Here is a 57,671-nt window from a genome sequence, read left to right on the forward strand (position 1 = left end):
TAATTTTTATAGTTGAAAATTGTGATTTCGTTTAAAAAACGCCCCTAATCACAAGTTAACTATTTTTTTAGCAAATCTTCATTTTTTGTGTGATTCCATTTACCTTTCTTTTTATCCATGTACTGGAAATATTCATTGGTAAAGGTTCCTTGCGCACAGGTAAATTTATCGCGACGTGAATTTACATTTTTACCTTTTAACGCCATATTTAACGTAGTAGGGCCCGTTAAAGTGAATACGCCGCCGTCAATTTTTCGTTGCTCGATATTATTTACAATAATATCTAACGTATCTTTCAGAAATCGATTACCTTTGGTGCTTGCCAGGAAAAAGTTAGTGTATTTATCCCGACGCGTAATCACCACTTCCGTATCATTTTCATCAATGATATCAGCGAGGCACCAAACTAAGTGTCCGTCAATATCCATATAGACGCCGCCTTCGTTATATAATGTGAAAATCCGCCAAAAGTCGGCTTGCGCCGCACCATCGGTTAATTTGCTGTAAGCCTCATAAACCCGGGTGTCGGCATTTGCTTTAATATATTCTTCACGTGCTTCCGTGCTTACGTAACGATATTCATAGCTCCAGGATAAAGCCCTGTTTACCAAATAGTTGCAATACACCGGTAGGGTAACTTTGTTACTGTAGTTAGTTTGCCAAATAGTTTTGTTGATTTTACTCTGCTTATTTGACGGACGGAACGCGGGACTGAATTCAGGAATCGTAAAGCGTTTTTTGGGAAAAATCGCATGAAACGGATAACTGAGAATTTTAATGATGTTACCAAGTAACCGTAGTACGCCATTGGACAAAAAAATAAGCGGTTTGTATTTAATTGGTTTATTCATTAGCTCACCAAAGACAAAAAATTTTTATCTACTTTACCATTTCTTCCGTAAGAAGAAAATTAACCTGACAAAAAAGAATAGGTCGAATAGATAATATTTATACAGGCTAGTAAGTTTAAAGATATCAATAACGGAAAAGAAGTGGTGGGCGATACCGGTCTCGAACCAGTGACCCCCTCCTTGTAAGGGAGGTGCTCTCCCAACTGAGCTAATCGCCCTGCGATTTTGACTTTTGTCGCGTTACATTATCCGATATTGGCGATTTGATAATGAATTGTACATAAATGTCAAAATTAGTAGGTCATTTTAAATCAAAAGTGGTGGGCGATACCGGTCTCGAACCAGTGACCCCCTCCTTGTAAGGGAGGTGCTCTCCCAACTGAGCTAATCGCCCACTTGAGATTTAAAATCTTGGGTACTTAAACTAAAAGAGTGGTGGGCGATACCGGTCTCGAACCAGTGACCCCCTCCTTGTAAGGGAGGTGCTCTCCCAACTGAGCTAATCGCCCTCGTCAGTTTAAGCATACAACACGAAACACTTGGAAAGTGGTGGGCGATACCGGTCTCGAACCAGTGACCCCCTCCTTGTAAGGGAGGTGCTCTCCCAACTGAGCTAATCGCCCGTGTTGTGGGTTGGCATTATAAATATTATCTGTTTTCAGTCAACCCATTTTTACAAAAAAATGCGTAATTGTTGTAAAAATAGTCATAAAAAGCCCTTTTGTGTTAATAATTGCAAAAACTTTCCTTACAAGAATCAGGAAACTCGTAGTACAATACGGACAATTTTGTGATATCCAAATTTAAGGTTATAGAAATGGAATTAAAAGCATTATTTAATTTAGATCCCAATGTGAAAGTGCGTACTCGTTTTGCGCCGAGCCCGACGGGGTATTTGCACGTAGGCGGCGCCCGTACCGCACTTTATTCATGGTTATATGCGAAACACAATGACGGGGAATTTGTATTGCGTATCGAAGATACGGATTTAGAGCGTTCCACACCGGAAGCCACAGCCGCAATTTTAGAAGCGATGGAATGGCTTAATCTGACTTGGGAACATGGTCCGTATTTCCAGACCAAACGTTTCGACCGTTATAACGAGGTGATCGATCAAATGATAGAACAGGGCCTCGCTTATCGCTGTTATTGTTCGAAAGAACGTTTGGAAGAATTGCGTCATCAGCAAGAAGCGAACAAAGAAAAACCGCGTTATGACCGCCATTGTTTACATGATCACGAGCATAGCCCGGATGAGCCTCATGTGGTGCGTTTCAAAAATCCGCAGGAAGGTTCCGTGGTGTTTGAAGATGCGGTGCGCGGCCGTATTGAAATCAGCAATCATGAATTGGACGACCTGATCATTCGCCGTAGCGACGGTTCGCCGACCTACAATTTCTGTGTGGTGGTGGATGACTGGGATATGGGTATTACCCATGTGGTGCGCGGGGAAGATCACATTAACAACACGCCCCGCCAAATCAATATATTAAAAGCATTAGGCGCGCCTATTCCGGTTTACGCCCATGTTTCCATGATTAACGGTGATGACGGTCAGAAATTGTCTAAACGTCACGGTGCGGTAAGCGTTATGCAATATCGTGACGAAGGTTATTTGCCGGAAGCCTTATTAAACTATTTAGTGCGTTTAGGTTGGGGACACGGCGACCAGGAAATCTTCACGTTGGAAGAAATGATCAAATTATTCGAACTTGAACACGTGAGCAAATCCGCCAGTGCTTTCAATACGGAAAAATTGTTATGGTTGAACCAACATTATATCCGCGAATTACCGGCGGAATATGTGGCGCAACATTTAGCCTGGCAATATCAGGAGCAAGGCATTGATACCTCAAAGGGTCCCGCTTTAACCGAAATCGTATCAATGTTGGGCGAACGTTGTAAAACCTTAAAAGAAATGGCCGCATCGAGCCGTTATTTCTTTGAAGAATTTGACGGATTTGACGAAGCGGCGGCGAAAAAACATCTCAAAGCGGCAGCTGTCGAACCCTTAGAAAAAGTAAAAGAAAAATTGACCGCACTTTCCGGTTGGGATGCTCATTCGGCCCATGAAGCCATTGAACAAACGGCCGCCGAATTAGAAGTGGGGATGGGCAAAGTAGGTATGCCGTTGCGCGTTGCGGTGACCGGTGCCGGTCAATCGCCTTCAATGGACGTTACCCTTGCGGGCATCGGCCGTGAGCGCGTGCTTGCCCGAATCCAAAAGGCAATTGACTTTATTAAGGCAAAAAACGCTTAATATTTAACCTGTTGATTCAATCTTTTTGATTAGTTGTTGACAGCAAGTGCGGCAAGTTATTATGATACTTGCCGCATACGGGGATATAGCTCAGTTGGGAGAGCGCTTGAATGGCATTCAAGAGGTCGTCGGTTCGATCCCGATTATCTCCACCAAATTTAAAGCCTTGAATTTATTTCAAGGCTTTTTTGTTTTTGTGTGTTACGTTCAAAATTCCGTAAAAATTAACCGCACTTTTATCGTGCAAAAGTGCGGTTGAAAAATGCGAAATTTTGCAATTATTTCTTTATTCTCCGAATTAGTTTATCTTATAGGTCGGTTATTGAGTAAAATTATTACCAATAAACGAAAAACCCTTGTATAATACGTCAGTTTTGTTTTCCGTTTTAGCGTGCGGCTATCAAAAGTGATTTTTATCAATGATAAAGATTATTTTTGCTAGTCGCAATTTGGAAAATAAAGCAGAATAACTTATTAATATAAAAGGAAAAAATAGTGAATCCAATTGTAAAACAATTTAAATACGGTCAACACACCGTAACATTGGAAACCGGAGCTATTGCCCGTCAGGCAACGGCAGCCGTAATGGCAAGTATGGACGATACTACGGTATTTGTTTCCGTGGTGGCAAAAAAAGATGTAAAAGAAGGTCAGGATTTCTTCCCGTTAACCGTAGATTATCAAGAACGTACTTATGCGGCAGGTAAAATCCCGGGTGGTTTCTTTAAACGTGAAGGTCGTCCTTCCGAAGGCGAAACGTTAATCGCGCGTTTAATCGACCGTCCGATTCGTCCGTTGTTCCCTGAAGGTTTCTTAAACGAAATTCAAATCATTGCGACAGTAGTGTCTGTCAATCCGCAGATCAGTCCTGATTTAGTGGCGATGATCGGCGCTTCAGCGGCACTTTCATTATCCGGCGTGCCTTTCAACGGTCCTATCGGTGCGGCACGTGTCGGTTTCATTAACGATCAATTCGTGTTAAACCCAACCATGGCGGAACAAAAACAAAGCCGTTTGGATTTAGTGGTTGCGGGTACGGACAAAGCTGTGTTAATGGTGGAATCCGAAGCGGATATTTTAACTGAAGAGCAAATGTTGTCTGCGGTGGTGTTCGGTCATCAACAGCAACAGGTTGTGGTTGAAGCCATTAAAGAATTTGTGGCGGAAGCGGGTAAACCGCGCTGGGACTGGGTTGCTCCGGAACCGGATTCAGCATTAATCAGCAAAGTGAAAGCAATCGCCGAAAACCGTTTGGGTGACGCATACCGTATCACTGAAAAACAAGTGCGTTACGAACAAATCGACGCCATTAAAGCGGATGTGATTGCACAAATCACAGCGGAAGATGAAGAAGTTAGCGAAGGCAAAATCGTTGATATTTTCACCGCACTTGAAAGCCAAATCGTGCGCGGACGTATCATTGCCGGCGAACCGCGTATCGACGGTCGTACCGTTGACACGGTGCGCGCCTTAGACATTTGCACCGGCGTGTTGCCGCGCACCCACGGTTCGGCAATTTTTACCCGTGGTGAAACCCAATCATTAGCGGTGGTTACCTTAGGTACGGAACGCGATGCGCAAATTCTTGATGAATTAACGGGCGAACGCCAGGATACTTTCTTATTCCACTACAATTTCCCTCCGTATTCTGTAGGTGAAACGGGTCGTGTCGGTTCGCCGAAACGTCGTGAGATCGGTCACGGTCGTTTAGCTAAACGTGGTGTGGCTGCTGTAATGCCAAGCATCAGCGAATTCCCGTATGTGGTTCGCGTAGTGTCTGAAATCACCGAATCAAACGGTTCTTCATCAATGGCGTCTGTTTGCGGCGCATCATTGGCGTTGATGGATGCCGGTGTGCCGGTTAAATCCGCCGTAGCGGGTATCGCCATGGGCTTGGTGAAAGAAGACGATAAATTTGTGGTGCTTTCCGACATTTTAGGTGACGAAGACCATTTAGGCGATATGGACTTCAAAGTAGCGGGTACCCGTACCGGTGTGACTGCACTTCAAATGGATATTAAAATCGAAGGTATTACGCCGGAAATTATGCAAATTGCTTTGAACCAGGCGAAAAGTGCGCGTATGCACATTTTAGGTGTAATGGAACAAGCGATTTCGGCGCCACGTGCGGAAATTTCCGAATTCGCACCGCGTATTTACACCATGAAAATCGATCCGAAGAAAATCAAAGACGTGATTGGTAAAGGTGGTGCGACAATTCGTGCGTTAACCGAAGAAACCGGTACCTCTATCGATATTGATGATGACGGTACGGTGAAAATCGCCGCTGTTGACGGCAATGCGGTGAAAACCGTGATGGCGCGGATTGAAGACATTATCGCCGAAGTGGAAGCGGGCTCGGTTTACACCGGTAAAGTGACCCGTCTTGCGGATTTCGGCGCTTTCGTGGCTATCGTTGGCAACAAAGAAGGATTAGTTCATATTTCTCAAATTGCGGAAGAACGCGTTGAGAAAGTAAGTGATTATCTTCAAGTCGGTCAAGAAGTTCAGGTTAAAGTGGTGGAAATCGATCGTCAGGGTCGTATCCGTTTAACTATGAGAGACCTTGGTTCAAAAGAAGAATCTCAAGAACAATCTGTTGAACAATAGTAATTCTAAAGTTAATAAATAACCGGAGTTAACCGGTTATTTATCCTTTGTGAGATGTAGGTAAATTTTACCGACATAAAAATTTGTATTTTTCTACCGCACTTTTATTATTTATTATAAAGTGCGGTCATAAATTTAACATTTTTATCTCACTTTTGTCTGGCTAGGGCTTATCGGCAATGATACAACTGAAAAAGTTGTTTAACTTCGTAGTATTCTTACCCGGTTTATTTTTTGCATTTGCATTATCCGGCTGTGTTAATGGCGCGGATGATGTTTTTGTGTCTAAAAATAAAATTATCCTCGGTGAACAATACCCAAATGTGCATTTTGATCAGGAAGTGATGATTGTGCGCATTAGTCAAATGCTGATTATCGGACAATTAAGTAAAAATGAGCGAGCGGATCTTTATTTTGAACGGGGAGTACTATATGATAGCCTCGGTTTATGGGGGCTTGCCCGTTATGATTTTACTCAAGCCTTAGCATTGCAGCCGAGATCGCCTGCAATTTATAATTATTTAGGTCTATATTTGTTGTTGGATGAAGATTACGACAGTGCATTAGAAGCGTTTAATGCGGTGTTGGAATTAGATCCGAATTATGATTATACCTATTTAAACCGTGGTTTAGATTTCTATTATATGGAACGTTACAACCTTGCTCAGCAGGATTTATTAAAATTCTACGAAGCAAAAAAAGACGATCCTTATCGCGCGTTATGGTTATATATTAACGAATTGAAATTCAAACCAAATGAGGCAACACAAAATTTGGCTCGGAGAGCGAAAGATCTTTCCACCGAATACTGGGGAACCTATATTGTTCAGTATTACCTGAACGAGATTTCTGTTAAAGACCTTTTAGACAAAGCGAAAGTTTTTGTTGATCCGCAGTCTTCGCAATATGCGGAAATTTTAACAGAAACTTACTTTTATCTAGCAAAACAAAAACTCAATGCAGGCCATGCGGAAGAAGCGGAAACGTTGTTTAAATTAGCCATGGCGAATCAGGTGTATAACTTTGTTGAGTATCGTTTTGCTTTGTTTGAGCTCGCTAAATTAAAGACAAATAGCGAACAAACGGAACAAGCTGTTGTACAAAGAGTGAAAACAACTCAGGCGCCGAATTCGAAGGAATTAGATGCCGAGTAATTTACATACTCATTTTTTCTCAACAAATTTTATATACACAAAGAAAGCATTGAGCTTTCCTTACTTACTATTCGAGTATTTTTAATGACTGAAACTAAAATCACTTTTGGGGATTTAGGCCTGCCTGAATTCATTCTTTCTGCTGTTTCCGACATGGGGTTTGAAACGCCTTCACCAATTCAACAAGCATGTATTCCGCATTTATTAAACGGTCGTGACGTGTTAGGTATGGCGCAAACCGGTAGCGGTAAAACGGCGGCATTCTCACTTCCATTGTTAGCGCAAATTGATATAGAAGAAAAACATCCGCAAATGCTGGTGATGGCGCCAACCCGTGAGCTTGCAATTCAGGTAGCGGAAGCTTGTGAACTATTTACTAAAAATGCAAAAGGTGTTCACATTGCGACACTTTATGGCGGTCAACGCTATGACATCCAATTACGCGCATTACGCCAGGGCGCACAGGTTGTAGTCGGAACACCGGGCCGTATTTTAGATCATATCCGCCGCGGCACCTTAAATCTTTCCGAGTTAAAGTTCATCGTATTGGATGAAGCGGACGAAATGCTGCGTATGGGCTTTATTGATGATGTGGAAACCGTGATGGCGGAATTGCCGGCACAACATCAAACCGCGCTTTTCTCGGCAACCATGCCGGAACCGATTCGCCGTATAACCAAACGTTTTATGACGGATCCGCAAGAGGTAAAAATTCAATCTACTCAACGCACTAATCCGGATATTGCGCAAAGTTGTTGGTATGTGCGCGGTTATCGTAAAAATGAAGCCTTGTTGCGTTTTCTTGAAGTGGAAGATTTTGATGGAGCCATTATCTTTACCCGCACTAAGACCGGTACTTTAGACGTTACCGAACTATTGGAAAAACACGGTTTCCGTGCCGCCGCATTAAACGGCGATATGACTCAGCAACTGCGCGAACAGACTTTAGATCGCCTACGTAACGGTAGCCTGGATATTTTAGTGGCGACAGACGTTGCCGCTCGCGGTTTGGACGTTGAACGTATTAGTTTGGTGGTAAATTATGATATTCCGTTAGATGCGGAATCTTACGTTCACCGCATCGGTCGTACCGGTCGCGCGGGTCGTTCCGGTAGCGCAATTTTGTTTGTAGAGCCGCGCGAACGCCGTTTGTTAAGTAATATCGAACGTTTAATGAAAAAACCGATTGAAGAAGTGGACGTACCGAATCACGAAGCGTTACAGGCTCGCCGTCGTGAAAAATTCAAAGCGAAAATTACCAAACAATTGGAACATCATGATTTAGAACAATATCGTTTATTATTAGAAGGTCTGTTTACTCCGGATCAGGATCAGGAAGACATTGCGGCCGCAATGTTGATGTTATTACAAGGCAAACAGAAATTAATTCTTCCGCCTGAGCCGCCGATGGAAAAACGCGGTCGCCGCGAACGTGATGATCGTCGCGGAGAGCGAGGTGATCGTCGTGAACGTCGTCCGGAAGAGCGCCGCGGTTACGGCAATCCTCAACCGATGGATTTATACCGTATTGAAGTCGGTCGTGCGGACGGTGTTGATGTTCGTCATATTGTCGGTGCGATTGCCAACGAAGGCGATATTAACAGCCGTAATATCGGTCATATTAAACTTTATGATGAATATTCAACGGTAGAATTACCACAAGGTATGCCGAAAGAATTATTACAGGTTTTCGGTAAGGCTCGTGTGTTAAATAAACAAATGCGTATGACATTTGTAAGTGAAGCCGGTGAAACCGTAGGTCGTGAACGTCATGAAGGTCGCCGTAATGATCGTCGTGATAACGGTTTTAGACGTGAAGAACGTCGCTTTAATGACAGAGGAAACCGCGCTTTTAATGAGCGGGCGCCTCGCAGAGAGTTCAGAGAACGTAATGATCGCAGAGACCGTAGGGATCGTCGCAGTTAATAGCTGACAACAAATAAAGGAGCCAAGGCTCCTTTATTTGTGTTTGACGGCAAATTATTTGTCAGGACGAGTAAAAAACTTTCGGATTTTTGACCGCACTTTTAACAGATTAAAATTTTCAGCAAGCATAAAGGCGCTTAATTAAGCGCCTAAACTTGTTTACTCTTCAGATTTTTTATCTTCCGCTTCAACCAAACGAATTTTATTATAGGTTTCTTTTAAGTCGGTGCTGAAATTAATTTTCTGAATTTCTGTCAGCATATTTGATTTTACAATCATACGTAGCGGCTGGAATTGCATATTACACATATATAGCTCCTGGTGCGGAAGCATATGCTGAACAAATCTCGTTAAGGCATGAATTCCCCCGGCATCCAAAACCGTTACCGCACTGCATTGCAGTACAATATGTCTGATTTCATGATCCGTATGCACGGTTTTTTCATGTAAATCGGCGAATAAATTATCCGCGGCGGCGAAGAATAACGGACCGCTGATACGATAAACCAATACGTCGTCCAAATCTTCAGGATGTGCGATTTCAAAGGATTTAGTCATTTCCGCAATAGTACGGATAAATAACAAGCTGGCTAATAGCACGCCCACGCTAATGGCGATAACCATATCGAAAATAACGGTTAATACTAAACAGGTCGTTAAAACGGCAATTTCATTTCTACCGGAACGACGGGCTAAATGGATAATTTGCGGTACGTTTGCCATATTCCATGCCACCATCAACAACAATGCCGCCATTGAGGATAGGGGGAGATAGGACAGTGCGCCGGCAAAAAACAGTAAAGCGAACAGTACTAATAAGGCGTGCACGATACTTGCAATCGGCGATTGTCCGCCGGCTTTTACGTTAGCCGCAGAGCGGGCGATAGCCGCAGTTGCGGTGATACCGCCTAAAAACGGTGCGGCAATATTACCTAAGCCTTGTGCTAATAATTCGTTATTGGAATGGTGTTTGGTGTCCGTCATATTATCCAATACGACCGCGCATAATAAAGACTCAATCGCCCCTAAAACCGCCATGGAGAATGCCGCCGGCAATATATTTTGGATGATAGCGAAGTTCCATTCAATCACTTCGCCTTGGGCGTTAGGTATGTTCCAAGGTAAGGCAAATTGCGGTAATACGCTCGGGATACCATGACCGGTGGAGCCGTCCGGTAAGGTATATTCAAAAGCGGAACCGATACTGGCAACATGATAACCGAAGTGAATTAATACTAAGGATAATAAGGTACCGATAATTACCGCCGGTAAATGACCGGGAACCGGCAAACGTAATTTATGCCAGTTAATCAGCACTAATAAAGTTACGATACCGACCATAGCATCCGCCCAGTTAATTGTCGGTAAGGCGGTAATAATAGCCTGAACTTTGCCGATATAATGCTCCGGCATTTTATCTATGGTTAAGCCGAAAAAATCTTTAATTTGCAGTGTGCCGATAGTGATACCGATACCGCAGGTAAAGCCAAGAGTCACCGGCAACGGAATGTATTCAATTAACCGCCCCAAACGGAATAACGCCATAATGACCAAAATAATACCTGATAATAAGGTTGCCATTAATAAGCCGCTAAGACCGAACTGCTGGGTAACCGGATAGAGAATTACCACAAAAGCCGCAGTCGGACCCGAAATATTAAAACGGGAACCGCCCGCCAGCGCAATAATAATCCCAGCTACGATAGCGGTATAAAGGCCGTGCTGCGGCGGTACGCCACTTGCAATTGCCAATGCCATTGAAAGCGGAATGGCAATTACGCCGACGGTTAAACCCGCAATAATATCTTTAACTAATTTTTGTGTTGTATAGCCTTCACGGAAGCTATCTTTTAAAGCACTAAAAGGTCTGACCGCAAGAAAGACGTTTTTAGTGATAAACCATTTTTTTAACATAGAAATCCGAATATAAATTGAACAAAATGAAAGGCATCTGTAAAAAAACAGACGAACTTGCACATTTTACTCCTATTTTGGTTATATATTAATAAGCTAGCTCAATAAAAAACAAAAAAAACTTGACGAAGGGACAATAAATTCTTATAGTTCTGCCACCTGTTATTCAACAGCCCAAAACGGTGAGATGTCCGAGTGGTTGAAGGAGCACGCCTGGAAAGCGTGTATGTGCGAAAGTGCATCGGGGGTTCGAATCCCCCTCTCACCGCCATTCAAATTTTCTGCTTTAATTTCTTCTGAATTTTTCAAATATTTTAGGCGATAATGTGGCCGTTTATAAAAGATAAACAGCTTCTGTTGTTCCGTATTTAGAAATTTTTAAAAAACCGACCGCACTTTTCTATTCGTATATCGATAATTCGATTATTAGAATTTTTCATAAAAATTAAAAAATCCTTTCATTTGATTTATAGTTGCATAATTTTCTATATTAAGTATTATTTCGCGCTCGTATTGCATTAGCTTTAGATAATGTAATGTTTTTAGTTTGGGTTCCCTCCCCCCAATTTCCAAAAAGGTATTTCAATGAAAACATCTCTTAGTATCTTTAATGATCAACAAAAACGACGCGCGTTAATTTTAATCAGTTTATTTCATATTTTAATTATTGCCGCAAGTAACTATTTAGTGCAGGTTCCGTTTGAAATTCATTTGCCTTTCACCGCATTAGGTGCAAAAGAAAATTTTAGTTTTCACAGTACTTGGGGGACGATTACTTTTCCTTTTGTGTTTTTGGCGACGGATTTGACAGTTCGGATTTTCGGCGCGAAAGAGGCGCGTTGGATTGTATTTGCCGTTATGTTTCCGGCGTTAATCATCAGTTATGTGATTTCAACCTTATTTTCCGACGGACAATATCAAAATATGTCGGCGCTGATGACCTTTAATAGCTTTGTATTCCGTATTGCGTTGGCGAGCTTCTGTGCTTATGCCTTTGGGCAATTACTTGATGTTTTTGTATTCAATCGTTTACGACGGTTAAAAACCTGGTGGATTGCGCCTTCGAGTTCTATGACTTTCGGCTCGTTAGCGGATACTTTCTTATTTTTTGCAGTGGCTTTTTATCAGTCTTCCGATCCGTTTATGGCGGAACATTGGGTCGAACTCGGGTTTGTGGATTATCTATTTAAATTATTTGTCGGCATTGTGCTGTTTGTACCTGCTTACGGCGTCGCCCTGAATTTTATCTTACGTAATGTGTTGGGGATAACACCGCAACACAGTTAAACTGAAAACTATAGAAGGAACCATCATGAATTTGAGAGAACATATTGATAATAATCCAATGTCTGCATACCAATGGACTGTTGTAATCATTGCGGCGATTATGAATTTACTTGATGGTTTCGATGTTTTAGCGCTGGCTTTTACTGCAACGGCAATTCGCGGAGATTTAGGTTTAAGCGGTGCCGAATTGGGCTACTTATTCAGTGCCGGTTTATTGGGGATGGCTGCAGGTTCCTTATTTTTAGCGCCTTTAGCGGATAAAATAGGACGTCGCCCGTTATTATTGATTTCAGTCACTTTATCGGCGCTGGGAATGTTAGGTTCCGCTTATAGTGCGAGCTACGGCGCATTAGGTTTTTGGCGTCTGATTACCGGCTTAGGAGTCGGCGGGATTTTGGTGGGAACAAACGTTCTGACCAGCGAATATTCCTCGCGTAAATGGCGTAGTCTGGCAATTAGTATTTATGCTTCGGGATTCGGTATCGGCGCCGTACTTGGCGGTATGTTTGCGGTGGTTTTACAGGAAGAATACAGTTGGCATGCGGTGTTTTTGGCGGGCTTTATTCTAACCGCCGTCTGTTTAATTGTGTTACTTATCTGGCTGCCCGAATCCATTGATTTCTTAATGACCCAACAGCCGCGCAATGCGCAGATCCGTTTAAATAAGATTACCAAAAAGATGGGATTGAAAGGGCAATGGACATTACCGGAAAAAGTTCTTGCTTCAGCAAGTAAATTGCCGCTTACGCAGTTGTTTAACAAAAATTATCGAAAATCCACCGCACTTATCTGGATCGCGTTTTTCGCTATCATGTTCTGTTATTACTTCGTCAGTTCATGGACACCGGCTTTACTAAAAGAGGCGGGCATGACGACGGAACAAAGCGTGAGTGTCGGCATGATGGTCTCGCTGGGCGGCACTTGCGGTTCCCTGCTTTACGGTTTACTGGCGAGCCGTTGGAAAGCAAAACAAATGTTAGTGCAATTTACCGTATTATCGGCTTTTTCAGTGATTATCTTTATTCTGTCTTCATCAATCCTGTGGTTGGCAATGCTGTTCGGTATTCTTGTAGGCGGCTTTATGAACGGCTGTATTAGCGGGCTTTATACGTTAAATCCAAGTATTTATGCCGCTAATATCCGCAGCACAGGAGTGGGTTGGTCTATTGGTGTAGGGCGTATCGGGGCGATTCTTGCTCCCCTTGCCGCCGGTGTTTTATTGGATTACGGCTGGGACAAACAAAGCCTGTATATAGGTGTCGGTTTCGTGCTGTTAATCGCCGCAATTGCTTTATCCCTATTGCGGATCAAAACAACATTAGTTAAATGTTAAAATCTGTAAAATAATCCCTGTTGGCTATTGTTCAACAGGAATAAACGCGGTATATTCACCCTCGTTTTATTATTCTATTATCCAATCTAAGAGGGAAAATCCATGGGCGGCATTAGCATTTGGCAATTACTTATTATTGTTGCAATTATTGTTTTACTTTTCGGTACTAAAAAATTACGTACTTTAGGTACGGATTTGGGCGAATCGGTAAAAGGCTTCAAAAAAGCAATGAATGAAGATGATCCGAAAGATGCCGAATTCAAATCTTTAAATAAAGATGAATCCGCAACTGCCGGCTCTGAAAAAGTAAAAGACAAAGAGCAGGCTTAATCCGTGTTTGACATCGGTTTTTCTGAATTACTTCTTATTTTTATTGTGGGCTTAGTGGTACTAGGCCCTCAACGTCTTCCTGTTGCGATTAGAACTGTAATGGGCTGGGTTCGTACTATTCGCGGATTAGCCGCGAATGTACAAAACGAGCTGGCTCAGGAGCTAAAATTACAGGAATTACAGGAAAGTATTAAAAAGGCGGAAAACCTCAATTTAAAAAATCTTTCGCCGGATCTCGCAAAAACGGTGGAAGAGTTAAAGGCTTCCGCTGAAAAAATGAAAGCGGATTTAGATAAAGCGGCGGCTGAAACCAACACGACGATTGATGAGCAAATTCAAATTCTGCGTGAAGAAAATGCGCAGACTCAGTCTAATGACGTAGCAACATCGGATACCGTTGAAAAAAGCATTGCTGACGAATTCTCAATAAAAAATGATGAAAATCCTACCGCACTTTCTTCTGTCGTTTCTTCCGTGGACAGTATTCAAAACGGACAATCCGATTTGGAACTTGATGCGCAGGCGGAAGTGGATCGCCAGCTAGCGGCAATGATGGATAAATATGCGCCGCCGGATGATGTTGCCGAGAACCCAATTTCTACAGAAAAAACTAGTTAAAGCAAGTAAGAGAACAATATGAGCAGCGTTGAAGAGTCTCAACCCTTAATTACCCATTTAGTTGAATTACGTAATCGTTTATTACGTTCAATTATGTTCGTATTAATTGTATTTTGCGGTTTAGTTTATTTTTCAAACGATATTTATCATTTAATCGCTACGCCTTTATTAGAACAAATGCCGCAAGGCTCCACAATGATTGCAACCAATGTTGCCGCGCCCTTTTTTACCCCAATCAAATTAACCGGTATTGCCGCCGTATTTTTGTCGGTGCCTTATATTTTGTATCAGGTTTGGGCGTTTGTGGCGCCGGCTTTGTATCAACATGAAAAACGGTTGATTTATCCGTTATTGTTTTCCAGCACCGTGCTGTTTTATACGGGCGTTGCCTTTGCTTATTATGTTGTATTTCCAATCGTATTTGGTTTTTTAACAAAAACCGCACCGGACGGCGTTGCCATCGCAACGGATATCAGCAGCTATCTTGATTTTGTTCTGACGTTATTTTTAGCTTTCGGTATTTGTTTTGAAGTGCCGGTCGCCATTATTCTATTATGCTGGACAGGGGTGACAACGCCTGAAGATTTGAAAGAAAAACGCCCTTATATTATTGTGGCGGCTTTTATTATCGGTATGTTATTAACGCCGCCGGATATTTTTTCTCAAACATTGCTTGCCGTACCTATGTGTTTATTGTTTGAAATCGGGCTTTTATTTGCAAGATTCTATCGCCCGAAAGAGGATGAAACTGATAACGGCAGTTCGGAATTAACCAAACATAAAGAATAATCTCCATTCATTAGGCGCCGTTATGTTCGTGCCTGTTCATCTGTAAATTAAACGGAAAGACAAAAGGAAATATTATGACCCAGCAAATTTTCACCGGATTCCCGGCCCGTCGTTTACGTCGTTTACGCAAACATGATTTTAGCCGTCGATTAGTGGCGGAAAACGCGCTTACCGCCGATGATCTTATCTATCCCGTTTTCGTTATTGAAGGCGAAAACCGTAGAGAACCTGTTCCTTCAATGCCGGGCGTGGAACGTTTAACTATTGATCAATTATTAGTTGAAGCCGGTTTATTGGTGAAATATGGCGTGCCGGTTATCGCATTATTTCCGGTTGTCGGCGCCGAACGCAAATCTTTGATGGCGGAAGAAGCTTATAATACCGATGGTTTGGCACAACGAGCGGTACGCGCATTAAAAGCCGCTTATCCGCAATTAGGGGTGATGACAGATGTTGCATTGGATCCTTTTACCACCCACGGGCAAGACGGTATTATTGACGAAACCGGCTATGTGGTAAATGAAATCACTACGGAGGTGTTGGTAAAACAGGCTCTTTCGCACGCGCAAGCCGGTGCCGATATTGTGGCTCCGAGTGATATGATGGACGGTCGTATCGGTAAAATCCGTGAGGCGTTGGAAGCTGAAGGCTTTATCAATACGCAGATTATGGCGTATTCGGCAAAATATGCATCGAATTTCTATGGTCCCTTCCGTGATGCAGTGGCGTCTGCAGGTAATTTAAAAGGCGGAGATAAGAAAACCTATCAGGTTGATCCTGCCAATAGCGACGAAGGTTTACAGGAAGTTGCCCTAGATCTGCAGGAAGGTGCGGATATGGTTATGGTTAAACCCGGCATGCCTTATTTAGATATGGTTTATCGTGTAAAGGATTATTTCGGGGTGCCGACTTTCGCTTATCAGGTTTCCGGTGAATATGCCATGATGATGGCGGCTATTCAAAACGGCTGGTTAAAAGAAAAAGAATGTATTATGGAAAGTCTGCTTTGCTTTAAACGGGCAGGCGCAGACGGAATTTTGACTTATTTTGCCAAACAAGTGGCGGAATGGCTTTATTTGGAAGGCAAAAATAAATAATTCCATTACCATTAAATGGAATAGAGCGGACTATGCCGTTTATTAATTTATAAAAGTGCGGTCAAAAATTTTGAATTTTTCACCGCACTTTTTGTTTGTTATGCTCATAAAGTAAAACAGACGAATTTTAAAGAAAAAAGCATCTCAAACTCAAGATGCTTTTTAAATGACTAATTATTTATTAGTATCTTTTTCTAAGGCTTCTAACGGAGAAGCTTTTTGTATAATACATTGTTCCGCCAATACCTTGCCGACGCTGGTGGTCAGCATATTGGCATCGCCGCGTTCGAACCAATGCCAGTGAATATTGGTGTAGCTATTACCGCTTTCAGAGACCGTTGAAGTTAGCTTTTGTGTCACATTATTGAAAGTCAGGTTAATAACCGAACCTGATTTTTGGCGTTTTTTGCTCTTATTACCCGTATTAATATTACGAACTATTCTTACTTCCTTGTCATCCTTACAACGATATAATGTTGCCGTCCCTTTTTGTGTGGTTTTATCCATTACCGCCGTTTTTACCGCCGGTTTGGCTGTAGAAGGCAATGGAAGAACAGAAACCGAATTGCTACAAGCGGTCATCAGTAACATTGTGGAAAGTAAGAGTAGCGTTTTCAAAATGTGGCTCCGTTATTTACTGTATTGGTATGTCCCGTCAGCCTGGCGAGTAAAGGTTGCGCCGTTTGCCAACCGCATGGTTTTAACACGGCCTTGCGCATTTAAAGAAACCTGTACTTTATCACCCGGTTTGAAGTTGCTTAACGCACCGCCGGCACCGTTTGCTTTAGTCATTGCATTTACGTCGGAAATATTCAGATTGTTGTCACGGAATACTTGCATTAATGATGTTCCTTGCGGAATGACCAATGTTTTTGAAGCACTGCCGGCAGCGGAAACCGTAGCCGGTTTTGCGTCGGTGACGGATGGTTTTTTCGGCGCCGGTTTAACCGGTTTGTTTTCTGCCACGCTTACCTTTTCAGTGGCTTTGGTTTTTTCTGCCGGTTTAGCTTTAACCTGTTCAACGGCTCTTGGTTTTTCCGTTGCTTTAGGCGTGTCGACAGCCTTAACTTTTTCTATCGGTTTTGCTTGTTCTGCAACCTTTGTTGTATCCGTAGTTTCAGCTTTCGCCGCTTCCGTAGCGACGGATTCGGATTGTAGGTTTGGTGTTGTCGGCGCAGGCGCTGATAAGGCGTTTTCCGCCGTTGCATTTGCCTGTTCGACAGCTTCGGTTGTCGGCGCCGTATTGTTTACATCAACATTTTCAATTGCTTGACTTTGATCCAGCGGCTGGAATTCGATCGGTAAATTTTTGTTATTATCCGTTTGAAAATCTTCTACCGTATCGGAACTCGGTTTTAACCAAAGTAATGCGAGTAATAAAATGACGACACAAATTAATGCGATCGCTAAACGGCGATGTTTTCTTGGTAATTTTTGCATTACCGCCCAATCTTCAGGTTTTTTCATCTTGCTTTTAACCTCGGTATCTGTTGTATCTTTTGATGAAGTTTCCACTTGAGGTTCCGCTTGAACATCTTGAGCGTTAAAGGATTCCGCAGAAGTATTAATATCCGAATTCATATTTTCAATGGACGCGCTGGTTGCACTTGTGGCTGTTGCGCTAACGGTTTTCACCTTTTCTGCGATAGTGCTTTCCGTAGTATTTTCAATTTTTGCATTATCTGCGGATTCGCCGAAAGTCGGTTCTTTGCGCACAGCGAAATGATTGGGTTCCACCGCTTCTTTTTTGGCAAAAATGCTTTTTGCTTTGTTAAATAATGACGGTTCCGGCTTTACCACTTTTTTCGGCGTGATGGGTTCAACTTGATTAAAACCTAAATCCAACTCATTTTGTGACGGTTTTTCTGAAGATGGATTATTTTCGGGCGTTCTTTCCACGATATACCTCAATGCTAAACTTATTGTAACTGTTGCACAGGAAAGTGCGGTCACAAAAATCAATATTTTTGTGTGTCGGTTATCCGACAAAACTTTCAGGATTATATCCTTGCTTGTTTTATTACCAAAATCAATTGGAATTATAAATGGCAAAAAACCTCTCTATTTTATAGGAAGTTTGAGCCTTTGCCTAGGATAAAAACAATTCTTATCCCGTTTAAAATTAACCGCCGTAAAGGGTCTTATTCGGTTCGTGAGCGATTTCCCGCGCCAGTTTAGGCACTAAATAACCCGAAGTCAGGCTTTGTAGTTCCCGGTAAATTTCAACGGCTCTTTGATCCGGAACATAAAAATGGCTCGCGCCTTCAACTTTATCCAGCAAATGCAGGTAATAAGGTAAAATACCGGTCCGGAATAATTTATCCGATAAGTTTTTCAGGGTTTGTGCGTTGTCGTTAATATTTTTTAGCAGTACGGATTGATTTAACAGTACTACGCCGGCATTTTTTAATTTATTTAATGCCCGTGTTAATTGTTCGTCAATTTCATTGCCGTGATTGATATGGGTTACCAGCACCGTATTGAGGCGGCTTTCCGTAAGAATTTTGCAGAACGCACCGGTAATGCGTTGCGGAATAACCACGGGCAATCTGGTATGAATACGCAAGCGTTGTAAATGCGGTATCTTTTCCAGTTTTTTTATTAACCAATCCAATTCGTGATCTTTTGCCATAAGCGGATCTCCGCCGGAAAAAATCACTTCTTCAATTTGCGGGTTTGCCGAGATATAATCCAACGCTTTTTGCCAGTTGGTTTTATTGCCCTGATTGTCGGCATAGGGAAAATGACGGCGGAAACAATAACGGCAGTTAATGGCGCAACCGCCTTTTACCATGAGTAATAAACGGTTTTTATATTTGTGCAGAATATTCGGTGCGACGACTTGTTGTTCTTCAAGAGGATCTTTTGAAAAACCGTCTACAGTTAGAAATTCGTCGGCAGAGCTCATCGCTTGCAGAAATAAAGGATCCTGTGCATTACCGGCTTCCATTTTTCGTACAAAGGGCAATGGTACGCGCATGGCGAATAATTTGCGCGCATGAATATCTTTTTCAAATTTATCAATAGGTAAGGAGAGAGTTTTCAGTAAAACTTCCGGATCGGAAATGGAATTTGCAAGAATTTCTAACCAATTCTCTTCTCTAACTGGGTTATTTTGAGTTAAAATACGCACTTTAAAAAAACAGCTCTATTAAATTGAGGATAATAATGGCTACATATACTACCAGTGATTTCAAACCAGGTCTAAAATTTATGCAAGACGGCGAACCTTGCGTGATCGTTGAAAATGAATTTGTAAAACCGGGTAAAGGTCAAGCTTTTACGCGCACCCGTATTCGTAAATTAATTTCAGGTAAAGTATTAGATGTGAACTTTAAATCCGGTACTTCTGTTGAAGCGGCAGACGTGATGGATTTAAACTTAAACTATTCATACAAAGATGAAGATTTCTGGTATTTTATGCACCCGGAAACATTTGAGCAATATTCCGCCGATTCAAAAGCGGTAGGCGATGCGGAAAAATGGTTGTTAGATCAAGCCGAATGTATCATCACATTATGGAACGGTTCGCCGATTTCGGTTACTCCGCCTAACTTTGTCGAATTAGAAGTTGTGGATACGGATCCGGGCTTAAAAGGCGATACTGCGGGTACCGGCGGTAAACCTGCGACGTTAAGCACCGGCGCAGTAGTTAAAGTGCCTTTATTTATTCAAATCGGCGAAGTAATTAAAGTGGATACTCGCTCAGGCGAATATGTTTCTCGCGTAAAATAATTCAGCTTATTACGAACAAAAAGCCGGTTATTGCCGGCTTTTTGTATTTATCGCGCCGTTTGCGGCAGGAAATAGGTTTCTTGTTCGCTCACTTCCAGAATAGAGGCGTAGTCATCATGCCAGTCGCCTAATACGATTCGCTTAAAGTGCGGTGGAATTTGATGAATATTTTGTCGGTGCGTATGTCCGTGAATCATTTGCCGCACCTTGAAACGTTCAAAAATCTGACACACAAATTCTCCGTTAACATCCATAATTTCCGCAGATTTCATTTTTTTATCATGCCGGCTTTGTCTGCGAATTTTATCGGCAATTTTTATGCGCACTTTTAACGGTAACAATAAAAACAGCCGTTGTCGCCATTTTTGATGTACTTTTCGGCGAAAAGTCTGATAATTCACATCATCGGTGCAAAGCGTATCGCCGTGGCAGATTAATGTATCCGTACCGTATAAATTTACTATTTTGTAATCAGGTAATAGCTGTAAACCGCAGGATTCGGCAAATTTTTCGCCCAGTAAAAAATCCCGATTGCCATGAATAAAATAACAAGGAATGTTTTTTTCGGTCAGTTGCTTAATTTGTGCCTGAACCCTGCTTATTAACGGTGATTTTTCATCGTCACCGACCCAAAAATCGAACAAATCGCCAAGGATATAAACCGCTTGTGCCTGAGGAGCAATATTGTGCATAAAATGCTCAAAAAGTGCGGTCAATTTCGGGCGATTTTCGCGGAGATGAAGATCAGAGATAAAATAGGTTTTTTTCATGTTATTTGAATTTTTTAAGTTAGTGATTTTTTTGCCAAACAGTCGAATTTTTATTGGGATTTTCTACACTTAATTAGCTAATTTCGCTATACTTTAGCAAATTTTTTTAAGGTATTAAATTATGTTGAAATTAATTCGAATTATTCTTGTGGCTATCTGTTGCGTTTTAATTTGCGTATTAGGCACGATTTTCTCTTTAATCCGTTTTAGACACCCGAGTAATGTAGGCGTAATGGCGCGTTGGTTCGGGCGTTTATACCCTTTGTTCGGTTTGCGGGTCGAACATCGTTTCCCGGATAATGTGGATCAGAATGTGCCGGCAATTTATATCGGTAACCATCAAAATAATTACGATATGGTGACGATTTCCTACATGGTACGCCCGCGTACGGTAAGTGTGGGTAAGAAAAGCCTGATTTGGGTGCCGTTTTTCGGTATTTTATATTGGGCGACGGGGAATATTTTTCTGGATCGCGACAATAAAAATAAAGCTCATAACACAATGACGGAATTAGCGCGTCGAATTCAGCAGGATAATATTTCAATTTGGATGTTCCCCGAAGGTACTCGCAGCCGCGGTCGCGGTTTGTTGCCGTTTAAAACCGGCGCCTTTCATGCGGCGATTTCCGCCGGCGTGCCGATTATTCCGGTAGTTTGTTCGACAACCCATAAGAAAATTGATTTAAACCGTTGGAATAACGGCAAGGTAATTTGTGAAATTATGCAACCTATTGATACGCAAAGTTACAGCAAAGAAAATGTGCGCGAACTGGCGTCTCATTGCCATGATTTGATGAAAAAACGTATTGCGGAGCTGGATGCGGAAGTCGCCCAAGTAGGAAAGTAAAAGTTTATGGAAAATTATTCGCGCCGCCGACTTTTCAAAAAAACCCTGATTGCCACCGCACTTGTGGCGACGCCGGCGCCTTTGCTGGCGGCAAGTCGGCAACCGTTGGTTATTCCGCCGCTACTTGAAAGCCGTCGCGGTCGTCCCGTTATTTTGAGTACGGAAAGTACGCAAACGGCGCTGATTGACGGTAAATTAGTGGAAGTGTGGGGATTTAACGGACGTTATCTCGGCCCGACGGTGCGCGTCAAACAAGGCGATTTCGTTAAATTGAACTATCGTAACAATTTAACTCAATTAGTGGCGCTGAATATTCAGGGCTTGCAAACTTCCGGCGAGTTATTGGGAAGTATCGGACACAGTTTAAAACCCGGCGAAGGTTGGGCGCCTATTGTGCCGATTACGCAATCCGCCGGTACTTGCTATTATCATTCCTGTACTTTGGCAAGTTCCGCTTATCAGAATTACCGCGGTTTGGTGGGGATGTGGATTATTGATGACGATGAAAGCCGTAAAGCGAATTTGCCGAATAAATACGGCGTGAACGATATTCCGTTGATTTTACAGGACCAGCGTATTAATAGCGCCGGCACTCAATTATTTCAGCAAAACGAACCGCACTTTTACGGCGAGCGCTTATTTGTTAACGGGCAGGAAGCGCCTTATCTCAATATTCCCCGGGGCTGGGTACGTTTGCGCATATTAAATGCTTCGCTTTCCCGCGGCTACGATTTACGTATGGATGATGAGCGTGACGTTTTAATTATTGCGCAGGATCAGGGTTTTTTGCCGCAAAGTAAAACGGTGAAGCAATTTTTTGTCGGCCCGGGCGAGCGTGTTGAAATCCTGGTGGATCTCAATGAGGGTGAAAACGTTTCTCTTATTGTCGGCACAAAACGGGGATTACTGGACAAAGCAAAATTATTATTTAATTCCAACGGTGAGCTGGCGGATAACACGGTGCTGGAATTGCGTCCTGAAGGTTTGCTTTCCGTCTTTAACGGCAAGCCGAGTTTCCAATTCAGCGAAGCCGCCGTTTTACCGACACAAATTAAGCAGGAACGTTCATTCCATCTGGATGCTACGAACGGCATGATTAATCAAAAACGTTTTGATCCCCGCCGTATTGACGTAAATGCAAAGCAAGGTTCGGTGGAACGCTGGACGATTAGCAGTTCAATACCGACGGGATTCCGCATTCAGGGCGCCCGTTTTGTGATCGAAAGTATCGACGATAAAGCCACGGATGCCGCCGAATTAGTGTGGAAAGATACGGTTTGGATAAACGGTAAAGTACGGATTTTAGTGAAATTCGATAATCTGTCATCAAACACACAACCCTTTATTTTCGGCAGTTCGGATTTAATGCAGGCGGATAAAGGTGCAATCGGATTGATTGTGGTGCAATAATTTCTTTAGATTCAGTGGATACAACACCATCTAAGCATCTGGTTTAGATGGTGTTTTTTATGTAACTTTCCGTTAGCCCATCATCTGCAACCAGATTGCGGAGATCGGCATAATAATAAAGAGAGCGGGCAGCATATTAGCCACTTGGAAGTGTAAAATCCCGCAAATGCGAAAGCCCGTAGCCACCATTAACATACCGCCTGCGGCGGCAAAATCCGCGCGCATCTCGGGCGTGATTAAGGGGATAATTAACACGGCGCTATAAGCCAGCGCTATTTGTAAAACAGTCTGCGGAATTGCGGCGGTAGCAATAGTGGAACCCAGTGTCGTGCCAAAGATTATGGCGGTAAAGAAATCCAGAAACGCTTTAACAATAAGAATACTTGAATCGCCGGTCAATCCCTCGTTCATTGAACCGAAAATCCCTGTTCCGCTAAAGGAAAATAAAATTACGATACCGACGAATTTTTGCAGGAATTCTTCATGGGATACACCTTTTTTTTGATTATTCGGTAAGATTTTTTCAACAATGGTTTTGGTTTTTGAGGCTAATTTATTAATACCTTGTTCCAATAGAATTAATTCGCCTAATATGGTACCCAATAGCAAGGCAAGGATCATCGCCGGCATTTGAGCGACTTTGGCTATCATAACGATGCCCATACACATGGAACAAAGCCCGAATAGCATGGTAAGATTGGTTCGAAGACGTTCCGGCACTCGACCGCCGAGAGCGGCACCGATAAGCCCGCCGAAAACAATGGCGCCGGCATTAATAAATGGTCCGATAATCATGAAAATTCCTTAAGATTTATTATTTTGAAAGGAAAGAAGAAAAAAGTGCGGTTAAAAATTTTGATTTTTTAACCGCACTTTTATTGTATTCCCATTTGAATGCTTGTGCAAATCGCTATCGGATTGTAAAGGCGATTGGTACGCTGATGGCATTTGCCATGCCTGCAGGTTTCTGGCCGATGGATTTTGCGTTTTTCACCGCTTCTAAAGCGGAATTATCCAAATCTTCGGTTCCGGAAGATTTAACCACACGGGCATTTGAAAGCGAACCGTCATTGCCGATATTAAAAGCAACAATTACAGTGCCTTGCTTACGCATCATTTTTGCACGTTGGGAATAACGTTTATGGCGTTCTATTTCCCGACGAAGGGCGATTTTATAAGCATCAACTTCAGATGAGCCGGTTCCTTGTCCCGCTAAATTCGGGTTATCGCTATTTATCGTATTGCTCAAGCCGGTTGCTTTTGAATTCGCATTGGCATTGGAAAGTACAATCTTATCCGCTTTTATCCCTTGTTGTACCGGCGGCGGTACTTTTTTGGCTTTTTCTTTCGGTTTTTCTCTCGGCTTTTCTTTCGGTTTTTCTTTCGGCTTCTCTTTAGGTTTTTCTTTTTTCAGAGTCGGGTCTTCAACCGCTTCTTTTTGTACGATTTCTTCTTTGGTTTGCGGTTCCGGTTCAGCGGTAGGCTGTGTTTCTTCAACCATAGTCGCCATCATCATTTCCATTGAAATATTAGTGTCGATAATTTGTGCCGCCATGCCGTTTGCATTATCGTTTTCTTTAAAGGAAAAAAATAATGCGGCGACAATTCCCCCGTGAAACAGCAACGATCCGAGAAAGCCCGCAATGGAAGGTCTTCGCATATTATTTGCCTTTTTCTTTCACGGTGACAATAGCGACGTTTTTAATGTCGTTTTTTGCCATTAAGTCAGTAATGGAAACAAAATCCTGAAAAGAAGATTTTGCATCGACTTTTAAAGTGACTTTTTGTTCTTTGTCCCAGCCGTTGATTTCCTGTTCTAATTCGGTTAGCTGAATCGGCTTGTCGTTAAAGTAAATTTCACCCTTTTCTGTGACAGTCAACAATTTAGCCAGATCATCCGCTTTGAAGGCCACAGTAGAGGAAGCTTTCGGTACGTTAACCTGAATTTTCCCTTGTGAAATAAAGGAAGCGGTGATCAGCACAATCGCCAACAGCACCAACATAATATCAATAAAGGGAATGATGTTGATTTCATCAAATTTTTTCACGTTACGCCCCTATATTTTTTTGGCTGTTTAGTGCTTTCCATTTTAAACGGTTAACTTCTACTTTGCGTCCTAATGCGCTGTAAAACACCATAGACGGAATGGCGACTAAAATCCCTACTGCCGTTGCTTTTAAGGCAAGTGACAAATGTAACATAATGGCTGAAGCATCTATGTCGCCGCCGGAATTACCTAAATCATAGAAAGTAAGCAGGATGCCCACAACCGTACCCAGTAAACCGATGTAAGGGGCGTTGGCACCTATGGTGGAAATAATGGTCAGATGGCGGTTTAAATCAATATCTAAAGAATGGATATTACTGTAAGCATGGACTTTTACACGGCTTAGGAAGATAAAACGCTCAATTACAAACCAAATCATAATAAAGCTCATTAAGCCTAATAATCCGAGAATAATATAGTCACTATAATTTTTTAAAAAATCGAATAATGCTGTTGTCATTGGGTAAACCTTGGTTAAGAAAGAAACGGACTTTGAATTAAGTCTCTAAATATAATTGAGAATGAATTTCAATTAGAAACAGATTTTAGCAAAGTTGAGGAAATTGGTAAATATTGACAGTTCATCTAATGAGAGAATATTTATGAAATAGATCAAAGTGCGGTAAAAAAGGGGAAATTTTCATTTCCCCAAGGTTAAAGGATGACGTTAGATTAGAATTTGTAAGAAACGCTTAATTTATAATTACGACCCGGGTCTAAGTCCACTGAACCGTAGTATTGGGTACTGTGATCTTTGTAGGCTTTATCAAAGATATTATCAATACCGAAGGTTAATTCTAAGCCTTTCGCTTGTGCCGGCGACCAAGAGACGTACATATTGCTTACGGCATAGCTTTCTTTGAGGGTCGAGTCGTCCACATCAATCGCACGCACATACATGGTATTCCAACCCAATTCAACTTGAGCGGACGAAATATATTGGCTTAAAGTGAAGTTATAGCGGTCACCGGTGTCGGCAAAGGCGGCTAAACCGGTAGATTTTTGTTCGCTTCTGGCTCGGGCATAGCTGACGGAGAATGAGGTATCCTCATAACGGTATTTTGCTTGAGCTTCCACCCCTTTGATGTCGACCTTACCGAGATTACAGTAGATACTGCCGCTACTTATCGCACTTGTATTTACACAACGGCTTGCCGATACGGTTTGATTGATATTGTCATAATCGGTTTTGAAATATTTAGCCGTGAAGGAAAAACCGTCAATATCGGAGAACAAACCGTCTTTAGCATAGCTAAAGCCGACTTCTTTGTTATCGCCGCGGGCAGCCTCTAAATTACCGTCATAGGCTCGGGTTCCGCGCAAATAGATTTCGCCGGCATCCGGTCCCTTAAACAATTCGGTATAATTGGCAAATACGATCAAATTGTCCGTCAGGCTGTATTTTAACCCCAACGCTTTTGAAAAACGATGGTAGGATTTATCGAAATCGCTGGCTAAATCCGCTTTATAATGATCGAAGCGGACACCGGGAATGATCATCAAATTGCCTAATGCAATTTTATCTTCCACATAAACGGAAGTACTGTCCATGTCGGCAACATAGGTATTATTTACCGAGCCCAATGCTTGCGCTTTGCTATTGTAATATTCTCCGCCAACCAAAAATTGATGGCTGGTTACCCCTAAATCAAATTCGGATGTATTGGAGAGCGTACCGCCCACAGTGCGGACTTTAGATTTCGGCGAGCCCATTGAAGCCACTTCAGTTTCCGTATTATAGGTGTTCGCTTTGATATTAACCCAATTATTGTGTTCCGGATTAAAGCCATAAGAAAGGGTGTAGGTTTTACGGGTCAGTTCGGTGTAAGCTTTACCGTGGTTTGTCTCCACATAACCCGGTTCGCCGGGCTGCGGCACATCGCCCAAACACATCCCCATATTGGCTCGATAACAACTTAACGCCGTGTTGGTATAGCGTTCTGCGGAAGCCTTTATCCATTGTTCGTTGCTGATATTATATTTTGTCTTGAACAAATAGTTGGATAAATGACCTTTATTTTTGTTTTTCAAGCCGTTACCATCTTCACCGTCGCGTTGGTGGCGATAATTGAAATAACCCAATAAATCTAGATTACCGCGACGACCGTACAGCATTGCCGTACCCTGATTGGAATTACCGTTCGAACCGTAACCGTATTTTACTTTACCGCCGAAGTTTTCCCCCTTTTCCAGCATATCTGCGGCATCAACGGTTTCAAATTTTATCGAACCGCCGAGCGATCCCGCCCCGGTCGAAACGGAATTCGAACCCACATCAATATCAACACGTTTTAGAATTTCGGGATCAATACCGTAGTTACCGTTATGGTGGAATGAATAACCGTTTTGACGGGCGCCGTCGACGGTGACATTGAGATATTCTTCGCTCACGCCGCGAATGTTATAGCGTTCCACCGTAGAACGCGCACCGTTAACGTTTACCCCCGGCACACCGCGGATCACATCAGACATTTTAGTTGCCTGACGAACTTTTGTTACCCCTTTGGCGGCGATATTTTCCGCCTGTGGAGAAAAGTTGTCGCTTACCACATCAATGGTATCCAATGTCTCGGCATGAACCGTCGCAGCAACAAAAGCAGTTAATGGCAGTAAAGAGATTTTAAGTTTTTTCATACATCAATAATCCTTAGGTTTAAAAATCGCTACATTTTTAACATTAATACGAATTATTTTCAATTGCATAAAATGAAAAAGGTTCAATTTTTCGATAAAAATAATTTTTTTATGACAAATGTCACATTTTTTTAAATGAAAAATAAAAAAATAGAGTAAGGCTTATAGAATGTGCGGATATAGCGTTTTTATGCCCCCCTCCGCCTTGCAGGCACCTCGCCCGACTTCGCGGGGGAGGGAACGGATTGAAATAGTGTTGTCGTTATCAAAATACGCAATAATATAGCTCCCCCACAAAGCTGGGGGAGCTGTCACGAAGTGACTGAGGGGGCGGGGATTTCCCCCTCCGCCTTGCAGGCACCTCGCCCGACTTCGCGGGGGAGGGAACGGAGTGAAATGGCGTTGGCGTTATCAAAATACGGCAAAAATATCGCTCCCCCACAAAGCTGGGGGAGCTGTCACGAAGTGACTGAGGGGGGAGAAAATATAAAAAAGTGCGGTTATAATTTCACGACTTTTGCTTGTTTCACCATATTTTCGCTCACTTCAAGAATAGTAATTTGTAACCCTTCAATCTCACAAACCGTTCCTTCCTGTGGGATTTCTTCAAGATATTCCAGGATCAGCCCGTTAAAGGTGCGCGCTTCATCTGTATTTAAATGCCAGTTCAACATTTTATTGATATCGCGGATATTTGCGGAGCCGTCGATAATCATTGAACCGTCGGATTGTTTGGTGATCTCTTCATTGATAGAGGGGGTGGTTGAAGTAGTAAATTCACCCACGATTTCCTCTAAAATATCTTCCAGTGTGACCAAGCCTTTAATATCGCCGTATTCGTCTACCACCAAGCCGATACGTTCTTTTCTGTGACGAAAGTTTAATAATTGCGCAGTGAGCGGTGTGCCTTCCGGAATGTAATAAATTTCATCCACGGCACGAATAAGCATTTCTTTAGTGAATTCGTTTTTATCCATCATTAGGCGATAGGCCTCACGAACTCTCAGCATACCTAATACGTTTTGTTCCATATCGCCTTTATAAAGTACCACGCGACCGTGCGGTGCATGGTTTAACTGACGCATAATCGCTTTCCAGTCGTCATCAATATCAATGCCCGAAATATCATTGCGCGGCACCATAATGTCATCGACTGTTACTTCTTCTAAATCAAGAATAGAAAGTAACATTTTCTGGTGAGCGGAAGGTATAAATTTACCCGATTCATTCACAATGGCTCGTAATTCTTCCGGGCTGATGGAATGCGCTTTTGTTTCGGTTTTCAGCCCGGTAATCTTTATAAGCCCCTGAATAATAATATTCATGAAGAAAACTAAAGGTGAGAATAGTTTCATCAAGAGAATTAACAGGTGGCTTGAGGTAAAGGCTACTTTTTCCGGATAGATCGCCGCAATTGTTTTCGGATAAATTTCGGAAAAAACCAGCATCACAAAGGTGAGTACGCCTGTTGCGATGGCAACACCCATATCGCCGTACAAACGCATACCAATGATGGTGGCGATAGCGGAAGCCGAAATATTGACCAGATTATTGCAGATAAGAATCAGGCTGAGTAATTTATCGGTTTTTTTAAGTAAAGTTTCCGTTTTTTTGGCGCCTTTATGTCCTTTTTCGGCGAGATAGCGCATGCGATAACGGTTCAAAGAAAGCAATCCGGTTTCCGAACTGGAAAAATAGGCCGAGAGAATCAGGAGAATAAAGAGAGTTATAAATAACGTACTAAGGGGAATACTGTCCAAAGTAAATAATCCTTTGTTGAATTAAACATAAAAGTGCGGTTAAAAAATTTAAATTTTTTTGATAGGTTTTAAACCGAAATTATCACCAATTTTCACCGCACTTTTCTAAGCCGATTTAGTTCATACCAAGCATTGCCCGGCTACCAAAATAGGCGATAGTGAGTAGAATCATACCTGAAATGGTATAAATTATCATTTTTTTTCCACGCCAGCGGTATTTCCAATGTCCGATTAATAAGACGGCATAAACAATCCAGGCTAAAAAGGAGAATATCGCTTTTTGAATGTTTTCATTGCCAAAAAAGTCGGCAAGATAAACCGCGCCGGTGAGCAAGGTCAGGGTCAGTAGAATTTCTCCGCTTAACATCACACGGAAGAAATGACGTTCAACCATCATTAACGGCGGCAATAAAGGGGAAATAACCATTTGTTTGGTTTTTAATTTACGATCTAACCAAGCTAACTGAATGCTTTGTAACATGGCGATAAAACAGACGGCGTAGGCGAACATGGCTAATAAAATATGAAGCAGTAAGCCTAGATCCTGCGCAAGATTTTGTATTACATGACTTGGTGCAAAGGCGGCGAGTGTGACATTAATCGTCGCAAAGCAATATATGATCGGTAATAAAAACCAGAATGTTTTTATTTTTAAAGCGATAGCTACAGTAGCGAGAATGGCAATTAGCACGGATATCAAGGAACCGATTTCCATTAACGTAAAGTTTTCGCCGCTGAATAAATTGCTGAAAAATGGAAATAAACTGATGAAATGGCAAATTACAGCGAAAAGTGCGGTCAAAATAAACCAATTTTTATTCGGACGTTGAATTTGTTCTCCTGATTGCGCTTTTGCCAGCATGGGGGCAATAAACAAAATACTTATAATATAAAACAAAGCAGAAAAGAGAGCGAACGACATAATTCTTAATCCTGTAACCAATCATATTTTTAATTTTAGCGAGGGTTTAACAAAATCGCCAGTATTTATTAGTTTGTGGGAGAGAAATCACTATAAATGGTGAAAATCCCGATAATTCAAGTATAATGACAGCAAATTTTTATCTCGAGACAAAATAGGATAAGAGAACAATGTTTGAGAATTTATCGGATCGTCTGTCGAAAACGCTGCGCAATATTACCGGCAAAGGGCGTTTAACCGAAGATAATATCAAAGATACCTTGCGCGAAGTACGTATGGCGTTATTGGAGGCGGATGTTGCGCTTCCCGTGGTGCGCGAATTTATCAATAAAGTGAAAGAAAGCGCTCTCGGTGAAGAAGTTAATAAAAGTTTAACTCCAGGTCAGGAGTTCTTAAAAATCGTTCAAAAAGAACTTGAATCCGCAATGGGCGAAAGCAACGAGAGCTTAAATCTTGCCAGCCAACCGCCGGCGGTAATTTTAATGGCTGGTTTGCAAGGTGCCGGTAAAACTACTTCTGTGGGTAAATTGGCGAAATTCTTAAAAGAACGCCATAAGAAAAAAGTACTGGTCGTTTCTGCCGACGTTTATCGCCCGGCGGCAATTAAGCAATTGGAGACCCTCGCTCAATCTGTTGATGCGGATTTCTTCCCCTCTGATGTCAAACAAAATCCGGTAGATATTGCCAAAGCGGCATTGGCGGACGCTAAGCTTAAATTTTACGACGTCTTAATTGTGGATACCGCAGGTCGCTTACATGTTGACGGCGAAATGATGGACGAAATCAAACGGATCCATGAAGTACTGAACCCAATTGAAACCTTATTTACCGTTGATGCTATGACGGGGCAGGATGCGGCAAATACGGCAAAAGCCTTTAACGAAGCCTTGCCTTTAACCGGTGTGATTTTAACCAAAGTGGACGGTGACGCCCGTGGCGGTGCGGCGTTGTCTATTCGTCAAATTACCGGTAAACCGATTAAGTTCCTTGGTGTGGGTGAGAAAACCGATGCGTTGGAACCATTCCATCCGGATCGTGTTGCTTCCCGTATTTTAGGCATGGGAGACGTACTTTCTTTAATTGAAGATTTACAGCGTTCCGTTGATCATGAAAAAGCGGAAAAAATGGCGCAAAAGTTCAAAAAAGGTGATCAATTTACCCTTGAGGATTTCCGCGAACAACTGATTGAAATGAAAAAAATGGGCGGCATGATGTCTATGCTTGATAAATTGCCCGGTGCGAAAAATTTACCCGAACATGTGAAAAATCAAGTTGATGATAAAATGTTCGTGAAAATGGAAGCCATCATTAATTCCATGACTTTAAAAGAAAGGGCAAACCCGGACATTATCAAAGGTTCGCGTCGTCGCCGTATTGCAATGGGTTCCGGCACTCAGGTGCAAGATGTAAATAAATTGCTTAAACAATTTGATGAAATGCAACGTATGATGAAAAAAATGCGTAGCGGCGGTATGGCGAAAATGATGCGCGGTATGAAAGGAATGATGGGCGGCGGCTTAGGTGCGCTTGGCGGCTTAGGCGGTATGTTCGGTAAGCGGTAATTTTATGCAAATGACAAAAGGCTGAATATTATTTCAGCCTTTATTTTTGAAAAGTGCGGTCAAAAAACGAGATTTTTTGAGTGTTGACTTTGCTAATGATTTCAAAAAAAAAAGAGTAATCGTATTACCGGTTTTAATAAAATTAGCGAAATTGTATTTTTCGAAAAAACACCCCGGCTTTATATCGTTATAATAAAACCGAGGCGTTTACTCAGGGGTTAAACTGATTCCGTAACCGGTTTTTTGATTTCATGAATTTCAGTTACCGGTTCGCCGTGTTTTTTATCCCACCACTGGTAGATATTGGCTAATACGGAGCCGGATACCGAGTGCCATACGCAGGCAACCGCACAAGCTACCACGGATTCCGCATTGGTTGGGAAGAATTTTGCACTTAAACCTGTGGCAAGCCCGGCATTCTGTACGCCGACTTCAATGGATAAAGTGCGTTTTTTTGCCGTATTCATACCGAATACTCTGCCGGCGGCAAAGCCCAGAATATAGCCGGTGATATTGTGGCAGCCAATCGCCATAAGCATAATTAAGCCGGATTCTAAGAAACGTTCGCCCTGGAAGGCAACTACACCGCCGACAATGCAGGCAAAGGCGATAACCGCAACACCGGGCATTACGGAACGCACATCATTAAACCATTTTTGTTTATGGCAGCCCATATTAAATAAAGAACCTAAGCCTACCGGTAAGATAGTTACCAGCAGCATAAATTTGAACATGCCCCAACCGTCCATATCAATGGTTTCACCCACTAAATAATTGAGTAAAAGAGGTGTCATAACCGGTGCGATAATGGTGGATACGGTGGTCATGCCCACCGAAAACGCTACGTCGCCTTTACACAGAAAACTCATAATATTAGAGGCAACACCACCCGGGCAGGTACCTACCAACACTAAACCTAATGTTAAACCGGGGGAAAGATTGAACGCTTGCGCAATACTAATCGCTACAAAAGGCATAATAGTATATTGGGCAACGGTACCGATTAAAATATCAAGCGGACGTTTGGCTAAAATTTGGTAATCTTTTGCGCCTAATGTCATTCCCATTGAAAGCATAATAATACCTAAAACCAAGACCTGCGCATCACCTTTCACCCAGGTAAAAGCTTCGGGTACGATAAATGTGAATAAAGCCGTTAAAATAATAACGAGAGCCGTATTTTTAGCCAAAAACTGGCTAATTTTTTTGAGTGCGCGCATAGGGTTATGTCCTTGGATTATTGCTGATTTTTACTGAATAATTTTAATAATGCGCTGATTATAAATAATGTCAATATATAAAATAAGGTTATTTGATGAAATATTAAGTTTATTGATGGATTTTGTTTTATAAAATATTTAATTTGCTTGCATATTTAGATTATTATTCTAGTTTAATAAAAATAACTTACTCAAAGTTTTGTGAAAGGGAATAAGCGCCTTATTTGATAATTTTACGAAAATTTTTGTAAAAAAGCTGAAAATTGAATTTTTGCTCTCCAGCCTAGATAGAACGGCAGGCTTTATTTATCTACAGGTTGCGGAAGAACAGCAACTCATTTAAATCAGTGATTTCGAACGTCGGTACTAATGTCGCCTCACTGAAATGCTGAATTTTTTTGTCGGTTAAATTAATCCAAACCGCCTGACAACCCGCTTGAATGGCGCCTTGCACATCTGTGACTAGATTATCGCCTACGTGTAAAATTTCATGGGGCCGCACATTAAAGTAGCCGGCGGTCTGGCGGAATAGATCCTGATGGGGCTTTGCCCGCCCTTGCACACCGCCGGTGAGTACTAATTCGAACTGATCAAACCCCGCTCTTGACGGCGTTACGTTTCCGTTGGTTAATGCGGCTAATTTATACTGTCTCTTCAATTTATTTAATACTTCAAAATTTTGCTGCGGTACCTGCATTTTATGCCGCCATTCAAAGAAATCTTCCATTGCCGCATGAGAAATTCGCTCAATTTCGACCGCACTTTTTTGATGAGCCCGCAACAACTCGACGATAGTTTTTATTCGCCATTGGGTGACATCTTCCGCCAAAAGCGGAAAATCCAGTGCGGTTTTATTTTTCCAATACCGCCAATAACCGCCGTCCAATTGCGGAATCTGGCTGATTTTCCGTAAAAAATCCACCGAATGCCGCTCCGCATCTAAAATAACCTGCGAATTATCATAAAGCGTATCGTCCAAATCAAAAGAGATAACCTTAAAATCTTCTAAAGTGCGGTAAAATTTCATGAAATTTCCTATTTGCGGCGCTTAGCTCTAGGGTGAGCCTGATCATATACTTCGGCTAAGTGCTGAAAATTTAAGTGCGTATAAATTTGTGTGGTAGAAAGATTGCTGTGGCCTAATAATTCTTGTACCGCACGTAAATCGGAACTGGCTTCCAGCATTTGCGTTGCAAAGGAATGGCGCAGTTTATGGGGATTCAAATGGCTGTTTAATCCTTGGCGAACGCCCCAGATTTCCATTCGTTTTTGAATGGAACGGTTTGACATTCGATTCCCCAGCGAACTTACAAATAAAGCATCGTCTTTCGGATTAAAAAGCAGACGGACTTTCAGCCATTCCTGTACCGCGTGAGAGGCGTGACGGCCAAACGGCAAAATCCGTTCTTTATTTCCTTTCCCTAAGACTCGAATTTCCCGTGAACGAAAATTTAAGCTGGTTAAGTTTAATCCCTGTAATTCGGATAATCGCAATCCGGAACTGTACATTAATTCCAACATCGCTTTATCGCGCAAATCAATGGGTTCTTTGCTGTTGTTATCGAGTAATTTGTTGAGTTGTTCGGCATTTATATTTTTAGGCAAATGTTTGCCCTGTTTTGGTGCGGAAATACCTATTGCAGAATTTACTTTCAGTTCTCCCTGAACCACCAAAAAAGCGAGAAATTGGCGCAATGCCGAGAGGCGCAACGCAAGACTTTTCTCATGCAACCCGGATTTTTTACTTTGCGCAAGAATAAAACGCACGACACTCGGCGAAACCTGCCGCCAGTTTTGAATATCATTTTCCTGCAGGATTTTCATCACAGCATCCATTTGGCGCTGATAATTGGTTAAAGTATAAGAACTTACCTGACGTTCGTTACGTAAATAGTTCCAATATTTTTGTAAGTAGGTTTGCATGAGAGTATTTCTTTACAACTTAATGTTAGGCGTACATTGTAAAATGTGCGCAATCACCCATCAATAATTAAATTTGACAGACGAAAAGCCGTGTGGATATATCTAATGAGAAGCTTTACAATTTGGTGTTATTCGGTTTCTTTTTATCCGCGTATTTATTTAAATGAATAACCGGGTTGTCGGAAAAGCGGAATTTATCAATTTCTATTTCGAAATCATCATTGGCTCCATTAAACAACATTTGTTTTGTGTTTTCCAGATGTTGCCACATGGCTATTTTGGCTGCATGAGGATCTTTTTTTATCAGTGCTTGCAGTATCGCATCATGTTCATTGCACCAGCTATCGATAGATTTTGCATCAATATGTTCATGTAACTTGATCCAATAAGGATTAAGTACTCGTTGACGCCACATTTCCTGGACAATGGTAATTAATGCGCTATTTCTTGTGATTTGTGCAATTTTTGTGTGAAATTTTAAATCCCATTGTGAGTCACGGAAACGGTCTTCTTGCCGGGCATTTTTCTGAATTTCCATGATATCGATAATATCTTCTTTAGTTGCTTGTGTTGCGGCAAATTCAGCAACTATGCTTTCAATTAATTGACGAGCTTGTAGTAATTCAAAAGGACCGCAGGCTGAAAATTCAAGTCCTTTGTTTTCCGTAGAAACAATTGAATCTTTAGGTGTTTGGGATATTACATGAATGCCGGAGCCTTTTTTTACTTCAACAAAACCTTCGACTTCAAGCATGATAATCGCCTCTCGGACAACAGTACGGCTAACATTCATTTCTTCGGAAATAAAACGTTCGGCAGGTAATTTATCGCCGACTTTATAAGTACCGGTAGTAATTCTGTTTTTTAATTCTTGGGCTAATTGTTGATATAGCCGTTGATTATCTGATGGTTTCATACTAATTGCTTATTGGTAGAACATATTATGATGAATTATAACACAAATTGTTTTGGAAAAATTGAAATAGTTGCTATCAGTCAATAAATAGCAACTATATAAATAAGAAGGTGAATTTATAACCCAAACAATCCCGGTAAAAATAACGATAATTGCGGGATATAGGTGACCATCAATAAGGTGATGACCAACACGGCAAAGAAAGGCAACATAGGTTTGATTAAATCTTGTAGTTTTACACCGGAAACGGAGCAGCCGACAAATAATGCGCTACCGACAGGCGGGGTACATAAACCGATACAGAGATTGAAAATCATCATAATGCCGAAATGGACGGGGTCCATCCCCAATTCTTTGACAATAGGTAAAAAGATAGGGGTAAAGATTAAGACGGCGGGGGTCATATCCATAAAGATACCGATAACTAATAATAACATATTGATGATTAATAAAATCACAATCAGATTATCGGATACGCTGATTAATAACTCGTTAACCATATAAGGAATATCGGCGTTAGTCATCGCCCAGGACATGGCGACGGAGACACCGATGAGGAACAGCACGATAGAGGTGGTGACAATGGCGTCCAAAATGATTTTCGGCAATTGAGTTAACTTAATTTCACGATAAATAATGACGGAAAGTATAAAGGTATAGACTACGGCAATGGCGGAGGCTTCGGTAGCGGTAAAGACGCCGCCTAAAATCCCGCCCATGACGACCACCACCATTAATAGGCTTGGAACGGCATCTAAGGAATATTTAACCACTTCGGCAAAGGTCGGTTTATCCGATACCGGATAACGGCGTTTTCTTGCAATGATATAATTCATCGCCATAATCCCGAAGCCCATTAAAATACCGGGCACATAACCGGCCATAAAGAGGGTGGCAACGGAAATGCCGCCGGCAGTTAATGCATAGACAATCATGACATTGGAGGGCGGAATCAATAATCCGGAGATACAGGAAGAGACATTAATGGCGGCGGAATAAGCCGGGTCGTAGCCGGCTTTAGCCTGTAACGGCGCCATAGTACCGCCTACGGCGGCGGCAGCGGCTACGGCCGACCCGGAAATCGAGCCGAACATCATATTCGCCATCACATTGGTATGCCCCAGGGAGCCGGGAATACGACCGACTAAAATTTGAGAGAAGTTAATTAACCGGGTGGCAATCCCGCCGCTATTCATCAGTGAGCCGGCGAGAATAAAAAACGGAATGGCAAGCAAGGAAAAACTGTCTAATCCGGTGGCGATTTTTTGTCCGGAGACAATTAAGGTGGTCTCAAAAGGTAACATGAATGCGGCGGCGGCCAAGGTAGCAATCCCGATAGAAAAAGAAATCGGCACGCCCACAAACACCAATACAAAGAAAGAGAAAAACATCACGGCGGGAACAAACCATTCCCAAGATAATAACGCATCCATCAGTCATACTCCTTTAAGGAATGAAGATTATCAATGAAGAACAAGATGCTGTAAAACAGCATCAACAAGCCGCTTAAAGGCAGGGCGAGATAAATATAGGCCATGGGAATCTGCATGGAAGGAGAAAGCTGGCCGGAGGCATAGACGTTAGAAATTAAGGTGAGTCCGCCGAAAATCATCACACCGAGAGAAAAGCCCATAATACAGAAGTTAATAAAGAGGTGACTGAAGGCTTTGTTGCGCGGGGTTAAATTATGGGTAAATAAATCAATAGAAAGGTGTTTTTGTAGCCCGACGGTATAAGCGGCGCCTAACAAGCCGACCCAAATCATACTGAAGCGGGCGATTTCATCGGTAATGGTGCTGGGTATTTGCAGGACGTAACGACTGAACACCTGCCAGGTTACACAGATAACTAACAGGACCATTACAATAATGGAAAAGGTTGAAATAAAGACATCAACGGGTTTTTTGAGTTTCTCGAATCGCATAGCGTAGCTCCTAATATAAAAGAGTTTTCATCCCCTTTATAAAAAAAGGGGATGAATAGCATTTATTTGCTACTTACGGTTTTTATTTTTTCAATTAATGTAGCTAAATTAGGATCTTTAGCAAAATCATCATAGAGTGGTTTTAATGCTTCACGGAATGGCGTTTTATCCACGGTAATAAAGGTTGCGCCTACTTTTTCCGCTTCGGCACGGGATTTTTCAACTTCTGCATCCCATAGCTTTTGTTGAAGCGCTTCAGAATTTGTAGCGGCTTCCTGTAAAATTTTACGTTGATTATCATCTAGTTTTGCCCAGGTTTTACTTGAGATAATAAGATAATCGGGCACACTGGTATGTTGATCTTCAATATAGAATTTAGCGACTTCAACATGCCGTGTTTGATTATAAGAAGGAATATTATTTTCCGCACCGTCAATTACGCCTTGTTGAAGTGCGGTATAAACTTCACCGAATGGAATCGGTGCAGGCGATCCGCCCAATAGTTCTATGAGTTTATTTGTTGTCGGCGTTGAAACCACGCGAATTTTCAAGCCTTTCATATCTGCCGGTGAATTAATTGGTTTTTTTGTATAGAAACTGCGGGTACCGGCAACATAAGAAGCTAATATGTCAAATCCACTGGATTTTGTTTTATCGGCAATTTCTTTACCGACTTCGCCAAACAGCACTTTTTTGAAATGTTCGTCGTTATCGAATAGATAAGGGCTACTAAATACGGAGAATTCTTTCACAAAGGATTCCATCTCACTTGCACTTGCTTTGGTCATATCTAAAGCATCATTTTGGATTAATTCAATGGTTTCTCGCGGACCACCCATTTGACCGCTTGGATAAATCCGAATATTTAATTCACCGTTGGATTTTTCTTTCACCTCTTTTGCCATTTGTGCTAAGGCTTGATGCACCACATGCGATTGTTCTAAGTTATGAGCCAGTTTTAAGGTAACTCGTTGTGCGAAAGCATTGCTAGACATTGCTAACATAGGTAATGCCACGCATAAACTTGATAACAAAAGTTTGTTTAGTTTCATAATAAATCATCTCCATTTGCGTTTAGTGGTATAATAACTTATGTTTATTTAGTTAGAGTGAATCAATGATTTGTACATAAAAATTTATTTAGATATATATTAGCAATAAAAAAATAAAATTTATCGTATAAGTTTTTAGGTTTGTGATGACGATCACAAAAAAAATTAAATTATTATTTTATTTTTGGTATAACATATTTTAAGGTTTAGAACCAAATAGGAGAGAGAAGAATGAACAATTTTTTAACTGATAATTTTTTACTTGATACTGATGTAGCAAAAGAACTTTTTTTTGATTATGCGGAAAATCAACCTATTTTTGATTACCATTGCCATTTGCCACCGGAACAAATTGCAACGGATTATCAATTCAAGAATTTATATGATATTTGGTTGAAAGGAGATCACTATAAATGGCGAGCAATGAGAACCCACGGAGTGGATGAAAGCTATTGTACAGGTGAACAGTCGGATTATGATAAATTTCTTGCCTGGGCTGAAACCGTTCCTCATACTATAGGTAATCCACTTTATCACTGGACTCATTTGGAATTACGTCGTCCTTTTGGTATAACAGGAAAATTACTTTCCCCTGTGACAGCAGAGGAAATTTGGCATGAAGCTAATGGGTTATTACAACAAAAAGAATTTTCAGCAAAAGGTATCATTCAAAGGATGAATGTTAAATTTATTGGTACGACAGATGATCCTATCGATAATTTAGAACAACATAGTATTATTGCTAAAGATACAGAGTTTAAAACAAAAGTTGCCCCAAGTTTCCGCCCTGATAAGTCCTTTAATATTGAATTAGATACTTTCTCCGAATATATTCAAAAATTAAGTGAAGCGGCAAATATTGAAATTTCTTCGTTTACCACATTATGTAATGCATTGGAAAAGCGTATTGATTATTTCCATGTTCACGGTTGTCGCGTATCCGATCATGCGCTTGATGTGGTGCTATATGGTAAGGCGGATGAAACAGAATTAGATCAAATTCTTGCAACAAGATTATCCGGCGGATATCTGGAAAAAGAAAAAATTGCGAAATTTAAGACCGCAGTTTTGGTTTTCTTAGGCGCTCAATATCACAAACGGAATTGGGTGCAACAATATCATATCGGCGCATTGCGTAATAACAATAGCTTTATGTTCAGGCTATTAGGTCCGGATACCGGATTTGATTCAATTCACGATGAGCCCGTGGCTTATTCATTATCTCGTTTGCTTGATGAGCAAGGTACAAATAATGCGTTACCGAAGACCATTTTATATTGCTTGAATCCACGTGATAATGAAGTACTTGCAACTATGTGCGGTAATTATCAGCAAGCAGGTATTCGCGGAAAAATGCAGTTTGGTTCGGGTTGGTGGTTCAATGATCAAAAAGACGGCATGATTCGTCAAATGACTCAATTGAGTCAATTAGGCCTATTAAGCCACTTTGTGGGAATGCTCACCGATAGCCGTAGTTTTCTTTCTTACACTCGTCATGAATATTTCCGTCGTATTCTTTGCCAAATGTTAGGGCGTTGGGTACGGGACGGAGAAGCGCCTCATGATATTAAATTATTAGGGCAAATGGTTTCGGATATTTGTTTTGATAATGCGAAACGTTATTTTGAAATCGAACTGAATTAATCTATTGGAGTGATTATTATGAAACAATTAAACAGAACTAACCACCCCGGCCGCCAACACCCAACCAAAATCATTCAATTCGGTGAAGGTAACTTCTTACGCGCCTTTATTGATTGGCAAATTGATATTCTAAATGAAAAAACGGATTTAAATGCCGGGGTGACGATTATTCGTCCGATTAATACAGATTTTCCGCCGTCATTAAATACGCAAGACGGGCTTTATACTACGATTATTCGCGGTTTAGATGAAAACGGAAATAAAGTTAAAGAAAGCCGAATTATTCGTTCGGTTAATAATGAAATTAATATTTATCAAAGTTATGACGAATATTTACAATTAGCCCATAACTTAGAAATTAAATTTATTTTTTCTAACACCACTGAAGCGGGTATTAGTTATCATGCGGACGATAAATTTGATGACCGTCCGCAAGTGAGTTATCCTGCCAAACTTACCCGTTTATTATATGAACGCTTCTCCGTGGTAAATGGTGATAAAGACAAAGGCTTTATTTTATTGCCGTGCGAATTAATTGATTACAACGGCGAACAATTAAAAGAACTGGTATTTAAATATGCCAAAGAATGGAATTTATCCGCCGAATTTATTCAATGGTTAGAGACTGCCAATACGTTCTGCTCGACTTTGGTGGATCGTATTGTTACCGGTTATCCGCGTGCTGAAGCGGCAGAATTGGAAGCGGAACTGGGCTATAAAGATACCTTCTTAGATACCGCGGAACATTTTCATTTATTTGTAATTCAAGGCCCGAAATCTTTAGCGCAATTATTGCGTTTAGACCAAGTGGATTTGAACGTATTAATTGTTGATGACATCAAACCGTACAAAGAACGCAAAGTGGCTATTTTAAACGGCGCGCATACCGCACTTGTTCCGGTAGCTTATATGGCGGGCGTGAATACGGTGGGGGAAGCTATGAATGATGCAGAACTTTGTCGTTTTGTAAAAAGCTCCATGGATAAAGAAATTATTCCTGTGCTCTCCCTACCGCAAGATGAGTTGCAGCAATTTGCCGACGCGGTGATTAAACGTTTCCAAAATCCGTTTATTCAACATCAGTTGTTATCTATTTCGTTAAATAGCATGACGAAATACCGTACTCGTAATTTGCCGCAATTGATTTCTTATGTTGAAAAATTCGGAAAATTACCACCGCACTTGACCTTTGCTTTAGCGGCGCTTATCGCTTTTTATCGCGGCGAACGGGACGGACAGGCGATTCCTTTGCAAGATGACGAACATTGGTTGGTGAATTTCAAAACCTGGTGGCGAGAACAGGCGGCGGGTGAGATTTCGTTATTCCAGCTTGTGCAGCATGTATTAAAACAACAAACGCATTGGGAACAAGATTTAACGACAATTCCTCAGTTAGTCGAAACCGTCACTCAACAGCTAGAAGCTATTTTAGAAAAAGGTATGCGCCAAGCACTTCGCAAATATTGCGCTGATTAAGCGGAGGTTGATATGAAGCAGTTTATCAAAATTCACCGGCAAGATAATGTAGCGGTCGCGTTACAGGATTTAGCCTCCTGCACATTATTAGATGTTGACGGGCAACAAATCGAATTAAAAGAGAATATCGGACGGGGACACAAGTTCGCTTTGACCGCTGTGGCTAAAAATCAGGATGTCGTTAAATACGGTTATCCGATTGGTCATGCATTACGTCATATTGAACCGGGCGAACATATCCATACGCATAATGTAAAAACCAATCTGAAAGACATTAACGATTACAAATATTTGCCGGAATTGACCGCACTTTCCGAACAAATGCCGGATCGGGAAGTGCAGATTTATCGCCGTAAAAACGGCGATATCGGCATCCGTAATGAGCTTTGGATTGTGCCGACGGTGGGTTGCGTAGTGGGTATTGCTAACTTGATTAAAAAACGTTTTATGCAACTTAACGATTTAAACGATATTGACGGCATATTCACTTTTAATCACAGTTACGGTTGCTCTCAATTAGGCGATGATCATGAAAATACCAAAACTATGCTGCAAAATATGGTGAAACACCCTAATGCGGGCGCGGTATTAGTGATTGGTTTAGGTTGTGAGAATAATCAGGTCGGTGCATTCAAAGAAAGCTTAGGCGAATATGATGAAAACCGGGTGAAATTTATGATTTCACAACATTATGATGATGAGGGTGAGCAGGGTGTTGAGTTGCTACAACAGCTTTATCGGGAAATGCGTCAAGACCGTCGCGAAACAGGCAAATTAAGCGAAGTCAAATTCGGTTTGGAATGTGGCGGTTCGGACGGTTTTTCCGGTATTACGGCAAACCCGATGTTAGGACATTTTTCCGATTATTTGATTAGTCACGGCGGTACGACCGTGCTTACCGAAGTACCGGAAATGTTCGGGGCGGAACGTATTCTGATGAGTCATTGTAAAGACGAAGAGACGTTCCAAAAAACGGTGGACATGGTGAATGATTTCAAAAAATATTTCATTGAACATAACCAACCTATTTATGAAAACCCATCCCCGGGAAACAAAGCCGGAGGAATCACTACGCTGGAAGACAAATCCCTTGGTTGTACGCAAAAAGCAGGGCATAGCCAAGTGGTTGATGTGTTGAAATATGGCGAGCGGTTAACAATTCAAGGTTTGAATTTATTAAGTGCGCCCGGTAATGATGCTGTTGCAACCAGCGCTTTAGCCGGAGCGGGTTGTCATATGGTATTGTTTTCCACCGGTCGCGGCACGCCTTACGGCGGTTTTGTCCCGACCATGAAAATTGCCACTAACAGTGAGCTCGCTCTGAAGAAAAAACATTGGATCGACTTTGATGCCGGACGTTTGGTTTATGATATGGGCATGCAGGAATTATTAAAAGATTTTATTAATTTAGTGGTTGAAATTGTAAATGGCAAACCGACGAAAAATGAAATCAACGAATTCCGCGAACTGGCTATTTTCAAAAGTGGTGTGACGCTTTAAGGAATCATAATAAAAACGACTTATTTACAACAAAAAAGCCTCTTTAACAGAGGCTTTCGTTTAAAATTTAGAACTGTTGTGAAGGACTAACCCATACCGTATTTTTTTAATTTTTTACGTAATGTACCGCGGTTGATACCTAACATAGTTGCCGCGCGAGTTTGGTTGCCGCGCGTATATTGCATAATCATGTCTAGCATTGGATGTTCAACTTCAGCTAATACTAATTCATAAAGATCATTCACGTCTTGACCATCTAATTGTGATAAATAGTTTCTTAACGCCTGTTTTACTGAGTCACGAAGTGGTTTATTAGTCACTTGAGATTGAGAATTTAATACTGATACTGTTAATGCATCAGAAGGACTACGTTGTTGCTCTAACATTGTTGTTTATCCATTGCGAATTGAATTAAAAAACTCTTCCAATGCAATTAACTGTTCTTGTGGTTCTGTTATTGCATTAAAAGTCTGTTTAAAATTGGAACTAGGTTGAATTCCTTGCAAATACCAAGCGACGTGTTTGCGTGCAATGCGATATCCTTTTTCTTCACCGTAAAATTGATGAAGCGATTGAATATGTTGCAAAATTACACCGCACTTTTCGTCCAGACTTGGTTCAAAAACTATTGAACCTGTTTCAACTAGGCTCTCCACCGATTTAAATAACCAGGGATTACCTAACGCTCCACGTCCAATCATTACCGCATCCGCCCCCGTATATTCAAGTACGGATTTAGCTTTTTCCGCTGATGTTATATCTCCGTTTGCAATAACAGGAATTGATACCTGTTGTTTTACCGCTTTAATATTGTCGTATTCGGCATTCCCCTCAAATAAGCATTCACGAGTACGTCCATGAATAGTTAATGCCTGAATACCGCTTTGTTCTGCTATTTTTGCGATTTCAACACAGTTTCGATGTTCTTTATTCCAACCCGTCCGTATTTTTAACGTCACCGGGACACTAACTGCGTTAACAACATGTTCAAGAATTTGACGCACTAAATCGGGATATTGCAATAGGGCGGAACCTGCCATTTTACGGTTTACTTTCTTGGCCGGGCATCCCATATTAATATCAATAATTTCGGCGCCGTAATCCACATTAATTTGTGCTGCTTTCGCTATTTCTTTCGGATCAGAACCTGCAATCTGAACTGCATTAATTCCTGCAGCTTGGTGATGAGCCAAGCGTAAACGGGATTTTTCCGTATGCCAAACTTGCGGATTAGTTGACATCATTTCTGAAAACGTAAGTCCGGCACCATAGGCCGCACATAATTTTCGAAACGGTTGGTCGGTAATACCTGCCATCGGAGCCAGCAAAATGCGATTTTTCAGTTGATAAGAACCAATTCGCACCTTTTCTATTCCCCTTAAAGTAGATAACACCCTTCCTCGCCCTGTATACGGCAAGGGGTGCTATAATACGCATTTTTACCCCGTTTGAAAAGCATATTTTTTATACAAATTTATAAAAAATTAGCTCTTTTAGGATTGAAATTATTTTAGTTTTCCTGTAATACGACACCATTCTTCGCGCTCAACTACCGCGTCGAGGTCAAATTTAGCCTGATAGGCTTCGCAAACCGATTCCGCTTGTGTGGCAAGAATGCCGGACAGCCCGAGATTGCCCTTTTCTTTCACTAATTCGCTGATTACCGGATACAGTTCTTTCAGCGGTCCGGCAAGAATATTGGCAACCACAACTTCCGCTTTCATATTGGCGGGTTTATCTTCGGAAAGATAAAGTTTCAGGCGATCCGCAACGCCGTTTTGTTCCGCATTATTACGGCTTGCCAGAATCGCTTGAGGATCGATATCGATACCGATAGCTTCTTTGGCACCTAATTTAAGGGCGGCGATGGCTAAAATACCTGATCCGCAGCCGAAATCGATCACAGTTTTTCCCGCAAGATCTAAACCGTCTAACCATTCTAAACAAAGCGCCGTAGTCGGATGCGTACCCGTCCCGAAAGCAAGACCCGGGTCAAGCATCACATTTACCGCATTCGGATCCGGCACTTCGCGCCAGCTCGGACAAATCCATAAACGCTTGCCGAATTGCATCGGGTGAAAATTATCCATCCATTCCCGTTCCCAATCTTTATCTTCAATTTGTTCGATTTTATAGGCGGTATTTTCATCAAGATGTCCTTCCTGTCGCAATAAACGGACAATCTGCTGCATATCGGTTTCCGCATCAAAAAGCGCAATCACATCGGTATTTCCCCACAGACGGGTTTCACCCGGTAAAGGCTCGAAAATAGGCGTGTCTTGGCTGTCCATAAAGGTTACGGACACAGAACCGATTTCCTCTAAATAATCACTAATCGTTTCCGCTTTTTCATTTGTGCTGTTTAATCTGATTTGTACCCAAGCCATTTAAAATTCCTCTCTCTAAAAAGTGCGGTGAATTTTAGCATAGTTTTGCCGGCAAGCAGCTATTCTTTGTTTGCTGACGCTTGATTTCTTAATATTGCCGGTAATCGATAAATCATTATGGCGGCAAGAATAGACAGGCAGCCGAAAGCTTTGTGAAGGGTGAGTCGTTCGTCCAGTATGAGTATGCTGAAAAATAGCGTCCATACCGGTTCAAGGATCATAATAATTGCCGCCGTGGCGACATGGCAGTATTTTTGTCCGTAGGTTTGTAGCAGCATACGAAGATTGGTGGCGATAACGAGACTGCACAGAAACCATCCCCAAGCAGTCATCGAAATGGATGTAGGCCATTGTTCAAATAGAATCGAAAGGGTTCCGCAGCATGTACCCACAATAAATAACTGAATCGTAGTGAAGGAAAGGACGGGGATGTCTCTGGCATATTGATTGTTGAGAACAAAATAGAGGGCGGCTACTAGCGAGGAAATCAGAAATATTAAACTGCCGAAAGAAAAATGTAGACCGCCTTTTCCCGACGAAAGTAAATAGAGGCCGGTAAATGCGGCGGGTAATGCGAGCCAGAATGATTTATAGGGAAGATGTCCGAATATCAACCAGGATAGTAACGGCGCAATCAACATCGACAGGCTGACCAGAAAGGCGCCCTCGCCAAAGTGGGCGCTGTTAATCAATCCTAACATCCATAACATGATATACACCGCATAACATAATCCGGCCAGGGCTGATTTAATCAGCTGCGGTTTATCGAGTTGTTTCAATTGCGGATAAGCAAGGGGGAAGAAGAAGATTGCAGCCAGGAAAAAACGTAATCCGATAAATCCTAAGGCGGGAAATTCCGTCATTGAAAATTTTGAAAAAAACCAGCCTGAAGCGGCGATAAGCGAAACGATGAAAAGGATTATTTCCCCGCGATATTTTTGTAGCATAAGGCACCTTAAAAAATTTCGAAAAAACCGACCGCACTTTTATTGTGCGGCCTAGTGTTTTTAACGGGTTATTTTTCAAAAAAGACTTTTTTCAATGCCATTTCCAAACCGCGGAATTCGGCTAAACCTTTTAAACGGCCGATTGCCGAATAGCCGGGATTGGTTTTCTTCTTCAAGTCGTCAAGCATTTGATGGCCGTGATCCGGGCGCATCGGGATTAAGCGGGTTTCACCGCTAGCTTTGCGGCGATATTCTTCCGTTAATAAAGCTTTTACCACATTAAACATGTCTACATCACCCTGCAAATGCGCCGCTTCATGGAAGGTCAACGGATTATCTTCACGGCAGGTTGAACGTAAATGCGCAAAATAAATGCGATCACCGAATTTCTCGGTCATTTTGACTAAATCATTGTCCGCCCGAACGCCGTAAGAACCGGTACACATAGTGAAACCGTTAGCCGGTAAATCGCAAGTGTCCACGTACCATTGCATATCTTCAATGGTGGAAACGATACGCGGTAAACCTAAAATCGGACGCGGAGGATCATCGGGGTGAACCGCCATTTTAATACCCACTTCCTGTGCCACAGGAATGATTTCGTTTAAGAAATATGCCAAGTGGGTACGGAATTTTTCCGGCGAAATATCTTTATAGCGATCCAGTTGGCCTTGGAATTCCTCTAAGGTGTAACCTTCTTCCGCACCGGGTAAACCGGCGATAATATTACTAGTTAATTGTCTAATATCCGCATCCGACATTTTATCAAAATAGGCTTTGGCTTGTTTTTGTTCTTCTGCAGTATAAGTTTGTTCCGCACCGGGACGTTTTAAAATATGCAGTTCGAATGCGGCAAAAGCAATTTGATCAAAACGTAACGCTTTTGAACCGTCCGGCAGTTCATAGGCAAGATCGGTACGGGTCCAGTCCAGCACCGGCATAAAGTTGTAACAAACGGTATCAATGCCGCATTGAGCAAGATTGCGTAAGGTTTGTTTATAATTTTCAATCCAGGTTTTGTAATTGCCCGTTTGGGTTTTAATTTCTTCGTGAACCGGCACACTTTCAACTACCGACCAGGTTAGCCCGGCAGCCTCGATAATTGCCTTACGTTTTTCAATTTCTTCAACCGACCAGACTTGACCGTTCGGAATATGGTGAAGGGCATTCACAATGCCGGTTGCACCCGCCTGACGAATATCGGCTAAAGAGACGGGATCATTCGGTCCGTACCAACGCCATGTTTGTTCCATAAAAACTCCTTATTTAATTAGGGTATGTTTATTTAAAGTCCGACAACAACCGGATTTACACTAAATAGGAAACCGTCAAAATCCGGATCTTCAATGTCGGATAACTCAAATAACTTTTGTTTTACGTTTTCTAAGTGCTGCCACATTGCTTTTTTTGCAAGTGCGGGATTTTTTCGTTGAATGCCGTTTAAAATATTCTGATGATCCTGAAGCCAGGATTTACGGTATTCCTGATCAGTAATATGGGCATGTAATCCCTGCCACATGGATGACTTCGTCCGATATTTCCAGAGCTCCTTTTGCAATTTAATCAGAATTTCATTTTGTGTAATTTCGGCAATCGCACTATGAAACTCTTCATCGGCAGTATAATCTTTGTCGTCTTCGGCTAAGGTCATTCGTTCTTTATTCAGGATTTCTTTCAATCTTAAAATATCGCTACGAGTGGCTTGAATGGCGGCGAATTCCGCAATACCGCTTTCTAATAACTGTCTTGCCTGTAAAAGTTCAAACGGTCCGACGTCTTCATAAGTGTCATCCTGATTTTCTTCCGATGTCAGGGGCATATTGATAACATATACGCCCGAACCTTTTCGCACTTCCACTAAATTTTCCAATTCAAGCATAATGATAGCCTCACGAACCACTGTGCGACTGACATTCATTTTTTCTGCGAGATCTCGCTCAGGCGGTAATCTTTCACCTATTTGGTAAAGACCGTCAATTAGTTCCTGTTTTAAGATTGAACCGATTTTTTTATATGAGCGTAATTCTGCATTATCCGTCATTTTTAACTCTCTTTAATATCTCCTAAACTTAATTCCGTACCGGATTTAAATACTTTGCCGTTAACAGTCAACGGTCTGGTTTCGGTCTCCGGTAAAGTAATTTTTAACGCATTATAAGCAGGTGTCCAGGTCCCTTGTTTTTGAATGTTTAAATTAACGCTATCTTTGTTACAACTTAATTTCAGCGTTAATTGTAAGTAGCCGTTATGTTGATATCGATAGGTTTCGCCATCGTCATCAAAAATCGTTGATGCGGCCTCGCCTTCCCGAATAAACGGAAAGACCAGTAATTCTCTAGAAGTATCTTGTTTTGCACAACTATAAGCCGTTCTTTCCGATAACGGTAAGATTGCCCCCGCTTTTACAAATAACGGAAGTCGTTCCAGCGGCGCACCGACGGTCACGGTCTGACCCGCCTCATAATAAGTATGGGCATGGAAATCATACCAACCGGCATTATTTTGCGGTAAGTAAACTTCGCGTTGATGTTGACCTTTTTCCACTACCGAAGCCACTAATAAATCTTTCCCGAATAGGTAGTCGTCGGTTTCCTCATAGGTCTTCATATCATGTTCGTGATCTAAGAATGTCGGGCGCAACATAGGTTCAAGATCCTGATGAGATTGCCAGAACGCATTGTAAATATACGGCATCAACTTATAACGTAATTTAATTGTATCACGAATAATATTGGTTACAGCGGGGTACATCCAAGGCTCATTTACGGTTTTGTCATCGTTCCAGGAATGGATGGTAAAGCGCGGATGCATTATACCGTTTTGAACCCAGCGAACGAATAATTCGGGTTCCGGTTTGTCTCCGGAAAAACCGCCCACATCATGACCGACATTATATAGCCCGGATAAACTCATACCTAATCCCATGCGAATGTTATAACGTAAGGTCGTCCAGTTGGTTCTGTTATCCCCCGACCAGGTTTGCACGTAGCGGTTCATACCGGCACAGCCGGAACGGGAAATCAGATACGGACGCTGATGAGGCGCAAACTCTTTTTGCGCCTCATAAGAGGCTTTCATCATTAATAGCGGATGTAACGGACGGATGAGTTTTATCGGCGTTTCTTTGCCGAAACCGACGCATTTTGCGTTGTCATCCCAAATTTCAAACTCATTGTTATCGTTCCAGGTTGAACCGATACCGCGTTCTAACAGCTGTTCTTTAACATTATCTTTCCACCATTGTACGGTTGCGGGATTGGTGAAATCTAAATGCGAGCCTTCATCGTCCCAGAATACGGAACGCTCGGGTAGCTCGCTTTCGGAATCTTTAATAAATAAACCGAGTTCCTGGGCTTCTTTATATCGCGGGTGATCTTGCAGCATGCAAGGTTTGATATTGGCCGCCAATCGCATTCCCGCATCACGGAAGTAGCCCGACATTTTCAACGGTTCCGGAATTTTTTCGTAGTTCCAGTTAAATACGTAACGTTTGCCGTTAATTGAGGTGTAACCCGATGATAGTTGGAATGAATCGCAGGGGATATCATGTTCTTTACATAGGTCTACGAATTTTTTAAGTTGCTCTTGGGCATCCTCCGCATCCGTATAGCTCATAGTGGAACCGCTATAACCGAGTCCCCAGCGAGGACCAAAAATAGTGCCGCCGGTAAGTGCGGTGTATTTTTTGGTTACTTCTAACGTGCTTGGGCCGAGAATAACGTAGTAGTCCATATCCCCGTCTTCCGCGCGATAACTTTTATAAGCGATATGGTAGTTATCCAGCTCGTTGCCTAAATCAAACCAGCATTGGGCGAGATTATCGTAATAAATTCCGTAGCTGACGTCATTCTTGCGGGTGATATAGAAAGGGACGTGCTTGTAAAGCGGATCGGTTTTTTCCGCGTTGTAACCCATGGCGTCGAGATTACGCATTTCGAAACGACGGCCTTTACGGTTTAAGTCGCCGGCTTTTTCTCCTAAACCATAGCAATTTTCGTCAAGGCTGCGCTCAATGAAATGGGAAATTTTATTATTATTTATGCCGAATAAGTAAGCTCCGGTTTTACGCTCCTGAATTAATGGCAACCAGTTACCGTCTTTATTGTATTGCCATTCAAGAGTAAGCGGTTGGTGAACGCGGACTTTTAATTTTTCGGTGACAACTTCAATAACATCATGCTCAAAGTTTAATTGATAAGTAGGCAACGAAAAACCTTCCGTTGAAAAACGTTCTCTTCCTGCAAAAGGCACATCCTCACAATTCGGAGAAATGGCCCAAGTGCGGTCTAATTTGAAGGAATTTTTGCGTGTGAACGCAACCCGGATAATATCCTGTTCCAGTACGAAAAGATGCAAAACATAATCCCGTTCGCATTGAATATCAATCCGGTTGCCTTCCTGTTTTAAAAACTTAGCCTGTTTTAATGTTTTCATGACATATATCCTTTTTTAATCAATAGCCGAGTAATGTTTGTGGCAACCATAAGCTTAATTGCGGCAGGAATGTTACAAGGAATAGGGTTAAAATCAGTATTGCATAGAAAGGAAGCAACGGTTTAATGACTTTATCAATTTTTACGCCGGCTACGGAACAGCCGACGAACAGCGTTGAACCCACAGGCGGCGTGCAGATACCGATTGATAAGTTAAATGCCATTAAAATACCGAAATGTACCGGATCCATACCTAATTCGGTCACGATTGGTAAAAAAATCGGGGTGAAAATTAATAATGCGGGAGTCATATCCATAAAGGTACCCACGATTAATAACGTTAAGTTGATAATTAATAAAATAACAATAGGATTTTCCGAAACGCTTAATAAGGCATCACTGATGGTATAAGGAATATCCGCATTCGCCATCGCCCAGGACATACCCATGGATGCGCCGATTAATAACAATACAATTGAAGTTGTGGTCATGGCATCAAGGATAATCTGCGGTAATTCTTTCAGTGAAATTTCCTTATAGATAACCATGGAAAGAATCAGAGTATAAACAACGGCAATGGCGGAAGCTTCCGTAGCGGTAAAAATGCCGGCAATGATACCGCCGATGATGACGACGACTAGTCCTAAACTCGGTAATGCATCTAAAGTGCGATGAGTCACTTCTTTAAAGGTCGGTTTCGGTGAAACGGGATATTTATTTTTCTTCGCAATAAAGTAGGCGATGATCATGATCCCTAAACCCATTAAAATCCCCGGAATGTAACCCGCTAAGAATAATGCGCCGATTGAGGTACCGCCGGAAATCAGAGAGTAAACGATGAAGGTATTACTCGGGGGAATCAATAAGCCTGTCGGTGAAGAGGTAATATTTACCGCGGCGGAAAATGCCGGATCATAACCTTCTTTCTTTTGCAGCGGAGCCATTGTCCCGCCCACTGCAGCCGCCGCCGCGACCGCCGAACCGGAAATTGAGCCGAACATCATGTTGGCCAACACATTTACATGGGCTAAAGAACCGGGTAAGCGTCCGCCCAATACTTTGGCAAATTCAATAAGACGTAATGCGATACCGCCTCGGTTCATAATATTACCCGCCAGAATAAAGAAGGGAATAGCAAGCAACGAGAAACTGTCTAAACCGGAGGCCATTTTTTGCGAAATTACCGCAATGGCCGCATCAAAAGGAATTGCCAGCATAATGGTAATTAATGATGACACGCCAATGGCAAAAGAAATTGGTACACCAATAGCCAGTAACAAGAAAAAACTACCGGCTAAAGTGATAATTGTTGTCCATTCCATATAAGGCTCCTTTAATTTTGCGCTGAAAGTTGACGGAGTTCGGCGAATAAATCTCTTGCCGAAAATATAAGCATAAAGAATCCGCTAACGGGTAGAGCAAGATAAACCAGCCCCATTTGAATACCCAGAACGGGAGAGATCTGACCTGCGGCAATAGTATCGAGTACCAGTTTCATACCACCGTAGCACATGATCACCGTAATAAAAAATATACTGATTAGATTAATAATGAGTTGAAGAAAAGCGTACTTTTTAGGCGAAGCTTCGAGTTTCATTAATAATAAATCAATGGCGAGATGTTTCTTTTTTCCTAACCCGTAAGCGGCACCGACCAGCCCTACCCAAATAAACAGGAAGCGAGCGAGTTCATCCGTGACGGTACTCGGTGCGTTCAATACATAACGTGAAAAAACCTGCCATACGACGGAAATAACCAGCGCAATACATAGTACGACACAGAAAACGGCTAAAATGCGCTCTAACAGAGAAATGAACTTAGTCATAATCTTCTCCTTAAAGATTAATCATTATTTACGAAATTTATTCTTAAATTGGTAAACCAATATACTGTTTTTATAGAAAAATAATATTTATTTTTTGTTGTTTTTGTCTGTTTTGTGATCTTATTCACAGTTTTAAATAAAAGATATAGAGCCAATTATTATTTTGGTATACCATTTGCCGCAAATGATAGGAGGAAAACTATCGACATCCCACCCATTCTTTGTATGGAGAACCTACATATGTTTATGAAGAAGAAAGTACTTACGTTAGCAATTAGCGGTTTACTGGCGGCAACCGTGTCTTTTTCGGTATCGGCGAAAACGACGCTGAAATTAAGCCACAATAATGACAAAACCCACCCGGTGCATATTTCTATGCAAGCCATGGCTGACGAAGTTAAAAAATTAACCGACGGCGAAGTGGTTATCCGTATTTACCCTAACAGTCAATTAGGCAACCAACGGGAATCAATGGAATTAATTCAGTCGGGCTCCCTTGATATGGCGAAATCCAACGCCAGCGAACTGGAAGCGTTTGAACCGATATATGGCGCATTTAACGTTCCGTACTTATTTAAAGATTCTGAACATTATTATAAGGTCTTACGGGATCCTGAAATCGGTGGAAAAATCTTGGATTCCACAAAAGGCAAAGGATTTATCGGTTTAACTTATTATGATGCCGGTTCCCGCAGTTTTTATGCGAAGAAACCAATTAAAACTCCGGCCGATTTAAAAGGACTGAAAGTACGCGTACAACCGAGCCCAAGCGCATTGGAAATGATGAAATTAATGGGGGCGTCGGCTACACCGTTGGCATTCGGCGAACTTTATACCGCGCTCCAACAAGGCGTTGTTGATGCCGCCGAAAATAATCCGACCGCTTTGACTTTAATGCGTCACGGTGAAGTGGCAAAATTTTATAGTGAAGATGAACACACGATTATTCCGGATGTTCTGTTAATCAGTGAAAAATCCTGGGGTAAATTAACGCCGGAACAACAAAAAATTGTGAAAGAGGCGGCGGATAATTCCATGATGAGTCATAAAGATCTTTGGGCTAAAGCTACTGAAGAAGAAATTCAAAAAGCAAAAGATACGATGGGAGTAGAATTCGTTAAAGTGGATAAACAACCGTTCGTTGATGCGGTAAAACCAATGCATGATAAAGCGCTTGCGGATCCGGTTATCGGACCGATTGTGCAAAAAATTGATGCGGCACGATAATAATGAACGATTAGGGCATGATAACCATGCCCTTTAATTTTTGGTATATGGAGAAAGATAAAATGACATTGGCAAAAAAACATAATTTTAAAGATAAAGTAGTGGTGATTACAGGAGCCGGCGGTGTACTTTGCGCCTATTTTGCAAAAGAGATTGCCAAAACCGGGGCGAAAGTGGCGTTACTCGATATTAACCTTGAATCCGCCCAAAAATTTGCCGACGAAATCAATGCCCAAGGTTATATCGCAAAAGCTTATAAAACAAACGTATTGGAATTAGACAGTATCAAACAAACCCGTGATGCCATTGCAGCCGATTTCGGGACCTGTGATATTTTGATTAACGGCGCCGGAGGTAATAATCCGAAAGCCACCACGGACAATGAATTTCACGAGCTGGATTTGCCGCCGACGACCAAATCCTTCTTCGATTTGGACAAATCGGGTATTGAGTTTGTTTTTAATTTAAATTATTTAGGTACATTGCTGCCGACACAGGTATTTGCCAAAGATATGGTGGGTAAAAAAGCCGCAAATATTATCAATATTTCCAGCATGAACGCTTATACGCCGTTAACGAAAATTCCGGCTTATTCCGGTGCTAAAGCCGCAATCAGCAACTTTACCCAATGGCTTGCCGTTCACTTTTCCCATGTAGGTATTCGTTGTAACGCCATTGCGCCGGGATTTTTGGTAAGCAACCAAAATCGCGCGTTATTATTTGACGAACAAGGTAATCCTACCGCTCGGGCGCATAAAATTCTGACTAACACCCCGATGGGACGTTTTGGTGAAGCGAAGGAATTAATGGGCGGTATTTTATTTTTGATGGATGAAGAATACGCCAGCTTTATTAATGGTGTCGTATTGCCGATTGACGGCGGTTTTTCCGCTTACAGCGGCGTTTAAGGAGGATCTCCCCGTGAAACAATTTATGGATGAGGATTTTTTGCTGTCTAATGATGTAGCCCGTACGCTCTATTATGATTACGCAAAAGATCAGCCGATTTTTGACTATCACTGTCATTTACCGCCGAAAGAAATTGCGGAGAATCGCCAATTTAAAGATTTGACTGAAATCTGGTTAGCCGGTGACCATTATAAATGGCGAGCTATGCGGTCTGCGGGAGTTGATGAGAATCTGATTACAGGAAACGCCTCAAATTACGAGAAATATCAGGCCTGGGCCAAAACCGTTCCCTTATGTATCGGTAACCCTATTTACCATTGGACGCATTTGGAACTGCGTCGTCCTTTTGGTATTACCAATACCTTATTTAATCCGCAAAGTGCGGATAAAATCTGGCAAGAATGTAACGAATTATTACAACAACCGGAATTTTCCGCCCGCGGAATCATGCGGCAAATGAATGTGAAATTTTCCGGTACGACGGATGATCCGATAGACAGTCTTGAGTACCATAAAGCTATAGCGGAGGACCGTGATTTTGATATTGAAGTGGCGCCGAGTTGGCGACCGGATAAAGCGGTAAAAATCGAATTGCCGCAATTCAATGACTATATCAAGCAGTTGGAACAGGTCTCCGATACGGAAATTAACGGTTTCGATTCATTGAAAAAAGCCTTATCCAAACGTCTGGATCACTTTGATAAACGGGGTTGTAAATCTGCCGATCAGGGTATGGAAATCGTACGTTTTGCACCCGTTCCCGATGAAAAAGAGCTGGATCGGATTTTGCAATTGCGTCGTAATGAGCAACCTTTAACGGAATTACAAATTTCCCAATTTTCGACCGCACTTTTGGTATGGTTAGGTGCCGAATACTGTAAACGCAACTGGGTTATGCAAATGCATATCGGCGCTCTGCGCAACAATAATACCCGAATGTTCAAATTGCTTGGTGCGGACAGCGGTTTTGATTCCATTGCCGATCGCACTTTTGCCGAACAGCTTTCCCGTTTATTGGATGCGATGGATCAAAACAACCAATTGCCTAAAACTATTCTGTATTGTTTAAATCCCCGCGATAATGAAATGATTGCTACCATGATTGGTAATTTCCAAACCGGCGGTATAGCCGGAAAAATCCAGTTCGGTTCCGGTTGGTGGTTTAACGATCAGAAAGACGGTATGGAACGTCAATTACAGCAACTTTCACAACTTGGCTTACTTAGCCAGTTTGTGGGGATGCTGACGGATTCGCGCAGTTTCTTATCCTATACCCGTCATGAATATTTCCGTCGGATCCTTTGTGAAATGATAGGTCGATGGGTAGTCAACGGCGAAGCGCCTAACGATATGAATTTACTGGGAAATATGGTGAAAAATATTTGTTTTGATAATGCCAAAGCTTACTTTAAATGAGGGATAATCTATGAAAAACCTCACCCTAATCGGTGAATGCATGATAGAGCTCAACGGTGAGCCGTTCGGTGTAATGCGTCAGACTTACGGCGGCGATACTCTGAATACGGCAACCTATGCGGCACGGGTCGCTTCACCGGAAAAACTTAATGTCGGTTATGTGTCTGCGCTGGGTACGGACAAACTCAGCCAAGGGATGATTGAGCGCTGGCAAGCGGACGGGATAAATACGGATCTAGTATTGCGGGATGAAAAGCGTTCGGCCGGTTTGTATTTAATTCAATTGGATAAACAAGGCGAGCGCACGTTTTTATATTGGCGTAATCAATCCGCCGCCCGTTATTTATTGCAACACCCCGATTATAATCGGGTTTTATCGGCATTAAAAAATACGGATATGATTTATCTAAGCGGTATAAGTCTGGCAATCTTGCCGGAAAACGACCGCACTTTACTGATTGAACAGCTCGGCGAGTTAAAAAAATCCGGGTTGGAAATCGCGTTTGATAGCAACTTCCGTCCGGCACTTTGGGACAGTCGGGAACAAGCACAGAACTGTTATAAAGCCTTGTTGCCGTTGGTAGATGTGGCATTAGTCACCTTTGATGACGAAGCCATGTTGTGGGCGGATAACGACGAACAAGTCACCATTGCGCGTTTATCCTCATTTAATATTCCGAAAATCATCGTAAAACAAGGCAGCCTTGGTGCAACCATATGTGAAAAGGGCAAGCAAACCTTTGTGCCGACTATTCCGGTCGAACATGTCGTGGATACCACTTCGGCGGGCGATTCGTTTAACGCCGGTTTTCTGGTGGGCTATTTGCAGGGTAAACCGCTTGATGAGTGCTGTAAACAAGGCAATCAATTAGCGGGTATTGTGATTCAACATCAGGGGGCGATTATTGAAAAATCCGCCACCGAACACTTACGCAATGCATTTGCTTAAACCAACGGGCGTTAACATTCCCTTTTTAAAATTAAAGGTAAAGAAATTATGGCTTATATAACCGAA

The 57,671-nt window shown here is 41.9% G+C and carries 51 protein-coding genes and 6 tRNA genes (1 of these 57 only partly in view); 24 read left to right on the forward strand and 33 right to left on the reverse strand.

Translation table 11 applies throughout. From position 1 onward, the window contains the following. Window positions 1–59: 59 nt before the first annotated feature. From A4G13_RS00320 to A4G13_RS00340, 5 genes are all read right to left on the reverse strand, one after another. Window positions 60–851: a glycosyltransferase family 32 protein gene (locus A4G13_RS00320; RefSeq protein ID WP_090655935.1), complete on the reverse strand. Its 792-nt coding sequence runs from the start codon at window positions 849–851 to the stop codon at window positions 60–62. A gap of 142 nt (window positions 852–993) precedes the next feature. Continuing rightward, window positions 994–1,069, reverse strand: a tRNA-Val gene (locus A4G13_RS00325). 100 nt (window positions 1,070–1,169) lie between these two features. Continuing rightward, window positions 1,170–1,245 (reverse strand) — tRNA-Val (locus A4G13_RS00330). A 39-nt stretch (window positions 1,246–1,284) separates the two neighbouring features. Continuing rightward, window positions 1,285–1,360, reverse strand: a tRNA-Val gene (locus tag A4G13_RS00335). Between the two features lie 38 nt (window positions 1,361–1,398). Beyond that, window positions 1,399–1,474: transfer RNA gene (locus A4G13_RS00340), tRNA-Val, on the reverse strand. A gap of 194 nt (window positions 1,475–1,668) precedes the next feature. Between A4G13_RS00340 and gltX the strand changes: the two genes are divergently transcribed. From gltX to A4G13_RS00365, 5 genes are all read left to right on the forward strand, one after another. Beyond that, window positions 1,669–3,111, forward strand: coding sequence for a glutamate--tRNA ligase (gene gltX, locus A4G13_RS00345; protein ID WP_090655938.1), 1,443 nt, complete (start codon window positions 1,669–1,671; stop codon window positions 3,109–3,111). 79 nt (window positions 3,112–3,190) lie between these two features. Continuing rightward, a tRNA-Ala gene (locus tag A4G13_RS00350) sits at window positions 3,191–3,266 on the forward strand. Between the two features lie 340 nt (window positions 3,267–3,606). Further along, window positions 3,607–5,721: a polyribonucleotide nucleotidyltransferase gene (gene pnp / locus A4G13_RS00355; RefSeq protein WP_090655941.1), complete on the forward strand. Its 2,115-nt coding sequence runs from the start codon at window positions 3,607–3,609 to the stop codon at window positions 5,719–5,721. Between the two features lie 179 nt (window positions 5,722–5,900). Next, complete coding sequence (gene nlpI, locus A4G13_RS00360) at window positions 5,901–6,875, forward strand: lipoprotein NlpI (protein ID WP_011199673.1); 975 nt, start codon at window positions 5,901–5,903, stop codon at window positions 6,873–6,875. An 84-nt stretch (window positions 6,876–6,959) separates the two neighbouring features. Continuing rightward, entirely contained in the window at window positions 6,960–8,801 is a 1,842-nt protein-coding gene (locus tag A4G13_RS00365) for a DEAD/DEAH box helicase (RefSeq protein WP_090655944.1), read from the forward strand. Window positions 8,802–8,960: 159 nt separating this feature from the next. Here the strand turns inward: A4G13_RS00365 and dauA are convergent, their stop codons facing one another. Further along, window positions 8,961–10,715 carry a C4-dicarboxylic acid transporter DauA gene (gene dauA / locus A4G13_RS00370; protein WP_041639543.1) on the reverse strand — a complete coding sequence of 585 codons (1,755 nt, stop codon included), beginning with the start codon at window positions 10,713–10,715 and terminating at the stop codon, window positions 8,961–8,963. Between the two features lie 181 nt (window positions 10,716–10,896). Between dauA and A4G13_RS00375 the strand changes: the two genes are divergently transcribed. The 7 genes from A4G13_RS00375 to hemB all read left to right on the forward strand — a co-directional run bounded on the left by A4G13_RS00375 (window position 10,897) and on the right by hemB (window position 16,169). Beyond that, window positions 10,897–10,986 (forward strand) — tRNA-Ser (locus tag A4G13_RS00375). A 314-nt stretch (window positions 10,987–11,300) separates the two neighbouring features. Beyond that, window positions 11,301–12,002: a 7-cyano-7-deazaguanine/7-aminomethyl-7-deazaguanine transporter gene (locus tag A4G13_RS00380; RefSeq protein WP_011199677.1), complete on the forward strand. Its 702-nt coding sequence runs from the start codon at window positions 11,301–11,303 to the stop codon at window positions 12,000–12,002. A 25-nt stretch (window positions 12,003–12,027) separates the two neighbouring features. Beyond that, window positions 12,028–13,335 carry an MFS transporter gene (locus tag A4G13_RS00385; RefSeq protein WP_011199678.1) on the forward strand — a complete coding sequence of 436 codons (1,308 nt, stop codon included), beginning with the start codon at window positions 12,028–12,030 and terminating at the stop codon, window positions 13,333–13,335. 102 nt (window positions 13,336–13,437) lie between these two features. After that, a complete protein-coding gene (gene tatA / locus A4G13_RS00390) occupies window positions 13,438–13,665 on the forward strand; it encodes a Sec-independent protein translocase subunit TatA (protein WP_090655947.1) in 228 nt (75 codons plus the stop codon). 3 nt (window positions 13,666–13,668) lie between these two features. After that, the gene (tatB, locus tag A4G13_RS00395) at window positions 13,669–14,283 is read left to right on the forward strand and encodes a Sec-independent protein translocase protein TatB (protein ID WP_090655950.1); all 615 of its coding nucleotides are present in this window, start codon (window positions 13,669–13,671) and stop codon (window positions 14,281–14,283) included. Between the two features lie 18 nt (window positions 14,284–14,301). Continuing rightward, complete coding sequence (gene tatC, locus A4G13_RS00400) at window positions 14,302–15,072, forward strand: twin-arginine translocase subunit TatC (protein WP_011199681.1); 771 nt, start codon at window positions 14,302–14,304, stop codon at window positions 15,070–15,072. A gap of 74 nt (window positions 15,073–15,146) precedes the next feature. Next, window positions 15,147–16,169 (forward strand): porphobilinogen synthase, encoded by a 1,023-nt coding sequence (gene hemB / locus A4G13_RS00405; protein ID WP_011199682.1) that lies wholly within the window; start codon window positions 15,147–15,149, stop codon window positions 16,167–16,169. 174 nt (window positions 16,170–16,343) lie between these two features. Here the strand turns inward: hemB and A4G13_RS00410 are convergent, their stop codons facing one another. The 3 genes from A4G13_RS00410 to epmB all read right to left on the reverse strand — a co-directional run bounded on the left by A4G13_RS00410 (window position 16,344) and on the right by epmB (window position 19,302). Then, the gene (locus A4G13_RS00410; RefSeq protein ID WP_090655953.1) at window positions 16,344–16,787 is read right to left on the reverse strand and encodes an MliC family protein; all 444 of its coding nucleotides are present in this window, start codon (window positions 16,785–16,787) and stop codon (window positions 16,344–16,346) included. A gap of 12 nt (window positions 16,788–16,799) precedes the next feature. After that, entirely contained in the window at window positions 16,800–18,068 is a 1,269-nt protein-coding gene (gene oapA, locus A4G13_RS00415) for an opacity-associated protein OapA (protein ID WP_041639546.1), read from the reverse strand. A gap of 223 nt (window positions 18,069–18,291) precedes the next feature. Beyond that, window positions 18,292–19,302 (reverse strand): EF-P beta-lysylation protein EpmB, encoded by a 1,011-nt coding sequence (epmB, locus tag A4G13_RS00420; protein WP_090655955.1) that lies wholly within the window; start codon window positions 19,300–19,302, stop codon window positions 18,292–18,294. Window positions 19,303–19,337: 35 nt separating this feature from the next. Here epmB and efp point away from each other — a divergent pair, with 35 nt between their 5' ends. Beyond that, a complete protein-coding gene (gene efp, locus A4G13_RS00425; RefSeq protein ID WP_011199687.1) occupies window positions 19,338–19,904 on the forward strand; it encodes an elongation factor P in 567 nt (188 codons plus the stop codon). A 47-nt stretch (window positions 19,905–19,951) separates the two neighbouring features. On the opposite strand, the gene lpxH is transcribed toward efp, so the two are convergent. After that, window positions 19,952–20,674 (reverse strand): UDP-2,3-diacylglucosamine diphosphatase, encoded by a 723-nt coding sequence (lpxH, locus tag A4G13_RS00430; RefSeq protein ID WP_090655958.1) that lies wholly within the window; start codon window positions 20,672–20,674, stop codon window positions 19,952–19,954. A 121-nt stretch (window positions 20,675–20,795) separates the two neighbouring features. Between lpxH and A4G13_RS00435 the strand changes: the two genes are divergently transcribed. Both A4G13_RS00435 and A4G13_RS00440 read left to right on the forward strand, forming a co-directional pair. Then, complete coding sequence (locus A4G13_RS00435; RefSeq protein WP_090655961.1) at window positions 20,796–21,521, forward strand: 1-acylglycerol-3-phosphate O-acyltransferase; 726 nt, start codon at window positions 20,796–20,798, stop codon at window positions 21,519–21,521. Window positions 21,522–21,527: 6 nt separating this feature from the next. Continuing rightward, on the forward strand, window positions 21,528–22,931 hold the full coding sequence (locus A4G13_RS00440) for a multicopper oxidase domain-containing protein (RefSeq protein ID WP_090655964.1): 1,404 nt from the start codon (window positions 21,528–21,530) through the stop codon (window positions 22,929–22,931). 72 nt (window positions 22,932–23,003) lie between these two features. Here A4G13_RS00440 and A4G13_RS00445 read toward each other — a convergent pair whose 3' ends face one another. The 7 genes from A4G13_RS00445 to A4G13_RS00475 form a co-directional block, all read right to left on the reverse strand. Then, window positions 23,004–23,726: a DUF554 domain-containing protein gene (locus A4G13_RS00445; RefSeq protein ID WP_011199691.1), complete on the reverse strand. Its 723-nt coding sequence runs from the start codon at window positions 23,724–23,726 to the stop codon at window positions 23,004–23,006. A gap of 115 nt (window positions 23,727–23,841) precedes the next feature. After that, complete coding sequence (locus A4G13_RS00450) at window positions 23,842–24,591, reverse strand: TonB family protein (RefSeq protein WP_090655967.1); 750 nt, start codon at window positions 24,589–24,591, stop codon at window positions 23,842–23,844. A 1-nt stretch (window position 24,592) separates the two neighbouring features. After that, window positions 24,593–24,979 carry a TonB system transport protein ExbD gene (gene exbD / locus A4G13_RS00455; RefSeq protein WP_011199693.1) on the reverse strand — a complete coding sequence of 129 codons (387 nt, stop codon included), beginning with the start codon at window positions 24,977–24,979 and terminating at the stop codon, window positions 24,593–24,595. A gap of 1 nt (window position 24,980) precedes the next feature. Further along, the gene (gene exbB / locus A4G13_RS00460) at window positions 24,981–25,439 is read right to left on the reverse strand and encodes a TonB-system energizer ExbB (RefSeq protein WP_011199694.1); all 459 of its coding nucleotides are present in this window, start codon (window positions 25,437–25,439) and stop codon (window positions 24,981–24,983) included. Between the two features lie 212 nt (window positions 25,440–25,651). Further along, on the reverse strand, window positions 25,652–27,613 hold the full coding sequence (locus tag A4G13_RS00465) for a TonB-dependent receptor domain-containing protein (RefSeq protein ID WP_090655970.1): 1,962 nt from the start codon (window positions 27,611–27,613) through the stop codon (window positions 25,652–25,654). A 500-nt stretch (window positions 27,614–28,113) separates the two neighbouring features. Next, a complete protein-coding gene (locus A4G13_RS00470; RefSeq protein ID WP_011199696.1) occupies window positions 28,114–29,373 on the reverse strand; it encodes an HlyC/CorC family transporter in 1,260 nt (419 codons plus the stop codon). A 115-nt stretch (window positions 29,374–29,488) separates the two neighbouring features. After that, the gene (locus A4G13_RS00475) at window positions 29,489–30,295 is read right to left on the reverse strand and encodes a cytochrome C assembly family protein (RefSeq protein ID WP_041639548.1); all 807 of its coding nucleotides are present in this window, start codon (window positions 30,293–30,295) and stop codon (window positions 29,489–29,491) included. Window positions 30,296–30,465: 170 nt separating this feature from the next. Between A4G13_RS00475 and ffh the strand changes: the two genes are divergently transcribed. After that, window positions 30,466–31,857, forward strand: a complete 1,392-nt coding sequence (gene ffh, locus A4G13_RS00480; RefSeq protein WP_090655973.1) for a signal recognition particle protein — start codon at window positions 30,466–30,468, stop codon at window positions 31,855–31,857. Between the two features lie 218 nt (window positions 31,858–32,075). Here the strand turns inward: ffh and A4G13_RS00485 are convergent, their stop codons facing one another. The 7 genes from A4G13_RS00485 to A4G13_RS00515 all read right to left on the reverse strand — a co-directional run bounded on the left by A4G13_RS00485 (window position 32,076) and on the right by A4G13_RS00515 (window position 38,892). Continuing rightward, window positions 32,076–33,077, reverse strand: coding sequence for a bile acid:sodium symporter family protein (locus A4G13_RS00485; protein WP_090655977.1), 1,002 nt, complete (start codon window positions 33,075–33,077; stop codon window positions 32,076–32,078). A 310-nt stretch (window positions 33,078–33,387) separates the two neighbouring features. Further along, the gene (locus A4G13_RS00490) at window positions 33,388–34,104 is read right to left on the reverse strand and encodes an HAD-IA family hydrolase (RefSeq protein WP_090655980.1); all 717 of its coding nucleotides are present in this window, start codon (window positions 34,102–34,104) and stop codon (window positions 33,388–33,390) included. Window positions 34,105–34,112: 8 nt separating this feature from the next. After that, on the reverse strand, window positions 34,113–35,000 hold the full coding sequence (gene xerC / locus A4G13_RS00495) for a tyrosine recombinase XerC (RefSeq protein ID WP_090655983.1): 888 nt from the start codon (window positions 34,998–35,000) through the stop codon (window positions 34,113–34,115). Window positions 35,001–35,115: 115 nt separating this feature from the next. After that, on the reverse strand, window positions 35,116–35,916 hold the full coding sequence (gene exuR, locus A4G13_RS00500) for a transcriptional regulator ExuR (protein WP_090655986.1): 801 nt from the start codon (window positions 35,914–35,916) through the stop codon (window positions 35,116–35,118). A gap of 116 nt (window positions 35,917–36,032) precedes the next feature. Beyond that, on the reverse strand, window positions 36,033–37,349 hold the full coding sequence (locus tag A4G13_RS00505; RefSeq protein WP_100052465.1) for a TRAP transporter large permease: 1,317 nt from the start codon (window positions 37,347–37,349) through the stop codon (window positions 36,033–36,035). Continuing rightward, window positions 37,349–37,840, reverse strand: a complete 492-nt coding sequence (locus tag A4G13_RS00510) for a TRAP transporter small permease (RefSeq protein WP_090654241.1) — start codon at window positions 37,838–37,840, stop codon at window positions 37,349–37,351. Before A4G13_RS00510 ends, A4G13_RS00505 begins: the two co-directional genes overlap by 1 nt. 62 nt (window positions 37,841–37,902) lie before the next feature. Beyond that, window positions 37,903–38,892, reverse strand: coding sequence for a TRAP transporter substrate-binding protein (locus A4G13_RS00515; protein WP_090654244.1), 990 nt, complete (start codon window positions 38,890–38,892; stop codon window positions 37,903–37,905). A gap of 231 nt (window positions 38,893–39,123) precedes the next feature. Here A4G13_RS00515 and uxaC (A4G13_RS00520) point away from each other — a divergent pair, with 231 nt between their 5' ends. The 3 genes from uxaC (A4G13_RS00520) to A4G13_RS00530 are packed head-to-tail and all read left to right on the forward strand — an operon-like array spanning window position 39,124 to window position 43,512. Next, window positions 39,124–40,536 carry a glucuronate isomerase gene (uxaC, locus tag A4G13_RS00520; protein WP_090654246.1) on the forward strand — a complete coding sequence of 471 codons (1,413 nt, stop codon included), beginning with the start codon at window positions 39,124–39,126 and terminating at the stop codon, window positions 40,534–40,536. A gap of 18 nt (window positions 40,537–40,554) precedes the next feature. Next, window positions 40,555–42,012 carry a tagaturonate reductase gene (locus A4G13_RS00525; RefSeq protein ID WP_090654249.1) on the forward strand — a complete coding sequence of 486 codons (1,458 nt, stop codon included), beginning with the start codon at window positions 40,555–40,557 and terminating at the stop codon, window positions 42,010–42,012. A 12-nt stretch (window positions 42,013–42,024) separates the two neighbouring features. After that, on the forward strand, window positions 42,025–43,512 hold the full coding sequence (locus A4G13_RS00530; RefSeq protein WP_090654251.1) for a UxaA family hydrolase: 1,488 nt from the start codon (window positions 42,025–42,027) through the stop codon (window positions 43,510–43,512). A gap of 86 nt (window positions 43,513–43,598) precedes the next feature. Here A4G13_RS00530 and fis read toward each other — a convergent pair whose 3' ends face one another. The 9 genes from fis to A4G13_RS00575 all read right to left on the reverse strand — a co-directional run bounded on the left by fis (window position 43,599) and on the right by A4G13_RS00575 (window position 53,104). After that, window positions 43,599–43,898 carry a DNA-binding transcriptional regulator Fis gene (gene fis, locus A4G13_RS00535; protein ID WP_011199710.1) on the reverse strand — a complete coding sequence of 100 codons (300 nt, stop codon included), beginning with the start codon at window positions 43,896–43,898 and terminating at the stop codon, window positions 43,599–43,601. A 6-nt stretch (window positions 43,899–43,904) separates the two neighbouring features. After that, on the reverse strand, window positions 43,905–44,876 hold the full coding sequence (dusB, locus tag A4G13_RS00540) for a tRNA dihydrouridine synthase DusB (RefSeq protein WP_090654253.1): 972 nt from the start codon (window positions 44,874–44,876) through the stop codon (window positions 43,905–43,907). A 141-nt stretch (window positions 44,877–45,017) separates the two neighbouring features. Next, the gene (gene prmA / locus A4G13_RS00545; protein WP_011199712.1) at window positions 45,018–45,899 is read right to left on the reverse strand and encodes a 50S ribosomal protein L11 methyltransferase; all 882 of its coding nucleotides are present in this window, start codon (window positions 45,897–45,899) and stop codon (window positions 45,018–45,020) included. Window positions 45,900–45,958: 59 nt separating this feature from the next. Next, window positions 45,959–46,846: a DMT family transporter gene (locus tag A4G13_RS00550; protein WP_090654255.1), complete on the reverse strand. Its 888-nt coding sequence runs from the start codon at window positions 46,844–46,846 to the stop codon at window positions 45,959–45,961. 68 nt (window positions 46,847–46,914) lie between these two features. Beyond that, window positions 46,915–48,099 carry a mannonate dehydratase gene (gene uxuA, locus A4G13_RS00555; RefSeq protein WP_090654256.1) on the reverse strand — a complete coding sequence of 395 codons (1,185 nt, stop codon included), beginning with the start codon at window positions 48,097–48,099 and terminating at the stop codon, window positions 46,915–46,917. 32 nt (window positions 48,100–48,131) lie between these two features. Beyond that, a complete protein-coding gene (locus A4G13_RS00560; RefSeq protein ID WP_011199717.1) occupies window positions 48,132–48,887 on the reverse strand; it encodes an FCD domain-containing protein in 756 nt (251 codons plus the stop codon). Between the two features lie 2 nt (window positions 48,888–48,889). Further along, window positions 48,890–51,280 carry a glycoside hydrolase family 31 protein gene (locus A4G13_RS00565; protein WP_090654258.1) on the reverse strand — a complete coding sequence of 797 codons (2,391 nt, stop codon included), beginning with the start codon at window positions 51,278–51,280 and terminating at the stop codon, window positions 48,890–48,892. A 19-nt stretch (window positions 51,281–51,299) separates the two neighbouring features. Then, the gene (locus A4G13_RS00570) at window positions 51,300–52,601 is read right to left on the reverse strand and encodes a TRAP transporter large permease (protein WP_011199719.1); all 1,302 of its coding nucleotides are present in this window, start codon (window positions 52,599–52,601) and stop codon (window positions 51,300–51,302) included. Window positions 52,602–52,612: 11 nt separating this feature from the next. Further along, window positions 52,613–53,104 carry a TRAP transporter small permease gene (locus A4G13_RS00575; protein WP_011199720.1) on the reverse strand — a complete coding sequence of 164 codons (492 nt, stop codon included), beginning with the start codon at window positions 53,102–53,104 and terminating at the stop codon, window positions 52,613–52,615. A 240-nt stretch (window positions 53,105–53,344) separates the two neighbouring features. On the opposite strand from A4G13_RS00575, the gene A4G13_RS00580 reads away from it, so the two are divergent. The 5 genes from A4G13_RS00580 to A4G13_RS00600 all read left to right on the forward strand — a co-directional run. After that, on the forward strand, window positions 53,345–54,331 hold the full coding sequence (locus A4G13_RS00580) for a TRAP transporter substrate-binding protein (protein WP_041639555.1): 987 nt from the start codon (window positions 53,345–53,347) through the stop codon (window positions 54,329–54,331). Between the two features lie 62 nt (window positions 54,332–54,393). After that, entirely contained in the window at window positions 54,394–55,239 is an 846-nt protein-coding gene (locus A4G13_RS00585; protein WP_090654260.1) for an SDR family oxidoreductase, read from the forward strand. Window positions 55,240–55,252: 13 nt separating this feature from the next. Beyond that, window positions 55,253–56,656, forward strand: coding sequence for a glucuronate isomerase (gene uxaC, locus A4G13_RS00590; RefSeq protein WP_011199723.1), 1,404 nt, complete (start codon window positions 55,253–55,255; stop codon window positions 56,654–56,656). Window positions 56,657–56,666: 10 nt separating this feature from the next. Then, window positions 56,667–57,605 (forward strand): sugar kinase, encoded by a 939-nt coding sequence (locus A4G13_RS00595; RefSeq protein WP_090654262.1) that lies wholly within the window; start codon window positions 56,667–56,669, stop codon window positions 57,603–57,605. A 48-nt stretch (window positions 57,606–57,653) separates the two neighbouring features. Then, window positions 57,654–57,671, forward strand: the 5' portion of a protein-coding gene (locus A4G13_RS00600; RefSeq protein ID WP_090654264.1) for a bifunctional 4-hydroxy-2-oxoglutarate aldolase/2-dehydro-3-deoxy-phosphogluconate aldolase. Its footprint extends 621 nt past the window's final position; the window shows 18 of its 639 coding nt (coding positions 1–18); its start codon is at window positions 57,654–57,656; its stop codon lies off the right edge, out of view.

The sequence above is a fragment of the Basfia succiniciproducens genome (assembly GCF_011455875.1).
Taxonomy (GTDB): domain Bacteria; phylum Pseudomonadota; class Gammaproteobacteria; order Enterobacterales; family Pasteurellaceae; genus Basfia; species Basfia succiniciproducens.

Excerpts from the sequence above, each read along its gene's own strand:
- A4G13_RS00440 (WP_090655964.1), top strand. The coding sequence starts at position 21,528 with ATGGAAAATTATTCGCGCCGCCGACTTTTCAAAAAAACCCTGATTGCC.
- ffh (WP_090655973.1), top strand. The coding sequence starts at position 30,466 with ATGTTTGAGAATTTATCGGATCGTCTGTCGAAAACGCTGCGCAATATT.
- tatA (WP_090655947.1), top strand. The coding sequence starts at position 13,438 with ATGGGCGGCATTAGCATTTGGCAATTACTTATTATTGTTGCAATTATT.
- A4G13_RS00580 (WP_041639555.1), top strand. The coding sequence starts at position 53,345 with ATGTTTATGAAGAAGAAAGTACTTACGTTAGCAATTAGCGGTTTACTG.
- A4G13_RS00435 (WP_090655961.1), top strand. The coding sequence starts at position 20,796 with ATGTTGAAATTAATTCGAATTATTCTTGTGGCTATCTGTTGCGTTTTA.
- hemB (WP_011199682.1), top strand. The coding sequence starts at position 15,147 with ATGACCCAGCAAATTTTCACCGGATTCCCGGCCCGTCGTTTACGTCGT.
- nlpI (WP_011199673.1), top strand. The coding sequence starts at position 5,901 with ATGATACAACTGAAAAAGTTGTTTAACTTCGTAGTATTCTTACCCGGT.
- A4G13_RS00550 (WP_090654255.1), bottom strand. The coding sequence starts at position 46,846 with ATGCTACAAAAATATCGCGGGGAAATAATCCTTTTCATCGTTTCGCTT.
- A4G13_RS00485 (WP_090655977.1), bottom strand. The coding sequence starts at position 33,077 with ATGCGCGCACTCAAAAAAATTAGCCAGTTTTTGGCTAAAAATACGGCT.
- prmA (WP_011199712.1), bottom strand. The coding sequence starts at position 45,899 with ATGGCTTGGGTACAAATCAGATTAAACAGCACAAATGAAAAAGCGGAA.
- A4G13_RS00380 (WP_011199677.1), top strand. The coding sequence starts at position 11,301 with ATGAAAACATCTCTTAGTATCTTTAATGATCAACAAAAACGACGCGCG.
- lpxH (WP_090655958.1), bottom strand. The coding sequence starts at position 20,674 with ATGAAAAAAACCTATTTTATCTCTGATCTTCATCTCCGCGAAAATCGC.
- A4G13_RS00595 (WP_090654262.1), top strand. The coding sequence starts at position 56,667 with ATGAAAAACCTCACCCTAATCGGTGAATGCATGATAGAGCTCAACGGT.
- A4G13_RS00575 (WP_011199720.1), bottom strand. The coding sequence starts at position 53,104 with ATGACTAAGTTCATTTCTCTGTTAGAGCGCATTTTAGCCGTTTTCTGT.
- uxuA (WP_090654256.1), bottom strand. The coding sequence starts at position 48,099 with ATGGAACAAACATGGCGTTGGTACGGACCGAATGATCCCGTCTCTTTA.
- dauA (WP_041639543.1), bottom strand. The coding sequence starts at position 10,715 with ATGTTAAAAAAATGGTTTATCACTAAAAACGTCTTTCTTGCGGTCAGA.
- A4G13_RS00490 (WP_090655980.1), bottom strand. The coding sequence starts at position 34,104 with ATGAAATTTTACCGCACTTTAGAAGATTTTAAGGTTATCTCTTTTGAT.
- A4G13_RS00475 (WP_041639548.1), bottom strand. The coding sequence starts at position 30,295 with ATGTCGTTCGCTCTCTTTTCTGCTTTGTTTTATATTATAAGTATTTTG.
- A4G13_RS00505 (WP_100052465.1), bottom strand. The coding sequence starts at position 37,349 with ATGGATGCGTTATTATCTTGGGAATGGTTTGTTCCCGCCGTGATGTTT.
- fis (WP_011199710.1), bottom strand. The coding sequence starts at position 43,898 with ATGTTAGAGCAACAACGTAGTCCTTCTGATGCATTAACAGTATCAGTA.
- A4G13_RS00510 (WP_090654241.1), bottom strand. The coding sequence starts at position 37,840 with ATGCGATTCGAGAAACTCAAAAAACCCGTTGATGTCTTTATTTCAACC.
- uxaC (WP_090654246.1), top strand. The coding sequence starts at position 39,124 with ATGAACAATTTTTTAACTGATAATTTTTTACTTGATACTGATGTAGCA.
- A4G13_RS00560 (WP_011199717.1), bottom strand. The coding sequence starts at position 48,887 with ATGACGGATAATGCAGAATTACGCTCATATAAAAAAATCGGTTCAATC.
- A4G13_RS00385 (WP_011199678.1), top strand. The coding sequence starts at position 12,028 with ATGAATTTGAGAGAACATATTGATAATAATCCAATGTCTGCATACCAA.
- A4G13_RS00450 (WP_090655967.1), bottom strand. The coding sequence starts at position 24,591 with ATGCGAAGACCTTCCATTGCGGGCTTTCTCGGATCGTTGCTGTTTCAC.
- A4G13_RS00465 (WP_090655970.1), bottom strand. The coding sequence starts at position 27,613 with ATGAAAAAACTTAAAATCTCTTTACTGCCATTAACTGCTTTTGTTGCT.
- xerC (WP_090655983.1), bottom strand. The coding sequence starts at position 35,000 with ATGCAAACCTACTTACAAAAATATTGGAACTATTTACGTAACGAACGT.
- A4G13_RS00320 (WP_090655935.1), bottom strand. The coding sequence starts at position 851 with ATGAATAAACCAATTAAATACAAACCGCTTATTTTTTTGTCCAATGGC.
- A4G13_RS00365 (WP_090655944.1), top strand. The coding sequence starts at position 6,960 with ATGACTGAAACTAAAATCACTTTTGGGGATTTAGGCCTGCCTGAATTC.
- A4G13_RS00565 (WP_090654258.1), bottom strand. The coding sequence starts at position 51,280 with ATGAAAACATTAAAACAGGCTAAGTTTTTAAAACAGGAAGGCAACCGG.
- A4G13_RS00445 (WP_011199691.1), bottom strand. The coding sequence starts at position 23,726 with ATGATTATCGGACCATTTATTAATGCCGGCGCCATTGTTTTCGGCGGG.
- exbB (WP_011199694.1), bottom strand. The coding sequence starts at position 25,439 with ATGACAACAGCATTATTCGATTTTTTAAAAAATTATAGTGACTATATT.
- A4G13_RS00525 (WP_090654249.1), top strand. The coding sequence starts at position 40,555 with ATGAAACAATTAAACAGAACTAACCACCCCGGCCGCCAACACCCAACC.
- A4G13_RS00570 (WP_011199719.1), bottom strand. The coding sequence starts at position 52,601 with ATGGAATGGACAACAATTATCACTTTAGCCGGTAGTTTTTTCTTGTTA.
- efp (WP_011199687.1), top strand. The coding sequence starts at position 19,338 with ATGGCTACATATACTACCAGTGATTTCAAACCAGGTCTAAAATTTATG.
- A4G13_RS00530 (WP_090654251.1), top strand. The coding sequence starts at position 42,025 with ATGAAGCAGTTTATCAAAATTCACCGGCAAGATAATGTAGCGGTCGCG.
- tatC (WP_011199681.1), top strand. The coding sequence starts at position 14,302 with ATGAGCAGCGTTGAAGAGTCTCAACCCTTAATTACCCATTTAGTTGAA.
- A4G13_RS00585 (WP_090654260.1), top strand. The coding sequence starts at position 54,394 with ATGACATTGGCAAAAAAACATAATTTTAAAGATAAAGTAGTGGTGATT.
- gltX (WP_090655938.1), top strand. The coding sequence starts at position 1,669 with ATGGAATTAAAAGCATTATTTAATTTAGATCCCAATGTGAAAGTGCGT.
- A4G13_RS00515 (WP_090654244.1), bottom strand. The coding sequence starts at position 38,892 with ATGAAACTAAACAAACTTTTGTTATCAAGTTTATGCGTGGCATTACCT.
- exuR (WP_090655986.1), bottom strand. The coding sequence starts at position 35,916 with ATGAAACCATCAGATAATCAACGGCTATATCAACAATTAGCCCAAGAA.